Origin of the sequence: Umezawaea sp. (assembly GCF_036375055.1) — a bacterium.
Classification (GTDB): Bacteria; Actinomycetota; Actinomycetes; order Mycobacteriales; family Pseudonocardiaceae; genus Umezawaea.
Genome location: NZ_DASUSQ010000157.1, coordinates 1 through 48,153 on the forward strand (window position 1 = coordinate 1; position 48,153 = coordinate 48,153).

Below are 48,153 nucleotides of genomic sequence, written 5' to 3' on the forward strand. Positions count from 1 at the left end.
TCGGATCGTCGGATGTGGTGTGCGCGCCCATCCGGTAGGTGTAGGCCTCGATCAGCGTCGGTCCGTTGCCCGACCGGGCCCGTTCCAGCGCCGCCGTGGTGACCGCGTGCACGGCCAGCACGTCGTTGCCGTCGACGCGGATGCCGGTGAAGCCGTAGCCCTGCGCACGGCGGTAGAGCGGCACCCGGGTCTGGCGCTCGTTCGGCTCGGAGATCGCCCACTGGTTGTTCTGGCAGTAGAAGACGACGGGCGCGTCGTAGACCGCGGCCCACACGAAGCCCTCGTGCACGTCGCCCTGGCTGGTGGCGCCGTCGCCGAAGAAGCAGATCGTCGCCTCGCTGTCGGAGTCGCCGACCTGGCCGTCGAACTTCTGGCCCATCGCGTACCCGGCGGCGTTCAGGACCTGGTTGCCGATGACGATCGTGTAGGGGTGGAACTTGTGCTTGACCGGGTCCCAGGTCCCCATGTCCGTGCCGCGGAAGATGCCCAGCAGCTCGGTCGGGTGCACGCCGCGGGTCCAGGCGATGCCGTGCTCGCGGTAGCTGGGGAACGCCATGTCGTCGGGGCGCATCGCGCGGCCCGCGCCGATCTGCGCCGCCTCCTGACCGAGCAGCGGCACCCAGATGCCGAGCTGGCCCTTGCGCTGGAGGGCGTTCGCCTCGCGGTCGACGCGGCGGATCAGGACCATGTCGCGGTACAGACCGCGCAGCTCCTCCGCCGTGATGTCGATGTCGAAGTCCGGGTGCTGGACGCGCTCACCCTCGGGGGTCAGCAGTTGCACCAGGTTGGCGTCACCTTGGTCTGTCGCTCGCAAACCTGCGATCACCTGTTCCGCGGTCGGCTTCGCCGCGGTCGCGGCGGGTGCCGACGCAGGCTCGGGGTGCGTCCATTGCTCGGGGGACGACATTGCGCCTTCTCCTCGTCTACGAGGCCGCCCGGTCGCTTGTGGCGACGTGTGTGCGGCAGTGCACCGCCAGCCGCCTCCGCCCCTGTGGGGGCGGCGGTCAACCGTCGGCGCTGACGGTGGTTCTCATCCACATCCTGACACGGCCCCGCCCGACTTGGTGAGTGCCATCCCACTTCGTAACACACAGGCCAGCGCCCTGAACTGGGAGAACAGTTGGAAGGTCGACCATCTGCCCTCCGAGCACCAAGTTCGGTCACCGAACACCACTGTCCCGGTTACCGTTCGTTAACCGGTTGACCACCCTCCGGACACGCCGTGGGGCGATCACCGCGCCGATCGTCCACGCGGTGAGATCCACCCCTCAGACATCCGATCACTCTGAGCGCGCGTTTGGTTCGTTCGTAGCACCCAAGTGCGGTTAATTAGTTCATCGGATACGCCATACAGCCTGATTGCCTGCTGTGAGCTACACAGACATCAGATGTCTTGTTAACGTCGGGAGCACCTGCATGCGTCGACGCGGCGGTCACCGCCGTTCGGCGCGCACCCGGTCGGTGGAGGACGCATGAACGCCCTGCGCACAACCGTTCCCGCACTCGTGACGATCCTGCTCTCCGCACTCACCCCGGCCGTCGCGGCGGCGCCCGACGTGGGCACGACGGCGGCCGGACCACTCACCCTCTGGTACGACGAGCCCGCCACGGACTGGGAAACCCGATCCCTGCCGATCGGCAACGGGGCGCTCGGCGGCGGCGTCTTCGGCACCGTCGCGAAGGAGCGGATCCAGCTCAACGAGAAGACCCTGTGGACCGGCGGTCCCGGCTCGACGCAGGGGTACGACTTCGGCAACTGGACCAGTCCGCGCCCGAACGCCATCAGGGACGCGCAGGACCGGATCGACCGCGAACGCCGGGTCGCGCCGTCCGCCGTCGCGACCGCCCTCGGGCAACCAAAACGCGGTTTCGGTTCCTACCAGACGTTCGGCGAGCTGGGTCTCACGCTCACGAACGCACCGAGCGGCGTCACGAACTACCGGCGCGACCTGGACCTCGGCCGGGCCGTCGCCACGGTCGCCTACGACGCGGGCGGCGTGCGCTACACCAGGGAGTACTTCGCCAGCGCGGCCGACGGGGTGCTGGTCGCGCGGCTCTCGGCGAGCCAGCCGGGCCGGGTCGGCTTCACCGCGGCGATCACCGCGCCGGACAACCGGTCCAAGCGGACGACCGCGAGCGGCGGGCGCAGCACGTTCGCCGGAACGCTCAACGACAACGGGCTGAAGTTCGAGTCGCAGCTCCAGGTCGTCGGCCAGGGCGGGTCGCGGACCGACAACGGCGACGGCTCGGTGACCGTGGCGGGCGCGGACAGCGCCGTGCTCGTCCTCGCGATGGGGACGAACTACGCCGCCGACCACCCCGCCTACCGCGGCGCCGACCCGCACCAGCGGGTGGGGTCGACGGTCGACGCGGCCGTGGCGAAGGGCTGGAACGGCCTGCTCAGCGCCCACGAGCGGGACTACCGGAACCTGTTCGACCGGGTCCGGCTCGACCTCGGCCAGCAGGTGCCGACGATCCCCACCGACGACCTGCTCGCCGGCTACGCGACCGCCGCGCCCGCGATCAAGCGGGCGCTGGAGGTCCTGTACTTCCAGTACGGCCGGTACCTGCTGATCTCGTCGTCCCGCGCCGGGTCCCTGCCCGCGAACCTCCAGGGGGTGTGGAACAACAGCACGTCACCGCCCTGGGACGCGGACTACCACGTGAACATCAACCTCCAGATGAACTACTGGCCCGCGGAGACGACGAACCTGTCCGAGACCACCGCGCCGCTGTTCGACTACGTCGACGAGATGCGCGAGCCCGGCGCCGTGACCGCGCGGGAGATGTTCGGCAACCGCGGCTGGGTGGTGCACAACGAGACCAACCCCTACGGCTTCACCGGTGTGCACAACTACGCGCAGTCGTTCTGGTTCCCCGAGGCGGGGGCGTGGCTCGCGCAACACTACTACGAGCACTACCTGTTCACCGGCGACCAGGCGTTCCTGCGCGACCGCGCCTACCCGGTGCTGAAGTCGCTGGCCCAGTTCTGGCTGGACGAGCTGAGGGTCGACCCTCGTGACGGCAAGCTGGTCGTGACGCCCAGCTACTCGCCGGAGAACGGCGACTTCTCGGCGGGCGCGGCGATGTCGCAGCAGATCGTCTGGAACCTGTTCACCACCGTCGTCGGCTCGGCGGGCCTCGTGGGCGACGCGGCGTTCGGCGAGGAGGTGCGGCAGGTGCTGACCAGGCTCGACCCCGGCACGCGGATCGGCTCGTGGGGCCAGTTGCAGGAGTGGAAGGAGGACTGGGACAGCCCCACCGACACGCACCGGCACGTGTCGCACCTGTTCGGGCTCTTCCCCGGCAACCAGCTGACCACCACGGCGCTGACCAACGCCGCCAAGGTCTCGCTGACCGCGCGCGGTGACGGGGGCACCGGCTGGAGCAAGGCGTGGAAGATCAACTTCTGGGCGCGGCTGCTGGACGGCGACCACGCGCACAAGATGCTGTCCGAGCAGCTCACCGGCAGCACGCTGGCGAACCTGTGGGACACGCACCCGCCGTTCCAGATCGACGGCAACTTCGGGGCGACCTCCGGCGTGGCGGAGATGCTGCTCCAGAGCCAGAACGGGGTCGTGCACGTGCTGCCCGCGCTGCCGTCGTCGTGGCCGAGCGGCTCGTACGCCGGGCTCAGGGCGCGCGGCGGCACGACGGTCGACGTCCGCTGGTCCGGCGGTTCGGCGACCGAGATCGGGGTGACCGCCTCGAAGGACGGGCCGCTGACCGTCCGGAACGGCCTGTTCCGGCAGGGCTACCGGCTGGTGGACGCCACGACCGGGCAGACCGTGCCGGTGACGGCGAACGGCGACTCGGTCACGTTCACCGCGCAGGCAGGCCACCGGTACGCGGCCACGAGCGGGTGCGGCGAGCCCGCGGCGGACACGGCCGTGGTCGCGTGGGACCCGCAATCCGGTAACACCGTTACCGACCGGTCCCGCAACGCCCGGCACGCCACCGTGCAGGCCGGGGCGGCGTACGGCGCCGAAGGCCCGACCGGCACGGCGCTGCTGCTCGACGGCACCCGGTACCTGCGTAGCCAGCCGACCGCGCTCGGACGACTGCCGAGGGCCACGTTCGCGGCGGAGGTGAAGGCCACCACGTCCGGCACCTACCGGCGGCTGTTCGACTTCCAGCCCTCCGGCGACCCCGGCACCGACGGGGTGCTGATCGACCTCACGCCGACCAACCAGGTGCGGTTCATCGGGGCGGGCACGGGGGTGACGACGGCCGCGGTCGTGCCGACAGGTCGTTATGTCGACATCGTGGTCACGCTGCTCGACGGGACGGTCACCGTCTACCTCGACGGGCGGCAGGCGGCGACCGCGCAGGTCGCGGCCAGCGGGATCAACGCGTGCGCGACCAGGGAGCTGCGGTTCGGCGCCGACCAGGACGGCGGGCAGCGGCTCACCGGCGCGGTCGACCGGATGGCCGTCCTGCCCAGGGCGCTCGCGGCGGGCGACGTCCCGAACTGGAGGTCGATCGCCTTCGGCTGACCTGCACCGCTCGTGACAGGATCGGGAGCGTGGACCGTTCAACGCTGACCCGTACCGTCCGAGGGCTGTGGGATGACGACATCCTCCCGAGCCTGTCCGAACTGGTGGCCGTACCCGCGATCTCACCGATCTTCGACTCCCGGTGGGCGGAGAACGGGCACCTCGCGGCCGCCATCGAGCACGTCCGGGCGTGGATCACCACCCGCGACCTGCCCGGACTGACCACCGAGGTGCACGAGCTGCCCGGCCACGCGCCGCTGCTGCTCGTGGACGTGCCCGCGAGCGGCAGCAGCGTGGAGGGCACGACCGTCCTCTACGGCCACCTCGACAAGCAGCCCCCGGTGGCCGACTGGTCGCCCGGCCTCGGCCCGTGGACGCCGGTCGTCAAGGACGGTCGGCTCTACGGGCGGGGCGCGGCCGACGACGGCTACGCCGGGTACGCCGCCATCGCCGCGCTGGAGGCCGTGCACGCGGCCGGTGGCGCGCACGGCCGGTGCATCGTGCTGCTGGAGACCAGCGAGGAGTCCGGCAGCCCCGACCTGCCCGCCTACCTGGAGCACCTGGGCGACAAGCTCGGCGACGTGTCGCTGGTCGTCTGCCTCGACTCCGGCGGCAACGACTACGAGCGGATGTGGCTGACCACGTCGCTGCGCGGCCTCGTGCAGGTCGGCCTGACCGTGCGCGTGCTGGAGAGCGGCCTGCACTCCGGCATGGCCAGCGGCATCGTGCCCAGCTCGTTCCGGATCGCCCGGCAGCTGCTCGACCGCGTCGAGGACTCCACCACCGGCGAGGTGCTGGTGCGCGAGATGCACGGCGACGTCCCCGCCAACCGGGTGGACGAGGTGCGCGAGGCCGTCGCCGCCGTGCCCGGCTCGCTGACCGCGACCGTCCCGTTCGCGGGCGGCACCACGGCGGTCGACGAGGACGAGGTCGAACTCGCCCTCAACGGCGGCTGGCGGCCCACGCTGTCCGTCACCGGCGCCGCAGGCCTGCCCCCGCTGGACGACGCGGGCAACGTGCTGCGGCCGTTCACGACGCTGATGCTCAGCTTCCGCCTGCCCCCGACCGTCGACGCCGCCGTGGCGCTCGACGCGGTGAAGAAGCTGCTCACGTCCGACGTGCCGTACGGCGCGACCGTGGAGCTGAGCCGGGTCGAGTCCGCGAGCGGCTGGAACGCCCCCGACCTGGCGCCGTGGCTGCGCGACAGCCTCGACCGGGCCGCGCAGGACGTCTTCGGCAGCCCGTGGCGGACCGTCGCGCTCGGCGGCTCCATCCCGTTCATGGGCCTGCTGCACGAGGCGTACCCGCGGGCCCAGTTCCTGGTCACCGGTGCCGTCGGCCCGGACTCGAACTGCCACGTGCCGGACGAGTCGCTGCACCTGGACCAGGCGAGGAAGGTCACGGAGGCCGTCGCGCTGGTGCTGGACGCGCACTCCAGGCAGGGCTGACCCCCGTGCCGGACGGGGCCGCACGGCCCCGTCCGACACCCGCGGCACCGAGGTGACCGGCCCCTCTGGATCGATGCCGCACACTGGTCCGGTGAACGAGCAACGGCAGAGGACCGAACGGCTGAGGCTCGCCGAGTCGGACCCACCCGATGCGCCCTGGCGCCTGTGGGGCCCCTACCTGGCCGGACGCCAGTGGGGCACGGTCCGCGAGGACTACTCCGCATCAGGTGACGCCTGGACGTCATTCCCGTTCGACCACGCGCGGGCCCGTGCCTACCGGTGGGGTGAGGACGGCATCGCGGGGATCTGCGACGTGCACGGGTTCCTCAACCTCGGGTTGGCGCTGTGGAACGGCGCGGACCCGATCCTGAAGGAGCGGTACTTCGGGCTCACCAACAACGAGGGCAACCACGGAGAGGACGCCAAGGAGTACTGGTGGGTGACCGACGGCACGCCCACGCACTCGTGGATGCAGGTGCTGTACCGCTACCCGCAGACCGAGTTCCCCTACGCCGAGCTGCGGGAACTGGCCGCGGGCGCGGGCCGCGAGTCCCGTGAGCCCGAGCTGTCCGACACCGGTGCCCTGGACGAGAACCGGTTCTTCGACGTCGTCGTGAGCTACGCCAAGGCCGGGCCGACGGACGTGTGCGTCGAGGTCACCGCGACCAACCACGGGCCGGACGCGGCCCCGCTGCACCTGCTGCCGCAGCTCTGGTTCCGCAACACGTGGGCGTGGGGGCGGGACGAGCGGCGGCCGTCGCTGGTCGCGTCCACCGCCGACGGGTGGCACCGGGTCACCGCCGAGCACGGGAAGCTCGGGCGGTACACGCTGCACGTCGAGGGCGCGCCGTCACTGCTGGTCACCGACAACGAGACGAACGACGTGGCGCTGTTCGGCGCCGGGCAGAACCCGACCGAGTACACGAAGGACGGCATCGACCAGCACGTCGTCGGCGGCAACCCGACCTCGTGCCAGGTCGTGGACGGGACCTCGGACCCCGGCACGAAGGCCGCCGCCTGGTACTCGTTCGACGCCGTCGAGCCCGGCGGGACCGCGTCGATCCGGCTGCGGCTGGTCGAGGGGGACGGGCACCAGGACGCGTTCGGGCCGACGTTCCGGTCCACCGTGGACGCCCGCAGGGCCGAGGCCGACGAGTTCCACCACGACCTGATGCCCGACGCGGACCCGCAGAGGGCCGCCGTCGCCCGGCGCGCGCTCGCGGGTCTGATGTGGACGAAGCAGCACTACCGCTTCCGCACCAGGGAGTGGTTGGACGGCGACCCCGCGCAACCGGCCGCGCCCGGCTCGCGCAAGTCGCCCGCCGCGCGCAACACGCACTGGCGGCACTTCGACTGCGCCGACGTGATCTCCATGCCGGACGAGTGGGAGTACCCGTGGTTCGCGGCGTGGGACCTCGCGTTCCACACCGTGCCGTTCGCGATGGTCGACCCGGCGTTCGCGAAGGAGCAGCTCCTGCTGCTGTGCCGCGAGTGGCTGATGCACCCGAACGGCCAGCTCCCGGCCTACGAGTGGGAGTTCGGCGACGTCAACCCGCCCGTGCACGCGTGGGCGGCGCTCCAGGTGTACCGGGCGGAGGAGGTGCCGGACCGGAAGTTCCTGGCGAAGATCTTCCACAAGCTGCTGCTGAACTTCTCCTGGTGGGTCAACCGCAAGGACGCCGACGGCAGCTACCTGTTCGAGGGCGGCTTCCTCGGCATGGACAACATCGGGCCGGTCAACCGGTCCGAGCCGATGCTGGGCGCGTGGCGGCTGGAGCAGTCCGACGCCACGTCGTGGATGGCCGCCTACAGCCTGCACCTGATGCAGATCGCGCTGGAGCTGGCGCGGCACGACGAGTCGTACGAGGACGTGGCGACGAAGTTCGTCGAGCACTTCCTCGGCATCGCCGAGGCGTCGACCCAGTTCGGCTCGGGTGGCGGCGGGATCTGGGACGAGGCGGACGGGTTCTGCTACGACGTGGTGTCGCGCAGGCTCGCCGACGGCACGGTGGAGTCGCAGCCGGTGCGGGTGCGGTCGATGGTGGGCCTCATCCCGCTGCTGGCGTCGGCCGTGCTGGAGCCGTGGGTGTTCGAGGAGCTGCCGAGCTTCACCCGGCGGCTGGACCACCTGATGACGCGCAGGCCGGAACTGGTGCAGTTCCTGACCTGGCAGGACCGGCCGGACGGCCGCCGCAACCTGCTGTCGCTGCTCGACGACCGGAAGCTGCGGCTCGTGCTGGCGCGGATGCTGGACGAGGGCGAGTTCCTGTCGCCGCACGGCATCCGCTCGATGTCGGTCGCGCACCGCGAGGGCATGGAGGTGCACGTCGCCGACCAGCAGCACCGGATCGGCTACGAGCCCGGCGAGTCCCGCACGCCGATGTTCGGCGGCAACTCGAACTGGCGCGGCCCGGTGTGGTTCCCCACCAACGCGCTGCTGGTCGAGTCGCTGCGGACGCTCGACTCGTTCCACGACGGCCGGTTCCGCGTCGAGCTGCCCACGAGGTCGGAACGCGAGGTCACAGCGGGTCAGGCCGCCGACGAGCTGGCGCGGCGGCTGGTGTCGCTGTTCCTGCCCGACCACGACGGCCGCAGGCCCGCGGACGGCAAGCGGGTCGAGTCGACGGACTCACCGCTGTGGCGCGAGCACATCACGTTCAGCGAGTACTTCGACGGCGACACGGGTGAGGGGCTGGGCGCCACGCACCAAACGGGCTGGACAGCACTGGTAGCGGGATTGCTCCATCCGTGACCAGCAAGAATCGGTTCAGAACGTGCGCGCTGCGTGCTCGTGCGGTGTGATGTGACCCGATCGCGTGTACGACATTCGGCCGAACAGGAGTGTGACGCTCGATTCGGCAACGCGAACGGGATGTAACACGCACGTGCTGTCCAGGTTGTCACCCAAGTGGCAGTATCCCGAACACTCGACCAACTCAGTTACGAGGAGTGACCTCAGTGGCCCGTCGAACAAGCAACCAGGTGTTCGCCCTGCTTCCCGCACTGGGGCTCGCCGTCGTCGCGGCCGCGGGCTGTGCCACGAGCACGCAGACGACCGGCACCGCGGGCGACAGCGGCATCGCCGTCGTCGAGTCCGGCAAGCTCACGACCTGCACGCACCTGCCGTACGAGCCGTTCCAGTTCCGCGAGGGCGACAAGACGGTCGGTTTCGACGTCGACCTGGTCGACCTCGTCGCGAAGGACCTCGGCCTCACCCAGACGATCGTGGACACCCCGTTCGAGGGAATCCAGTCGGGCGAGGACCTGAACACGAACAAGTGCGACCTCGCGGCAGCGGGCATGACGATCACGGACGCGCGCAAGCAGAACTTCGACTTCTCCGACCCCTACTTCGACGCCGAGCAGGCCCTGCTGGTGAAGAAGGGCGCGGGCATCAAGTCGCTCGCCGACCTCAAGGGCAAGAAGGTCGGTGGCCAGGCGTCGACGACCGGCAAGGACTACCTGGACGCGAACGCGGCGGCCAACGGCTACACCGTCATCGAGTTCGAGGACCTCGCCCTCGAACTGACCGCCGTGCAGACCGGCCAGGTCGACGCCGCGATCAACGACAACGGCGTGCTGTACGACTACGCGAAGAAGAACGCGGACACCGAGGTCACCACCGAGTTCCCCACCGGTGAGAAGTACGGCATCGGCGTCAAGAAGGGCAGCCCGCTGGCCGCCAAGATCAACGAATCGCTGAAGAAGGCGAAGGACAGCGGCGAGTACGACAAGATCTACGAGAAGTGGTTCGGCAAGAAGCCGGCATCGAAGTAGCCGTCTGACGCGGGGCCGGTGCGCACGCACCGGCCCCGCCGTTTTGTCCCCGTCTCCACTCTCGCGAGGAACTCCCATGGCACTCTCCAAGCGGCAACGGGCGAAGGCCTTCCGCGGTGTCCAGTACGGCCTCCTGGTGATCGCGATCATCGTCATCGCACTCGTCGCCGACTGGGGCAAGGTCCAGCGGGCCTTCTTCGACCCCGAGGTCGCGGTCAAGCTCTTCCCCACCATCATCGTCGACTCGCTGCGCAACACGATCGTCTACTCGGCGCTCGGCTTCGTGTTCGGCCTCGCGCTCGGCCTGGTCCTGGCGCTGATGAAGCTGTCGTCGGTCGCGCCCTACCGGTGGATCGCCACCGTCTACATCGAGTTCTTCCGCGGGGTCCCCGCCCTGCTCGTGTTCATCGCGTTCGGCTACGGCGTGCCCATCGCGTTCCAGGTCCGGTTCGACAACCTGACGACGGTGATGCTCGCGCTGGGCATCGTCGCCGCCGCGTACATGGCCGAGACGATCCGCGCGGGCATCCAGGCCGTGCCGAAGGGCCAGATCGAGGCCGCCCGCTCGCTGGGCATGTCCTCCGCCCGCGCGATGATCACCGTGGTGATCCCGCAGGCGTTCCGCATCATCCTGCCGCCGCTGACCAACGAGCTGATCATGCTGACGAAGGACTCGTCGCTGATCTACGTGATCGGCCTCGCGATCGACGAGCGCGAGCTGACGCAGTTCGGCAGGCAGGCCATGAACGAGTACCGGGGCATGACCCCGATCATGATCGCCGGTCTCTGCTACCTGATCATCACGCTGCCGCTCGGCCACCTGTCCAGGAGGCTGGAGAAGCGCACCGGCGGCCGCAAGATCAGCAGTTCACCCGAGGCGAGTGGTGTGGGGGCGTCCGCATGACCGAGCTGGCAGTCGAGATCACCGGCCTGAAGAAGGCCTTCGGACCGCTGGAGGTGCTCAAGGGCATCGACGTGCGCGTCGACAGCGGTGAGGTCATCTGCATCATCGGCCCGTCCGGTTCCGGCAAGTCCACGCTGCTGCGCTGCGTGAACCTCCTGGAGGAGCCGACCGGCGGCAAGATCGTCGTGAACGGCGTCGAGCTGACGGACCCCGACGTCGACATCGACGCGGCCCGCACCAGGATCGGCATGGTCTTCCAGTCGTTCAACCTGTTCGCGCACCTCACCGTCCTGAACAACCTGACCGTGGCGCAGCGCAAGGTGCTCAAGCGCAGCCAGGCCGACGCGGAGGAGGTGGCGCTGCGCAACCTGGAGCGCGTCGGGCTGAGCGAGAAGGCGCACGCGATGCCCGCGCAGCTCTCCGGCGGCCAGCAGCAGCGCGTCGCCATCGCGCGGGCGCTGTCGATGGACCCCGAGGTGATGCTGTTCGACGAGCCGACCTCGGCGCTGGACCCGGAGCTGGTCGGCGACGTGCTGGGCGTCATGCGGCAGCTCGCCGAAGAGGGCATGACCATGCTCGTCGTGACGCACGAGATGCAGTTCGCCCGCGAGGTGGCGGACAAGGTGCTGTTCATGGACGGCGGGTACGTGGTCGAGGAGGGGCTGGCCGAGCAGGTCATCGGCGACCCCCAGCACGAGCGCACGAAGTCGTTCCTGGCCAGGGTGTTGAACCCGACGCACCAGGACAAAGCCGACTAGATGGCGGAAAGCGGCGCGCGCGGGCTGGACGTCTTCGACCCCAGCCCGGCGCGGTCCTTCCGGATGCCCGCGGCCGACGTCCTGCGCGGCGTCGGCGAGCCGGACGCGACGGGCAACTGGCGGTTGCCCCGGCGGAAGGCCAGCGCACCGCCGGTGATCCGGATCGTGGACCGCTTCCTCACCGGCGTGCTCGACCTGCGGGCGGTGGAGCTGAACTACCTGCTGGAGTTCGAGCGCTGCCGGTTCGAGCAGCCACCGGACCTGCGGCAGAGCAAGCTGGCGGGCATCGACTTCCGGCAGTGCTGGCTGCCCGGCCTCGCGGGCCGCAACCTGACCAGCGCCAACGACGTGGCGCTCGACGGCTGCACCGTGGTGGGCCCGGTCGACCTCACCGACTCCGACATCGCGGGATCGGTGCTGCTGCGCACCTGCACGTTGCGCGTGCCCGGTGAACTGGCGCTGCACGCGGACCGGATGAAGGTCGCGGGAGCGCTGCTGGCGTACGGGATCCGCACCGAGGGCGAGGTCAGGGTCGCGGGAGCGCAGGTCAGCGGCAACTGCAACTTCAGCGGCGCGGTGCTGCACAACCCGACCGGCTTCTCGTTGAACGGCAACGGGATGCAGGTCGGCGGCAACCTGCTGTGCGGGGTGTGGGCCGAGACCGACCAGCACTTCACCGCGCACGGCACCGTGATGCTGCCGAACGCGACGATCAGCTCGGCGTTCACCATGCGCCGCGCGGCCCTGCACGCGGGCGCCGACCGCACCGAGCCGGACCTGGTGGACCCGCACGCCGACCCGCACGCCTCGCTGGTGCTGGACCGGATCACCGTGAGCGGTGACGTGGAACTGGACCGCGGCTTCACCAGCGCTGGCACGCTGCGGATGCTGAACGCCACCGTCGGCGGCACGCTCTCGCTGTCCGGCGCGAAGCTGGACGCGGTCAGACCACCGGGCGGCAACACCGACCCCGTGGGCCGCGGCCGGGCCGTCCACCTCGACGGCGCGCAGATCGGCGGCGACGTCACCGCGCGCGAACTGACCATGAAGGGCCAGTTCCGCATGGTCGACGCGACCATCAGGGGCAGCCTCGTGCTGGACGCCTCGACGCTGGACAACCCGCGCGCCGACACCGTGCTCGCCAACCGCTGCCACGTCGGCAGCAACTTCAGCGCCCGCGAGGCCAACGTGGCAGGCGTGCTGGAACTGCGGGCGGTCCACATCGGGGCGAACCTGGACCTGCGCGGCAGCAGGCTCATCCAGCCGGGCAAGTACCGCCACCAGCCCGGTGAGAAGGCCTCGGTGGACATCGGCGGCGCCACCGTCGGCCGCGACCTCATCTGCGCCAAGGGGACCAAGGAGTTCGTCGCACACGGCGGCGTCCGCACCAGACGCGCCCAGATCGGCCGCACCGCGAACTTCGCGGGCGCCGTGCTGGGAGACAAGCTCGACAGCCACGCCCTCAACGCCCTGGGCATGCAGGCACCGGAACTCGTGCTGACGGTGGTGAGCCCACCCAAGGGCAAGGTCACCCTGCGCGGCGCGGGCTGCACCTCCTTGGAGGACAACGAAACCTTCTGGAGCGCCACGGGCCGCATAGACCTGGAGGGCTTCCGCTACGACTCGCTCCGCCACTCCATCGACCTGCGCGACGACGAGTCGGTGCTCAGGAGGCTCCGCTGGCTCCGCCAGGCAATGCGCCACCGCTACCGCCCAGGCCCCTACGACCAGCTGGCGGAACTGCTGCGCGCCAGCGGCAACGACGAACACGCGTCAACGGTCCTCATGGAAAAGCAGCGCCTGAGGTACAAGGCCGTGGCGGAGGGCACCAGGCTGGTCGGCCCACTGGTGCTGCTGTGGAGCTGGCTGCAACGCTGGATGGTCGGCTACGGCTACCGCCCTGGCCGCGCACTGGGTTGGCTGGTCGTCTCCTGGATCCTGGGCAGCGCCTACTTCGCCGTGGGCCCACCACTAACGGTCATCAACTCCGACGACACCCTCCAGTGGAACCCGTGGCTCTTCACCATCGACCTGGTGGTCCCCATCGTCGACTTCGGCAACAAGAACCGCTGGCAGACACCGGGCGCGGCCCAGTGGATAGCCTCAGCCCTGATAGTCAGCGGCTGGACCCTGGCAACAACAGTCGCGGCGGGCCTGACAAGAATGCTGAAGCGCTGACGGCACAACCACCAGACGGTGAGCCACTGCCTTCCCGACACCAAGGCCGATTTGCTCGGGGGATTCGCCGATCCCGAGGACCGGCAGCCAAACCGCACTACTGCGGAGAAGACGACCACCCCCACGGTGTACAAGACGGATCATGCCCGACCAGGAACCCGTACACCGCGCCCTGCTCTCCGTGGACGTGGAAGGCTCAGGCAGCCGCGACAGCACAGCCTCGGTCCTCTTCCGCGAAGCCCTCTTCACCGAACTGCGCAACGCCTTCGACACCAGCGGCATCCCCTGGAACGACTGCACCCGCCAGGACACCGGCGACGGCATGATCGTCGTAGCACCGGAGGGCTGCTCGAAGCGCCGCCTGGTCCACCCCCTCCTGCCCACCCTGGCGGCAGGCCTGGCCCACCACAACCGCTACGCGAGCCGGGCGACCCGACTCAGGGTCCGAGTGGCGATCCACGCGGGCGACCTCCGGGTGGACTCCCACGGCCTCACCGGCACACCCAAGGTCCTCCTGGCCCGCCTCCTCAACGCCGCACCGCTGCGCGAAGCCCTGGCCACCACCCCGGAAACCACCGTCGCCGTCCTGGTCTCCGACAGCTTCCACGACGACGTGATCACCGAGGGCCACCCCGGCATCGACCCGACCACCTACACCCAGGTCACCATCCGGGAGAAGGAAACCGAAGCCAGGGCCTGGCTGCACCTGGTGGGCCAACCACCCCGACCGACCACCCCGCACCCACCAGCCCGGGCCCCGGAACCCGCGGAAGCCCCGCCCGCCCCAGGCGGCGTGGTGATCACGGGCTCCTCCCAGGTCTCCGTGGCGGGCGACGTCTTCGGCGGCAACAAGTACACCCGCTGACCACGTCGGCACCGTTCCACATCGACGACAATCCGCAAAAATGCGTTGATCCACGTTCGCCCACCGGACGACCCTGTCGCCGTGACGTTCATGGCCGGGCAGTCCGGACCCAACACCGTGAGCCAGAACGAGACCTACCTGGGCAACCGCCTGCTCTTCCAGCGCTCGGGCGAGGTCGAGGTAGGGCTGACCGACGCCATCAGCGGTGACGAGGCGAAGCAGATCCTCAAGAGGGCCGCGCTCGGCGCCGTCCTGATCGGGTTCGCGTTCAGCGGTCTCGGCCTGATCGCGACGATCGGCACCGCCGCGGTCAGCCGCGGCCTCGACTCGTCCAGCGCGGTGGGCGGGTTCTTCGGCCTGATGGCGCTGCTGCTGCCGTGGATCTGGATCGCGCTGGTGCTGTTCCTGCCGACGACCGAGGTGCTCAGCGACTGGCACCTGCTGCTCGACGGCAAGGCGGAGATCGCGGACACCGCGTACGGCGTGGTGTTCCGCTCCCTCACCGTCGACCACCACATCCCGGCGACCGTGGCGCCGAAGCGGGTGCGGGTCGGGCCGCCGGTGCCGGGCGTCCGCAACCTGCTGCACATCGCGATCGGCAAGTACTTCTCGTACGTCTCGGTGTACGCGTTCGGCAAGGACCTCTACCTCGGCTGGACGCTGTGGCGCAGGCAGATCCCGATCCTCGTGGTGTTCCGCTGGCTCGGCTCGCTGTTCGGCGGCGACCCCGGCTACTCGGGCATGATCGAGATGGAGCCGATCAAGGCGATGCGCGAGACCGTGCACAACGCCCTGCGCAGCGCCATCGAGGCCGCGGTCATCGGCCGCTCGATCCCGCTCGTGGAGACGTTCGGCTACGACATCGAGATCGAACCCGAGGGTTCCCAGCCCCCGGTGCACACCGGACCGCAGCACACCGGACCGCAGCCCGTCGTGGCACCGCAGCAGCACACCGGACCGCAGCCCGTCCTCCAGCCGCCCGCCGTGACCGTGCTGCGCCGGGCCGAGGTGTACTCGGCCGAGGACCACCACCCGCTGGGCACCGTCGAGCCCGGCGCGACCTTCCAGGTCGTGCACGACAGCGCCGAGAACGGGATCACCGTGCGGGACGAGAACGGCGCCATCGCCCTGCTGAAGGACCGGTCCGCCGTCCAGTGGCTGTGATCCTCACCGAGACCGCGAGCGGCTGGACGGCGACCTTCGGCATCCGGATCACCGCGGCCGTCGACCTGTCCCTGCTGGTCGGGTACGCCGACCTCACGACCGCGGCCCGGTACGAGCGGGCGCGCGGCGAGGACGTCGGCTACCTCGGCAGGCTGTGCGCGGGTGATCCGAGCTGCGCGTTCGAAGCCCGGTGGGACGTCGGCCCCGACGGCCCGGTCGCGACCGTGATCGGCAGGCTGCGCAGGCCGGACCGCGCCGCGGCCGAGCAGGCCGCGGGTCACGCGCTGGCCAGGCTGGTCGAGGTGCCGGAGCACGTGCGGGCGGAACCCGTGGCCCCCGAACCGATCCCGTGCGCCCCGCCACCGGGCGGGGCCGCCGAGCTGCGGCGGCAGTGCTGGGTCGTCGATCCGAGCAGGCCGTACGCGGGCGTCCGCTTCTACCTCGCCGTGCCGCCGTTCCGGTCCGCGCCCGAGGCCTGGCCGAACCTGCTCGACCGGCTCCCCCCGCTGACCGTCTCCACGACGCTGCGGCCCACGTGGGTGCCGCCGGAGTTCTCGACCATGCTCGGCACGGTCGCCGCGCAGTACGACCGGCTCGCCAGGCCGACGGAGTTCCGCTCCGGTGGCCTCTACTCGGCTCCGGTCCACCTGGACGCCGACCCGTTCGCGGTGACGGCGGCGCCGCTGTTCCACGACGCGGCGGCCCGCTACCGGGGCTGGGTGTTCACGCTGCGCGTCACCGTCACCGCACCGACGTGGCTGGACGACTCGGTGCTCGGGTCGTTGGCGCACGCGCTCGGCGGTGTCTTCGAACGCCCCGCCGACCCCGAGGAGCACCGGCTGCTCGTGGACGGCCTCGGCTCGTTCGACCCGCCCCGCTGGGGTGGCCACCCGGTGTGGCGGAGCCAGGGGGTGCCCCGGTCGCTCCGGCTGCTGACGGAACTGGCCGACCCCTTCGAGGCGGCGCAGGCCGTCTGGCTGCCCGCCGCGGCCGGTGGCGCCCTCCGGGGCGTCCCCACCGTCGAGCCGGTCGCCGACCGCCGGGCCGGGAGCGGCGGCGTGCGGATCACCGGTTCCACGGTCACCGTCGAGGGCGACCTGTTCGGCGGGGACAAGCACGTCGGAGCTTAAGGTGGCCGCACACCCCGCCTTCGTGAGGAGTTCCGACCGTGACGGATGTCGTGCTGGCGCTGGACGTGGGCGGCACCAAGATCGCCGCCGGGCTCGTCGACCGCGACGGCGCGGTGCTGCGGTCCGCGCGCGTGCCGACGCCCGTGGACGACGCGGAAGCGACCTGGGCCGCCGTCGCGTCGGCCGTGGACCAGGTGCTCCGGGGTGACCTCGTGTCCGGCGTCGGCATCGCCTGCGCGGGCCCCGTCGACGCCGAGGCCGGCACCACGAGCCCGATCAACATCCCGCTGTGGCAGCGCTTCCCGCTGCGCGACCGGGTGGCCGACCTGCTGCCCGGCGTGCGGGTCGAACTGGCGGGCGACGGCGTGTGCATGGCGCTGGGCGAGCACTGGCGCGGCGCCGGGCAGGGCAGCCGGTTCATGGTCGGGCTGGTCGTGTCGACCGGGGTCGGCGGCGGGCTCGTGTTCGGCGGACGGCCCTTCGGCGGGCGGACCGGCAACGCGGGCCACATCGGGCACGTCGTGGTCGAGCCGAACGGCGTCGCCTGCACGTGCGGCGGGCGCGGCTGCGCGGAGGTCGTCGCGGGCGGACCGCACCTGGTGGCGTGGGCGCGGCGGCAGGGCTGGCAGGCGCCGAAGCACGCCGACGCCGCCCACCTCGCGGCGGCGGCGCAGCACGGCGAGGAGGTGCCGCTCGCGGCGTTCGACCGCGCCGGGTACGCCGTCGGGCTGGCCATCGCGGCGACCGCCGCCCTGTGCGACCTCGACCTGGCCGTGGTCGGCGGCGGGGTGGCGCAGGCCGGTGACCTGCTGTTCGACCCGATCCGCCGCGCGCTCCGCCAGCACGCGGGCCTGTCGTACCTCGACGGTCTGCGGGTCGAGCCCGCACGGCTCGGCGGCGAGGCGGGCCTCGTCGGGGCGGCGGCGCTGGTGGTCGACCGCTGAGGGTCGTCCGCGAGGCCCACCCCGGCGCTCATCGAAGCGGTGCGGGAACCGGCGTGGCCGGACGAGCCCGTCCCGCGCCCGCCGTGGACGCGGGAGGCCTGACGACGGTCGCGATCAGCACGCCCACGCCACCGAGCGCCAGCCCGACGAGGGCGACCGCGCTGAGGGTCTGGCCGAGCACGAGCCAGGCCAGCAGCGCGGTGACGGCGGGCGTGAGGAAGAACAGGGCTCCGACCCTGCCCGCGGTTTCGCGGCGCAGCATGAGGTTGAGCAGCAGGAACGTGCCGACGGAGTTGACCAGCACGATCCACGCGAGCACGCCGCCGAAGACGCCCCAGTCGGACACGTGCGGCGTCTCCAGGAGGAGCGTGGCCACGCCCATGAACGGGGTGGCGACCAGGAAGTGGACGGCCGTGCTGCTGCGCACGTCGACGTCGGGCGTGAAGGCCTTCTGGTAGACGGTGCCGAGGCTCAGGCCGAGCAGGCCGACGACGCACAGCAGGATCGCGCCGAGCGAGGAGTCGAGCCGGTCGGACACGGCGAGCAGCACGCCGCCACCGCCGACGGCGAAGCCGAGCCACTGGTAGCGGGTCATCCGCTCGTGCAGGACGCCCGCCGCGAGCAGGGCGATGACGACCGGGTTGAGGCCCTGCACCAGCGCCACGACACCGCCCGGCAGGCCGAGGCCGATGGCCGAGTAGAAGCCGCCGAACTGCACGCCCTGCATGAGCAGACCGACGACCACGACGTGCGCGAGCTGCCTGCCCCTCGGCCACCTCGACCCCGACACCCACGCGATCACGGCGAGGAGCACGCCCGCGAGGGCGAACCGGCTGAACGTCAGCAGCATGGGCGGGGCGACGTCGGTGCCGATCACCGCGGCGACGAACGCGCTGCTCCAGAGCACGACGAACACCGGTGGAGCTATCCGTCCCACGACGCCTCCCGAGTAACCAGTTAGAGCGGTTACTCATGACCGTAACCTATTGAACCGGTTATGCTCCACCCATGGACGTCACGTTCGTCAGCGGCAACCTCGCCCTCGACTTCGTCGGCACGGTCGGCTCCCGCCGCACCGAGCGGATCCAACTGCTCGCCGGACCGGCGGACCTGGCAGCGTGGACGACCGCGGCCGGACTGCTCGACGAAGCGCCCGCCGTGGACGACCGCGGGTTCGCCGAGGCGGTGGACCTGCGGGAGGAGCTGTACCGGCTGGCGTGCGCCGCCCGTGACGGCGAGGACTACGGGGACGTGGGACCGCTCAACGCGTGGGCCGCCCGGCCGCCGGTGACCGCGGCGCTCGACGCGGACGGCGGCGTGCGGCGGACCGGCGACCTGGACGCGGTGCTCGCGACGATCGCCAGGTCGGCCGTGGACCTGCTGGCCCGGCCGCTGGCCTCCGAGCTGCGGGAGTGCGGCGCCGAGACGTGCACGCGGCTGTACGTGGACAGCTCGCGGCGGGGCGCGCGGCGGTGGTGCGACATGAAGAGGTGCGGCAACCGGGTCAAGGCCGCGCAGTTCCGGGCCAGGCACGCGTGAGGGCCACCGGGGCGAACCCCGATGGCCCTCGACGCCGTGCGGCTAGTGCCCGGCGATGACCTTGACCCGCGGGCTGTCCTCGTCGACGTGGTAGTCGGCGGGGGTGGTCTGGTCGGTGCCGTTGAACACCCGCATCCTGCGGGCGATCAGCGTGACGACGACCGCGACCAGGATGTTCGCGACCAGGGAGACGAAGCCGACGTAGATCTGCACGGTCGACCCGCCGAAGGGGTGCCAGCCGAGCAGCGACAGCTTGTCCAGCGCCAGCGCGGAACCGCCGAAGTGGTTCTTGCCCGCCGCCGCGTTCGGGATCGTGTAGAGCAGGTACATGCCCCAGCCCATGCCGACGACCCAGCCCGCGATCATGCCCCACACGTGGAACCAGCGGGTGTAGAGCGCGATGGCGACGGCGGGCAGCGTCTGGAGGATCATGACGCCGCCGATGAGCTGGAGGTCGATGGAGAACTGCGGGTCGATGAACAGGATGAACGCGACCGCGCCGAACTTCACCACCAGCGAGGCCAGCTTGGCCTGCTTGGCCTCCTGCGCCGGGGTGGCGTCCTTCTTGACGTACTCCTTGTAGATGTTGCGGGTCCACAGGTTCGCCGCCGCGATCGACATGATCGCCGCCGGGACCAGCGCGCCGATGCCGATGGCGGCGAAGGCGATGCCCGCGAACCAGGACGGGAACTCCTGGCCGAACAGCACCGGCACGATGGTGTTCGTGTCCGGGCGGCCGGTGGCCTGGTTGGTGATCGGCTTGACGCCCGCGCTGATGGCGACGTAGCCGAGCAGCGCCAGCAGGCCCAGCAGCAGCGAGTACGCGGGCAGCGCCACCATGTTCCGCTTGATCACCTTGCGACCGCGCGACGCGAGGATGCCGGTGAGCGAGTGCGGGTACAGGAACAGCGCCAGGGCCGAGCCCAGGGCCAGGGTCGCGTACTGGAGCTGGTTGTTGGCGTTGAGCAGCGTGCCGTCGGCGGGCGTCGGGGTCGCGTCGAACTTCGCCTGCGCGTCGCCGAAGATCTCGCCCCAGCCGCCGAACTTGCTCGGCAGGTAGATCACCGCGACGATGATCACCAGGTAGATCAGCGTGTCCTTGACGAACGCGATCAGCGCGGGCGCGCGCAGGCCGGACTGGTAGGTGTAGAGCGCCAGCACGACGAACGCGACGAACAGCGGCAGGTGGCCGAGGATGCCGCTGCCGTTGAGGCCCATCGTGCGCAGCACGGCCTCCAGGCCGACGAGCTGGAGCGCGATGTACGGCATGGTCGCGACGATGCCGGTGACCGCGATGATCAGCGCCAGCCAGTGCGAGCCGTAGCGGCCTCGCACGAAGTCGGCGGGCGTGACGTACCCGTGCACCCGCGACACCGACCACATGCGGACCAGCGGCAGGAAGACGATCGGGTACAGGATGACCGTGTACGGCAGCGCGAAGAAGCCCATCGCGCCGGCGCCGAACATCAGCGCCGGGACCGCGACGAACGTGTACGCCGTGTAGAGGTCACCGCCCACCAGGAACCAGGTGATCCACGAGCCGAACTTGCGGCCGCCGAGCCCCCACTCGTCGAGGTGTTCGAGGGTGTCGCCCTGCTTCCACTTCGCCGCGAAGAACCCCAGCACGGTGACCAGCAGGAACAGGACCGTGAACACGATGAACTCGGTCCACTGCATCAGTGCTTCCCCTTCTTCGGGTCGCCGGCGTCGAGGTCGTCGACCGCGAGGTGGTCGGCTCCGTGCTCCACCGGCTCGTCCTTGGTCTTGACGAAGACCAGTCCCACGCACAAGACCCCTACCGGGACGAACGCGAACTGGTACCAGTAGAAGAACGGCAAGCCGAGCACCGCGGGTTTCGCGGTGTTGAAGAACGGCGTGATCAACATCAACAGCGGAACCAGCAGCAGCAGGTTCCAGTTGCTCCAGCGCAAACCGCTGGTCTGTGGAGCAGAAGGCATGTTGCCCCTCCGTACGGCCCTGGTTACTCAGGTGTTTCGAGATGTTAGGCCGGAGGGGTCTCGAGCGTCACCGTGTCGAGTGGACCGATCGCGGAGAGAGGGACCGAATCGTGACCAACTAGGGGCCGGACAGCCTGGTCACCAGGTGGGACTCGGCCGTGTCGAAGTACCGGAGCAGCTCCTGCTCGGCCTCGGCGACGGAGTCGGCGTCGAGCAGGGCCAGGATGGCCTGGTTCATCGGCAGGTAGTCCTGGTAGAACTCGCGCGGGTTGCCCATCACGTAGAACGCCAGCCGCAGCTCGGCGAGCAGCCGCTGGACCTCCTCGTCCAGCCGCAGGCTGCCCGCGAGGGCCGTGATCGCCCGGTGGAAGCGGATGTTCGCCGTGCCGACGTCGAGCCAGTTGTCCGTCTCCGCGCCGCGCACGCCGAACGCCACGGCGTCGCGCACGCCCTGGCGGGCCTCCTCGGTCGCGTCGGCCCAGCGGCGGATCGCGCCGCACTCGATCACCCGGCGGGCGGCGTAGATGTCGGCGACCTCCTCGACGCCCGGTTCGCACACGAAGACGCCCCGGCTGTGCTCGTGGACGAGCAGGCGTTCGTGGGTGAGCAGGCGGAACGCCTCGCGTAGCGTGTTGCGGGAGATGCCGAGCGCCTCGGAGATGGCCTTCTCGTTGAGCTGGAGCCCTGGGGTCAGCTCGCCGTCGAGCATCCGGTCGCGGAGCTTGTCCGCGACGCGCTCGGCGCGGGCCCGGTCCTGGCTGAGGCGGTCGTCTGCGAGGGTGCCCAGCCAGTCGTGGGACGGCGCCGTGGTCATCCGCCCATCTTACCCGGTTTGGAGTATTGAAGGATTGTTGAACAATCCTTACCTTGGTATCCAGGGAGGACAACACCATGGACCTCAACGCGGACCTCGGGGAGGGCTTCGGCCACTGGCGACTCGGCGACGACGAAGCCCTCCTCACCATCGTCACCAGCGCCACCGTGGCGTGCGGCTTCCACGCGGGCGACCCGGACACCATGCTGCGCACGTGCAGGCTGGCCGCCGAGCGCGGGGTCACCGTCGGCGCCCACGTCGGCTACCGCGACCTCGCGGGGTTCGGCCGCCGGTTCGTCGACGTCGCCCCGGCCACGCTCACGGCCGAGGTGCTCTACCAGCTCGGCGGGCTCGACGCGTGCGCGAAGGCGGCGGGCACGCGGATCGGGTACGTGAAGCCCCACGGCGCGCTGTACAACACGCTGGTCAGGCACGAGGCGCAGGCCGACGCCGTGGTCGACGCGGTGCGCGCCTACGACCCGGCGCTGACCGTGCTCGGCCTGCCGGGCGCCGTGTGGCTCAAGCGCGCCGAGGTCGCGGGTCTGCGGGTGCGGTTCGAGGCGTTCGCCGACCGGGCGTACACGGCCGCGGGCGCGCTCGTGCCGCGCGAACGGCCCGGCGCGGTCCTGCACGACCCGGCGGAGATCGCCCGGCGCGGCGTCCAGCTCGCCACCGAGGGCACCGTGACCACGATCGACGGGCGGCGGATCCGGGCCAGGGTCGACTCGATCCGCGTGCACGGCGACAACCAGGACGCCGTCGCCACCGCGGTCTCCCTGCGCGACGCCCTCGCGGCGGCAGGTGTGAAGTTAAAAGCTTTCAGCCTGGAAAACCGCAGGTTGACGGCCTGAGCCCGGAACACGGGGTTCCGGCACCCTCGGTGATCGGAAACGATCGCAGCGTGACCCGTGAAAGCACCCACCGACTGCGCGCGCTCCTGCCCGCCGCCGTCGCCCTGTCCCTGCTCATGGCTCCTGGTGTCGCGTCCGCGCAGCAGGACACCACCGCCCGCGCGTGCTTCGACCCCGCCGCCCCGCTGACCGTCGAGGAGCAGCGGCTCGACGACGTCCTCGTCGCGGGCGGCCCCGCCGTCGGCCCCGAACTGGTCCGGCTCGCGGGCTTCACCGAGACCGTCGAGCGGTTCACCGACAAGCTGTGCGCCGCACCGTCGGCGCGCGCCGCCCGGCAGCTCGTCAGCTCGACCGGCACCGCCCTGTGGCAGGCCGCGGTGCAGCGGGCCCAGAGCACCCAGACCACCTGGGACGCCTACGACGACCGCCCCCTGTACTGGGCGCGGCTCCACCTGACCAGGGCTCTGCGGCAGTGGACGCCCAGGCTCGGGGTCAGCGCGGCCGACCGCGCCGCGCTGGTCGACTCGGTCGACCGCACCTCCCGCGGCGTGTCCGACGTGCGGTTCCCGGTGCAGGCGGACGTCCGCCGGATCGTCGTGACCGGCTTCGACCCGTTCCAGCTCCAGGGCACGTCCGTGCGGCGCGGCAACCCCGCGGGCGCGGCGGCGCTGCAACTGGACGGCAAGGTGTTCGACACCCCGCAGGGCAAGGTCGTCGTGCAGGCCGCCGTGCTGCCGGTGCTGTGGGGCGCGTTCGACGAGGGCGTCGTGGAAGCCGTCTACGGCACGGCGCTGGAGGCGCAGGTCAAGCCGGACGCGTTCGTGACGATCAGCCAGGGCAGGCCCGGCCGGTTCGACGTCGAGCGCTGGGCGTCGCGGTGGCGCGGCGGGTTCCCGGACAACAACGACGCCTCGTCGCGCGGCCCCGTGCCGGACGCGGCGGGCTGGCCGCAGCCGTCGACCGAGTTCATCGAGACCACGCTGCCGTTCCAGAAGATGATCGACGCGGGCACCGGTCCGTTCACCGTGCAGCTCAACCGGTCCTTCTGCGAGTGGCCGGTCGGCAGCGTCCCCGGCACCGGCCCGATGTCGTGCCGCAGCGACGAGCCCACGCCCGGTGCGGCGGCGGCGTCCGGCGGCGGCGGGGACTACCTGTCCAACGAGAGCATGTACCGCGCCAACCGCGTGCGGACCGGCCTCGGCGCGACGACCGTGCTCGGCGGCCACCTGCACACGCCCGTGCTCACGCAGCCGGTCGACCCGGCGGCGCTGACCGACGCCGCGTTCGAGGCGCAGCGGCGGGACATCGCCAACCAGGCCGTGGCGCTGGTCGGCGTCGTCTGACCTTCTCCACACCCTGTGCACAGTGTGTTCCACAGGCTGTGGACAACTGTGCGTCCGCGCAGTTCACGGCATGTGGATAGTTGTGCACAACGACGGAAGACCCGGTGGACGGCACTGGCCACCGGGTCTTCCTGGACGCACCTCGGACGATCAGCCGAGGCGCTGCTTCAACGCCTCGAACTCGTCGCGCAGCGAGGTGGGCAGCTTGTCGCCGATCTTGGCGAACCACTCCTCGATGAGCGGGATCTCGGCCCTCCACTCCTCCACGTCGACGTTCAGCGAGGTCTCGACGTCCTCGGTCGGCGCGTCCAGCCCGGACAGGTCCAGCGCGTCGGCCGTCGGCACGTGGCCGATCGGCGTCTCCACGGCGGCGGCCTTGCCCTCGATGCGCTCGATCGCCCACTTCAGGACGCGGACGTTCTCACCGAAACCGGGCCACAGGAAGCGCTTGTCCTCGCCGCGGCGGAACCAGTTGACGTAGAAGATCTTCGGCAGCTTCTCGGCGTCGGCGTTCTTGCCGACCTCGATCCAGTGCTTGAAGTAGTCGCCCGCGTTGTAGCCGATGAACGGCAGCATCGCCATCGGGTCGCGGCGCACGACGCCGACCTTGCCGGTGGCGGCGGCCGTCGTCTCGCTCGACAGCGTGGCGCCCATGAACACGCCGTGCTGCCAGTCGCGGGACTCCGTGACCAGCGGGATCGTGGTGGCGCGGCGGCCTCCGAAGAAGATCGCCGAGATCGGCACGCCCTTCGGGTCGTCCCACTCCGGCGCCTTGATGTCGCACTGCTCGATCGGCGTGCAGTAGCGGGAGTTCGGGTGCGAGGACAGCTCGCCGTTGCCCGGCGTCCAGTCCTCCTTCTTCCACGAGGTCAGGTGGGCCGGGGGCTCGCCCATGCCCTCCCACCACACGTCGCCGTCGTCGGTCAGCGCGACGTTGGTGAACAGCGAGTTGCCCTTCGCGATCGTCCGCATCGCGTTCGGGTTCGTGTGGTAGTCCGTGCCGGGCGCGACACCGAAGAAGCCGTTCTCCGGGTTCACGGCGTAGAGCTGCCCGTCGTCACCGAAGCGCATCCAGGCGATGTCGTCGCCCAGCGTCTCGACCTTCCAGCCGGGGATGCTCGGCTCCAGCATCGCCAGGTTCGTCTTGCCGCACGCCGACGGGAACGCCGCGGCGATGTAGTAGACCTTCTCCTCCGGCGAGGTGAGCTTGAGGATCAGCATGTGCTCGGCCAGCCAGCCCTCGTCGCGCGCCATCACCGAGGCGATGCGCAGCGAGTAGCACTTCTTGCCCAGCAGGGCGTTGCCGCCGTAGCCCGAGCCGAACGACCAGATCGTCCGCTCCTCGGGGAACTGGGTGATGTACTTCGTGTCGTTGCACGGCCACGGCACGTCCGCCTGGCCGTCCTCCAGCGGCGCGCCGATCGAGTGCAGCGCCTTCACGTACTCGGCGTCCTCGCCGAACTTCGCGAGCGCCCTGTCCCCCATGCGGGTCATGATGTGCATGGACACGACCACGTACTCGGAGTCGGTGATCTCGACGCCCAGCATGGGCTCGTCCGCGTCGAGCGGCCCCATGCAGAACGGGATCACGTACATCGTGCGGCCGCGCATGGAACCCCGGTAGAGGTCCGTCATGATGGCCTTCATCTCCGAGGGGTCCATCCAGTTGTTCGTGGGTCCGGCGTCGGCCTCGTCCACCGAGCAGATGAACGTGCGCTCCTCGACCCGCGCGACGTCGGTCGGGTCGGACGCGGCCCAGAACGAGTTCTGCTTCTTCTTCAGGGGCACGAACGTTCCGGCGTCGACGAGCTTCCCGGTGAGCCGTGTCCATTCCGCTTCGGTGCCGTCCGCCCACACCACTTCGTCGGGACAGGTCAGCTCGGCCACTTCGCGGACCCAGGACAACAGGCCCGCATGGTTGGTAGGTGCCTTGTCGAGACCGGGAATGGTCACTGCCGTCATCTCGTCTCGTCTCCTGACTGCGCCACAGCCCACATCGGACGTCGTCGCCCGGCGTGGGACGACAACGTCCTCGGAAATAGCTCCACAACGTCCGGGGGAACCCGGACGTTCTGTGAAGGGGATAGACCGAGGCTAGCGGGGTTAATCCCCGGTTACCGACGGCTGACCTGTCGGGTGCCTCACAAGACCGATTCTGGAATCGATTCAGCACCCGTTCAGCGCGCACGAAATTGTGACCTGGGCTTTATCCGGGGAAAAGCAAGTGCCCCGAGTGCGTCGAACAGCACACGGGGCACTTTTTCCAGCGTGAATGTGGGAGCGCTCTCAGTGGTCCGGACCAGTGAGTGTTCGAGTGCGATTCAGTGCGAACTGTGTGCTGTTTCCGGCACAAGTCCGTTTCGGGTCTAGTTCGGACTGATCCATTGCCCGGTGGTGGAATCGATTCGCACGACACCGGAAACCGATCCGAACGGCTCCTCGCGGTCGTCCGCCCACACGTCTTCCTCCGACAGCACACCGCTCTTGCTGTCCGGCACGTACTTGCCGTCGGAATCGATGTGGCCGCGCTCGACCTCGGTCCACGTGTCCTCGGCGGTGTGCTTGGTCATCACGACCTCGCCCTCCGTCGTGATCTCCGTGGCCAGGTCGGCCCTGCCGTCACCGTCGACGTCGGTGAACAGCCACGTGTCGCCCTGCTCGTCCTTCACCACGGCGGTGTCGGCACGGCCGTCACCGTCGGTGTCCTCGGTCGGGACCCCCACGTTCTGGTCGCCGCTGTCCGTGTCGACGATGATCGCCTGACCGGCGTTGGTGTTCGTCTGCTCGCGCGCGTCCGCGGGGTCGACCGAGATCCACTCGCCCGAGTGCCCGTCGAACCTGGCCTGCGCGACCAGGTTGCCGTCCCGGTCGAACGTGCTCATCAGGTCCGCGTCGCCGTCGCGGTCCGTGTCGGTGAAGGTCAGGTGCCCACCGTCGTCGGTCTCCACCACGGCGCTGTCCTCGACACCGTCGCGGTCCAGGTCGTAGGTCGTCTCGGCGGTGTACTCCTCGCCCTCGACGGTGACCTTGAGCTCGCCGTCGGCTCCGCCGTTCTCGTCGATGTACACCGGGCACCCCTCCTGAGCGTTTCGTACCGGTACGACCCACGTTAGGCCGATTCGGTTCCGAAGGTGAGACTGCACACCCGTTTCGTGCTCGTCCGAACGGACGGAACCGCTCAGGCGCGGTCCCGGACCGCGCGGATGCGCCCGAGGAGCTGGTCGACCTGGGCGCGGCCCGCGCGCACCTCGGCCTGGCGGCGCGTGGTGGTCTGGAGTTCGCGCCCGCGCTCGCCCGCCTCCATGCGGAGCGCCTTGTCGACGTCGCGGAGTTCGGCCTCGATGGCCTCGACCCGCCTGCCCAGCGCCTCGTCCAGCGCCAGGGACAGGTGCTGCTCCGCGGCGATGAGCTGCTCCGCGACGAGCTGGTCGACGGTCGAGCGGGCGTCGGCGATGGCGTCGGACAGCCACTGCTTGAGGTGCTGCTTGTCGGCCGAGTGCTTGCGGGTCCTGGCCATCCACCAGCCCGCGCCCAGACCGAGCACGAGGGTCACCGGCAGCACGATCGGGTTCAGCGCGGCCACGCCGAACCCCGCCAGCGGCAGCACGGCCAACCTCCCCGCGCCGAGTCCGCCGGACACGCCCATGAACACCAGCAGCTTGTCCTCGGCGGTCGGCGGGCGCTTGTCCGGGGGCCGCAGCACGACCGGCTGCGCCCCGCCCCTGGCGAACTGGGAGCGGATCACGGCCAGCTCGTCCGGTGAGAACAGCTCGGCCAGCGACGCGTCGGTCACCTGCGCCAGCCGGGTGGCGAGCAGTCCGCTGAGCCTGCCGGACACGACCTGGAGGGCGGCGTCCACCTGCTGCGGCAACGACACCAGCGCCTCGCGGTCGGCCGCGTCGATGGCCTGGCGGAACCAGGTCTGCACGTCCCGCACCTGGCGGTTCACCTCGTGGGAGCACTCGACGCGGGCCCGCTGGACCTCGCCGCGCAGCGTGAGCTGCCAGCCCCTGGTGGACGAGCGGCGCTGCGCGTTCAGCTCCTCGCGCCGCGCCCGCAGCGACTCGGCCTCCTCCTCGCCGACGCTCAGCGCGCGCTGCTCGCCCGCGAGGCGGACGTCGATCTCGGCCAGCACGGTGGCCAGCGCGCGCAGGGTGTTCGCCTCGGCGAGCATCGACGCGCGGCCGACGACCAGTTCCTGCAACGCCGACTGGAGGGCCGCGATGCCGGAGCGCTCGCGCAGCATGGCCGCGGCGTCCGGGTTCGGCGCCTTCGCGGCCATCTCGAACATCCGCGACGACACGGGGTGGAACACGGCGTCGGCGAACCTCGGCGCGTGCCGGGACAGCAGCGCCTTGTTCGCGGCCAGCAGCTCCCGCCAGCCGCGGAACTGGTCCGTCTTGGTGAGGGCGAACACGACGGTCTCGACGCGGTCACCGACCTCGTGCAGGAAGTCCAGCTCCCCCTTGGTGAACGGGGCTGACGAGTCCACCACGAACAGCAGCGCGGTGGCGGAGGCCGCGGCCTCCAGCGCGAGCTCGCCGTGCGCCGAGTCGAGCCCGCCGACACCGGGGGTGTCCACGACGGACATCCGCTCCAGCAGCGGCACGGGCACGTCGACCTCGACGTGGCGCGGCGGGAGCTGGCCGTCGGGCAGCTCGTGGGCCGCGGACACCCAGTTGACCAGCTCGGAGCGGTCGAACGGGACGGGCTCCAGCACGCCGGGGTAGCAGGCGCGGGCCGCCCACCGCTCGCCGTGCCGGAACACCAGGTAGGTGCTGGTCGCGACCTCGGCGTCCACCGGTGACAGGCCCGGCGTGGCCAGCAGGGCGTTGACCAGCGAACTCTTGCCGCGGTTCGTCTCGCCGACGACGACAACGCTCGGCGTGCGGTCGCGGGAGCCGCGGACCTCGTCGACCCAGTCGGCCGCCTTCGGGTCGACCTCGCGGACCAGCGCGGTCAGCTTCTCCCTGACCTGCTTGACGGTCTGCGGCAGGGTCACCGGGTCAGGCCCTCGCCGTGTACACGGTCACGACGGGCGGGCGCAGCGGCCGTTCGCGGTCGGTGAAGCCCACGACCTCGGTCTCCGCGACCACGCCGTCCAGGGTCGGGTCGTCGGTGGGCACGGTGCCGCCCGCCTCGTGCCGCGACGGGTCGAACCGGTCGCCGTCGGGCCGCACGGCGCGGACCCCGATGTCCGCGAGACCCTCCTCGATCCGCTCGACGACCCCGGCGCTGCGGGCCCGGTCGAGCGCGTACAGGCAGAGCTGGACCAGCGCCCGCCGCTCGGCCAGCGCCTGGTCGAGCAGTTCGTCGCCGATCGTCTCCATCATGGGTGCCGCCACACCCGTTTGCGACGCGGTCGCCACCGCGTCGGTTCCGTCCCCGCTCATCGCTGCCCCCCGCCGCGAAGCTGCTGCCAGATCAAGAAGTACGCGCGGTGCACCACGTGCGCCACCCTGCTCTGCGCCGGGGTCGCGCCGAACGACGCGAACGACCGCCACCAGCCCGCGCGGGCCAGCGCGTACGCGAGCAGTTCCGGCAGCGGTCTGCCGCGCAGGCCGAGCTGGTCGGGGATGTGCGGGCTGCCACCGACCCGCAGCACCTCCTCCACCAGCTCGGCGGGCATCGCGACCGCACCGGACGTCACCAGCGTCAACGCCTCCAGCAGGCGCAACTGGTGCGCCTCGGGCTTGGCGAGCAGCACCTCGATGGCGTTGTGCACGCGCTGCCGCTCGCCCGCGTCGCCGGAGGCCTGGGCGAGCGCCGTCACGGACGCGAGCGCGGCGGCGGCCTTGATGCCGTCGGCGCGGGCGCGGAACACCGCGTTCAGCTTGGCGCGGACCCCGTCGAGCCCGGAGGAGTCGAGCAGCTTGCGCCGCAGCGCCCCCGCGGTGACCGCCGGTTCGGCGGCGAGCGCCGCCAGCGCGCACCGCACGCCGTACAGGTCGAGCTTCTCCACGAGCCGCACCCGCACCCCGGCGGGCACGTCGCACTCCCAGCCGGTGAACAGGTCGGCCGACATCAGCATCATGTCGAGGGTGTCGGCGTCGAGCGCGGCGATCCGGCGCAGCGCCTCGGCGTCCGCGGCGGTGAACCCGCCCGTCTCGGCGGACTCGGCGACCAGGCCGATCACCGGCAGCACGTCGGCGACCCTCGGCTTGAGGATGCGCGCCTGCTTCTCCGCGAGCAGCAGCGCGGCCTTCCAGACGTCGCCGTCGGAGCCGTCGACCGACTCGGGCGCGATCGTGTCGGCCTTGTTCAGCACGGCGATGGCGTTCACCGGCCCGGCCTCGCGGCTCGCGGTGGCCGCGGTGAACGCGGCGAGGGCCTGGTGGTCGTCGGCCCGCACGCCCTGGGTCACCACGTAGAGCACGGCCTCGGCGCCCGCGACCGCGTTGCGCGAGACCGGGTCCAGGTCACCGGCCGCGCCCAGCAGCTCCTCGGTCCTCGCGACCGACGCGGCGTCCAGCGAGCCGAGGCCGGGGGTGTCGATCACCGTCAGGTCCCGCAGCACGGCGTTGGTCAGGTACGCCTCGACGTGCGACACCTCGGCCACGTCGACGCCGAGCGACGCGGGGATCATCCCCTCCGCGTCGAACGGCAGCACCTGCTTGCGGCCGTCGGTGAAGATCACCTCGATCCGGTCGACCGTGCCGTACTGGAACCGGGTCACCAGCCGGGTGCACTCGCCGACCGCCGTCGGGGCGACGCGGCGGCCGATCAGCGCGTTGACCAGCGTCGACTTGCCGGACTTGATGCGGCCGGCGATGGCGACCTGCAACGGGGCCGACAGCCTGCGCAGCACCTCGCGGAAGCCCGCGGCGGTCTCCGGCGACACCTGCGGCTGGAGCGCGACGCACAGGTTCGCGACCGCCGCCGAGAGCGGTCCGGCCAACTGTCGCCCCGTAGCCGTGGTCACGGCCAGATCGTGCCACGACCGGGTGGATCGTGGTGGTCGTTCGGTTTCGGCCCTCGTCGGGTGGGTACACGAAGATCGATGACGTTCGCGGAGGGAGCCAGTCCGATGGACCAGAGCTACGCCGTCTTCCTGCTTCTCGGGGTCGTGCTCGTCGTCGTCGACGGGCAGTTGATCTACCGCAGCGGCCGGGGCTACCTGAGCAAGGCCTACGGGAACGAGGAGTCGGCGCGGTCGATGAACCGGCTCGTGGCCGTGCTCTTCCACCTGGTCGTGCTCGGGCTGCTCATGCTGATCTCCACGATCGACGTGAGCACCGGCGACCCCGTCCAGGACGTCGTGTTCCGCCTGGGCATCGTGCTGCTGCTCCTCGCGCTGGCGCACGGCGCGACGATGGCGATCCTGGGCCGCATCCGCGACAAGCAGCTCCAGCAGGCGCTGGTCGACGAGATGGCCGAGGAGCACCGGCAGTTCGAGGAGAAGCACCGGGGCATCCCGCAGAGCCGCGTCGAGTCCGCGCCGGTCGTGGAGCAGCGCGCGACCGGGACCAGGAGCACCGAGAAGCCCTACTCGTCCAGGTAGGCCGCTTCGCCAGGGTAGGCGGCCCGCACGGCCGCGACCGCCGCCTCCACGTCTACGCCCAGCGCCCTGGCCGTCCCGGCGAACTCCGCCGCGGCGGCCTGGAGCGCGTTCGGGGCGGCGGCGGGCACGGACGCCACGACCGTGCCCTGCCTGCGGCCGGTGCTCAGCACCCCGCCCGCCTCCAGTTCGCGGTAGGCCCGCGCCACCGTGCCCGGTGCGATCCCGAGGTCGCCCGCGAGCTGCCGGATGGTCGGCAGCCGCGCCCCGGTCGGCAGCCAGCCGTGCACGATCAGCCGGGTGATCTGGTCGCGGACCTGGCGCCACGGCGGCACGCCGCTGTCGACGTCGACCACGATCCTCGGCGGTGCGCTCATCTCCCGGCGGCCGCTTCGGCCCGCGGCGGGCTGACCAGGTTCCACCCGAGTCCGATCAGCACCAGGCACAGCGCAGGCACCGCGTACCCGCTCGGGTCGGCCGCCACGGCGAGCACGCCCGCCACCGCCGTCCCCAGACCGAGGGCCACCCGCGCGCTGCGCAGCCGGAACGCCTCGTCCACGGCCTCGTCACCGCTGGTCGGGCGCTTCACGGCCAGCAGGATCGCACCGGTCGACGTGAGCACGCAGAACGCCAGGAACACGAGTGCGGGCACCGCGACCGGGCGGGCCAGGACCAGCAGCACCACCACGACGTCCACCCCGAGGAAGAACGCGACCAGCCCCCACGCGGGCACCAGGTCGCGGACCCGCCGGGGAACCAGCACGGCCACCCGGCGGACGCCCCTGCTCGGGCGCACGGCGGCGATCAGCTCGGCCAGCAGCATGCCCGCGAGCACCGTGGTCAGCACCTGCACGGTGAAGTAGCCGTCGTCGGAGGGGAGGAGCTTCGACGTGCCGTAGCCGATGGCCAGGAACAGCCACGGGTACAGCAGCCTCCGCCGCTTCAGGTACACCTTCGACTCGGCGACCTGCGCGGGTGTCGGGTCGACCACGTTCCACTTCCGCAGCACCTTGGCGGCGGTCTTGTCGGTCGGCCAGAGCGCGATCAGGAGCATCACCCCGACGAACGCCAAGGCCCCCAGTTCGATCCCGGTGTCGCGCACGTCGTCCTCCTGGTCGCGGCCGGTCAGCTCGTTTGTACCAAGCACTCGATACAAGAATCGCACGGGCGTCAACCTGGAGGCGTACGCACGTTCAGCCCGTGGCGCGACGCGGGAGGTTCGCCCAGTACCTAATCTTGCGACGTGCAGCGGTTGAGCCTGTGGATGCGAGCGCACCCGGTGTTCGGGGACTCCCTGATCGCCGGGCTGCTGTTCCTGTCCGACCTGACCGCGTTCGTCGGCTCCGACAAGGTGTCGCCCGGCGCGATCCTCCTGGTCGGGTTGCTGCTCACCGTGCCGGTGGCGTTCCGCCGCAGGTACCCGCTCGGCAGCAGCTACGTGATCCTGCTCGGCGGGTTCCTCCAGCTGATGACGCACGGCGGGCTGGAGAACGGCATGCCGGTGCGGGCCGCCGACTTCGCACTGGCCGTCGCGCTGTACACGGTCGTGGCGTACGTCGGGAAGCAGCAGGCGCTGCTCTACTCGATGGCCCTGTTCGTCGGGACGCTGGTCTGGGCGGTGTGGCGGCTCTCCGACCCCTCGGCGGCGGTGATCCTGACCTTCCTGGTCGCGGTGCTCTTCGGCTTCAGCTGGGCGCTCGGGTCGTTCGTCGGAGCGCGGCGGGCCTACCACTCGGAGCTGGAGCAGCGCCTGAAGCTGCTGGAGACCGAGCGCGACCAGCAGGCGCGGCTCGCGGTCGGCGAGGAGCGGTCGCGGATCGCCCGCGAGCTGCACGACGTGGTGGCGCACGCGGTGAGCGTGATGATCGTGCAGGCCGACGGCGCGGGGTACGCGATCCGGACGAAGCCGGAGCTGGCGGAGGCCGCGGTCAAGACGATCTCCGACACCGGCAGGCAGGCGCTGACCGAGCTGCGGCGGCTGCTGGGCGTGCTGCGCAGCGAGGACCAGTCCGGCACGCAGTGGGCGCCCCAGCCGGACGCGCGCGAGCTGGACGACCTGGCCGAGAACTGCCGGGCCGCCGGGCTGCCCGTGCGGCTGGAGGTCACCGGCGACGTGGAGCGGCTGCCCGCCGGCGTCGGGCTCAGCGTCTACCGGATCGTCCAGGAAGCCCTGACCAACACTCTCAAGCACGCGGGCACCGGCGCGAACGCCGTGGTCAAGGTGCTGCGGACCGACGAGAAGGTCGTGATCGAGGTGACCGACGACGGCTTCGGCACGCCCCACGACCTGGTGGCCGTGTCCGGCGGCAACGGGCTGATCGGCATGCGCGAACGGGCCGGTGTCCTGGGCGGCACCCTCGAAGCGGGCCCCAATCCGGGCGGTGGCTGGCGGGTTCGCGCCGTCATGCCGCTCGCGGCGACCTAGGGTGATCGCGTGATCCGAGTGCTGCTCGTCGACGACCAAGAGCTCATGCGCATGGGCTTCCGCATGGTGCTCGGCGCCCAACCAGACATCGACGTCGTCGGGGAGGCCGCCGACGGCCTCGACGCCGTGCAGCTCGCCGACCAGCTCCGGCCCGACGTCGTGCTGATGGACGTCCGGATGCCCGTGATGGACGGTGTCGAGGCGACCAAGCGGATCGCCGAGGCTGGCACGTCCAAGATCCTCGTGATGACCACGTTCGACATGGACGAGTACGCGCTGTCCGCGCTGCGCAACGGGGCCAGCGGGTTCCTGCTGAAGGACACCCCGCCCGGTGACCTGGTGTCCGCGCTGCGGGCCGTGGCCAGCGGCGACGCCGTGGTCTCGCCGAGCGTGACGAAGCGGCTGCTGAGCCGGTTCCTCGGCGAGGGCGGCGGCGAGCTGCGGGACGCGGCCGTGCTGGACGTGCTCACCGAGCGGGAGCGCGAGGTGCTGGTGCTCATCGCCAAGGGGCTGTCCAACACGGAGATCGCGCGGAAGCTGTTCCTGTCCGAGGCGACCGTGAAGACCCACGTGGGTCGGATCCTGGCGAAGCTGGAGATCAGGGACCGGGTGCAGGCCGTCGTGCTGGCCTACGAGACGGGCCTGGTCCGTCCGGGTGACGTCTGAGCCCTTCCCGCGGGCCGGTGGCGTTACGCGTCACGTCACCGGCCCGGCGGGCGGCCGGGCCTAGCCGACCTTCTCGATGCGGGCGTTGCGGATCAGGAACTTGCCGGGCTCGCGGACCTGCTCGAATGCCGCGTTGTTCAGCAGCGCGCAGCTGCCCGAGACACCGGTGACGCTGACCGTCGTGGACTTGCCGTTGTCCAGGTTCGTGACCTTGAGCTGGGTGCCCACGGGGAACTGGTTGCTGCTGGCGCCGGGAGCGCCGCCCTCACCGGAGAGGGTCACCGTCGAGCCGTCGCAGACGACCTGGCCGGTCGCGGGCTGCGCGGCCGGGGGCTGCGCGGCGGGCTGGGTCGCGGCGGGCTGTTCCGCGGCGGGCTGGCCCGCGCCCGCGCCGCTGACGACCTCGACCTTGTTGTTGCGGATCACGTTCTTGCCCGCTTCGCGGACCTGCTCCATCGCCGCGGTGTTGAGCAGCGCGCAGCTGGCCGACGTGCCGATGACGGGCACCGTGGTGGACTTGCCGTTGTCCAGGTTCGTGATCTTCAACTGCGTGCCGACGGCGAACTTGTTGCTCGTCACGCCGGGCGCGGCGGTGTCGGAGAAGAAGGTCAGGTTGCCGGGGCACGCGGAGGCGCCGCCCCCGGCCGCGGGCTGGCCGGCGGGGGGCTGGGCCGCGGCGGGACCGCCGCTGACGACCTCGACCGAGTTGTTGCGGATCACGTTCTTGCCCGCTTCGCGGACCTGGTCCATCGCGGCCTGGTTCAGCAGGGCGCAACTGCCCGACACACCGGTGACCGGCACGGTGGTGGACTTGCCGTTGTCCAGGTTCGTGATCTTGAGCTGGGTGCCCACCGGGAACTGGTTGCTCGTGACACCGGGAGCACCGCCTTCGGCGGAGAACGTGAGGTTCTGGCCCTGGCAGGCGGCTTGACCGGCAGCACCGCCACCCATGGCGAACGCCGATCCGGCACCCGCGCCAACCACTACGAGGAGACCGGCAGCGATCGTCCAGCGCCGCTTTCGCGCTACCTCGGGCATCCGTCGGCTCATGCCGTCACTTCCTTTCGTCGCGTAGTCAGGCCTACGGACGACCGAGGTGGCTGGTTCAGACCAGTACCGGAAACCTGTGGAGGTCGCCTATCGGTACTTCGACGCATCCACGCTGGTGGGAGCGGTCCCAGTCGACACCACGTCGAGATTCCACCGGCCCCAGTCGGGCGTGCTGCCGTCCAGGTCGGTGACGCCGTAGGTGTTCATCAGCGACCACGACGAGAGGGCCTGACCCGCGAACCGGGCCCGGTCGGGGTCGGCGGCCAGCGCGGCCACCCCGCGACCGAGGTAGTGCGGCGTCTCCGACACCGCGTAGTGCGGCTCCTTGGCGATCGCGTCCCGCCAGGTCTCCTCGGTGACGCCGAACGTCTCCAGCATCTGCTCGGAGCGCAGGAACCCCGGCGTCACCGCGACCGCCGTGCCGCCGTGCGGTTCGAGGTCCTTCGCGAGCCCGTGCGCGAGCCGCCGGAGTCCCGCCTTCACCGAGTCGTACGCGAGCATCCCGGAGTACGGGGAGTCGGCGTCGCCGTCGGTCACCTCGACCACCAGCCCGCCGGGCCGCCGGACCACCAGCGGCAGGAGCTTGTGCAGCGCGATGAAGTGCGACTCCATGCTGTTGCGCCACATGTCCAGCTGCCGGTCGAGGTCGGTCTCCCAGAACGGCTTGAACTCGACGGCCAGTTCACCGCCCCACACGTCGTCCACCAGCACGTCGAGCTGTCCATCCACTTCGGACTCGATGCGGTCGCGGAACGCGTCCACGTCGGCCGGGACCGTGAAGTCGCACCGCACCGCGATGCCCCGACCACCGGCGGCCGTCACGAGTTCCGCCGTCTCGTCGATCGTCTCGGCGCGCCCGATCGGCGACCGGCTCTCCCGCGTCGTGCGGCCGCCGACGAACACCGTCGCGCCCGCCGCCCCCAGCTCCACCGCGATCGCCCGACCCGCGCCCCTCGTCGCGCCGGTCACCGCGGCCACCTTGCCCTGCAACGGTTTCCCCATCACGTCCTCCTCCACGCCCTCAGCACCGCGTCCACGTCCTCGGCGGTCCGCTCCGCGAGCGCGCCCCGCGGCCGGACCGACCAGTCCATCGAGATCCCGTTGATCAGCCCTGCCAGCACCCGCGCCGCGAGCGCGGGGTCGGGTGCGCCGGGCAGGTCGGCGAGCCGGACGAGCTCGCGCAGCTCGTCCTCCACGGCCCGGAAGTGCTCGACCAGCAGCGCGCGCAGGTGCGGGTCGATGAGGTCCACCCCGAGCTGGGCGAGGTGGTTCGCCGCCACGTCGGCGTCCGCGATCTCGCCGAACAGGGTGATCAGCGCGGCGCGCAGCCCGTCGACCGGATCGGCCTCGGCCGCCGCCACGGCCCGCATCCGCGCCACGGCGGCGCGGGTCGACAGCCTGCTGACCTCCTGGAGCAGGCCGCTCTTGGAGCCGAAGCGCTGGGCGACCGTGCCGACGGAGACACCGGCCTCCGCGGCCACCTCCGCCATCGTGAACTCGGGACCGCGGCGGCCGATCAGGACCATCGCGGCGGACACGAGCCGTTCGTCGGTGATCGTCTTCGGTCGCGCCACCCCATTAGTGAACCATGATTCATTAATTCGTGCCACCGACTAGTCTTGACGCAGTGACCACACCCGATTGGCGTCCCCGGCTCATCGCACTCGACATCGACGGCACGATCGCCCGGATGGGTGAGAACGAAATAGCCCCCGCCGTGCGCTCGGCCATCGCCAGGGCGGTGGGGCACGGCGCGCACGTGGTGCTGTCCACCGGCCGCTCCCTCACCGGTACCAGGGCGGTCGTCGAGAGCCTCGGGCTGGAGGGCACGACCGTGCTGTGCTCCAACGGCGCGGTCTGGTGGGACACGACGACGAAGACCGTGGTCAAGCACTCCACGTTCGACACCGGAGCGGTGATGGACCGCCTGGTCGGCCTGCTGCCCGGCGCGGTCTACGGCGCCGAGCTGACCGGGGTCGGCAACCTCGTGTACGGCCGGTTCCCGGACGGCGACCTGTGGGGCGACCTGCGCGACGTCGACCTGGAGGAGTTCGTGGCCGAGCCGACGCCGCGGCTGGTCTGCCGCTGGCTCGACCACTCCCCGGAGGAGATGGCCTTCGCGCTGGTGGACGTCGAGCTGCCCGGCGCGCACTGGACCATCGACCACACGCTGGCGTGGCTGACGGCGGGCCCGGCGGGCGTGACGAAGGGGGCCGAACTGGAGGCCCTGCGCGTCCGGCTCGGCGTGTCGGCGGAGGACACCCTGGCGATCGGCGACGGCAGCAACGACGTCGAGATGCTGCGCTGGGCCGCCCTCGGCGTCGCGATGGGGCAGGCGCCCGCGGTCGTCCAGCAGTCCGCGGACGCCGTCACCGGAACGATCTTCGACGACGGCGCCGCGGACGTGCTGGACCGCTTCTTCCCCGGCTGACGGGCGTCCGCCCTCAGCCCGCCACGTCGAGCTTCGCGACCACCTCGACGTCGCGCAGCCGGACGACGACCTCCTCCGGCACGCCGTTGCGCTCGGCGAACTCGTCCGCGCGGGCCGCGCCCATGTAGCGGGCGCCGATCCGGCCCGTCCAGTACTTGACCTGCTCCCGGTCGTCGTCGATCTCCGCGCGGCCGGTGACCGTGACGAACGAGTGCGGCGGGTTCTCGTCGTCGAAGCAGATCGCGACCCGGCCGTCGCGGGCGATGGACCTGCCCTTGATCGAGCCGGTGTTGGTGGTGAAGACCAGCGTGCCGCCGTCGAGGTCGACCCAGATCGGGGAGACGTGCGGCGAGCCGTCCTTGCGGACCACCGCGAGCTTGCCGGTCTTCGCGGGCGTCGCCGAGATGAACTCGCGCCACCAGCCTTCAGGTGCGTCCGTGTAACCCATGACCGCACACCGTAGAGGCCCGCTTCCCTGAGAAAAATCAGGAAAGACCTAGGGGGCGACTCAGGGTCACCACGGATTACTACGACCGAGGTATCGGAGACAGTAAGACTGAAGTCGCACACAGGAATCAACTACCGACCGATGTGGTCGGCCCCCGCGGCGCGGCACGATGTGGATCGTCAACACGGATCGTCAACCGGGGAACGCAAGTGGACGGCACGGGCCGCCAGGGGGAGAAACCATGATCGAGGCGATCGGCCTCACCAAGCGGTACGGGACGACGGTGGCGGTGGACGACCTGTCCTTCACCATCCAGCCCGGCAGGGTGACCGGGTTCCTCGGGCCCAACGGCGCGGGCAAGTCCACCACCATGCGGATGATCCTCGGCCTCGACCGGCCGACCAGCGGCAAGGCGCTGATCGACGGCAAGCCGTACGCGCAGCTCGACCGTCCCCTGCGGACCGTCGGCGCGCTGCTGGACGCCAAGTGGGTGCACCCGAACCGGTCGGCGAGGGCCCACCTGCACTGGATGGCCAAGTCCAACGGGCTGCCGGACCGCCGCGTGGACGAGGTCCTCGACATGGTGGGTCTGACCGCCGTCGCCAAGCGGCGCGCGGGCGGGTTCTCGCTGGGCATGTCCCAGCGGCTGGGCATCGCGGGGGCGCTGCTCGGGGACCCGAAGGTGCTGCTGTTCGACGAGCCGGTCAACGGCCTCGACCCGGAGGGCATCCTCTGGATCAGGCAGTTCATGCAGAACCTGGCGGCGCAGGGGCGCACGGTGCTCGTGTCCAGCCACCTGCTGTCGGAGATGGCCGTCACCGCGCAGGACCTGGTGGTGATCGGCAAGGGCAAGATCATCTCGCAGAGCAGCACGACGGAGTTCATCGAGAGGGCGACCGAGAACAGCGTCCTGGTGCGCAGCCCGCAACTGGGCAAGCTGGGTCCGCTGCTGGTCGACAAGGGGTACACCGTCCGCAACGACGACGACGGCGCGCTCACGGTCGTGGGGGCGACCAGTGACCAGATCGGTGACATCGCGGGGGCCAACGGCGTGGTGCTGCACGAGTTGAGCCCGCAGCGCGGTTCGCTCGAACAGGCCTTCATGCAGTTGACCGGCGACTCCGTCGAGTACCACGCCGAGATCGGGAAGTGAACTGATGACTCTGCTCGCCGTCGAACGGATCAAGCTCTTCAGCACCCGCTCGCCGTGGTGGTGCATGGCGCTCGCCGTGGTGCTCACCGTCGGCATGGCCGCGCTGATCGCGGCCAACACGAACGACGAGTTCCCGCTGAGCGTGGGGCTCTCCCAGTCGTTCTCCAACTTCGGGATGATCGTGATCATGGTGATGGCCGCGCTGGCCGTCACCACCGAGTACCGCTTCGGCACGATCCGCGCCACGTTCCTCGCGGTGCCGGGCCGCATCCAGGCCCTGCTCGCCAAGACCGTCGTCGTCGCCGTGCTCGCGGGCGTCGTCGGCGAGGTCGTCGCCTTCGGCTCGTGGGGGATCAGCAAGCTGATCAAGCCGAACGCCGACCTGGCCATCAACTCCTCGGTGGAGTGGCGCAACGTCGCGGGCACCGGCCTGGTCTTCGCGCTCTCCGCGGTCCTGGCCATCGCGGTCGGCACGCTCGTCCGCCAGACGGCGGGGGCCGTCGCGATCCTGCTGGTCTACGCGCTGCTGGTGGAGAGCCTGATCGGGCTCATCCCGAAGATCGGCGTGAAGATCCAGGAGTGGATGCCCTTCATGCACGCCAACAACTTCCTGACCGCGGACGGCGCCGCGCTCCCCGAGGGAGCAGGCCCGCCGCGACTCGACTTCCCCTTCGGACCGTGGGGCTCGTTGGCCTACTTCGCGGCCATCAGCGTCGGTCTGCTCGTCGTGGCACTCGCTGTCGCCAAGAAGCGGGACGCGTAGGGGGAACGGGGGACGGATCCGACCGCCGCGGACGTTTGAGGGGACGTCCGCTGGTCGGACACGGGGGAGAGGGAGCCCGGGCCACCTTCGGGGTGTGGTCCGGGCTCCTTCGTCTTCTCCACTCGCGAAGATCAGCGGAGTGCGCGACGGTTACGGCCACGAACGCCGAGATCGGGGGATGGACCAGGTGACGCTCCTCGCCGTCGAACGGATCAAGCTCTTCAGCACGCGCTCACCCTGGTGGTGCACGGCGCTGGCGATGGTGATCACCATCGGCATGGCCGCCGTGATCGCGGCCAACACCGACGAGCGGTTCCCGCTGTCGGTGCCGGTGTCGCAGGGGTTCACGAACTTCGGCATGGTCGTGCTCATGGTGATGGCCGCGCTCGCCGTCACCACCGAGTACCGGTTCGGCACGATCCGCTCGACCTTCCTCGCCGCGCCGAGCAGGGTGCGGCCGCTGCTCGCCAAGACCGCCGTGGTGGCGCTGCTCTCCGGCGCCGTCGGCGAGGTGATCGCCTTCGGGTCGTGGGGCATCGGCACGCTGATCAGGCCCGAAGCCGACATGGCCATCAACTCCGCCGCCGAGTGGCGCAACGTCGCGGGCACCGGCCTGGTGTTCGCGCTCGCCGCCGTGCTCGCCGTCGCCGTGGGCCTCCTGGTCCGCCAGACCGCGGCCGCCGTGGCGGTCCTGCTGGTCTACACGCTGCTGCTGGAGAACCTGGTCGGGATCATCCCGACGGTCGGGCCGAAGGTCCAGCGCTGGCTGATCGGCCGGAACTCCGACCACTTCCTCACCGCGGGCAACCAGTCGTTCATCACCGAGGGCACGGGTTCGGACCAGCCCTTCGGCCCGTGGGGCTCGCTGGCCTACTACGCCGCCGTCTGCGTCGGCCTCCTGGTGGTCGCGCTCGTGGTGGTCAAGCGGCGGGACGCGTAGAACTCGTTCAACGCACAACTGACGTGATCGGAGAGTGGTCATGATCGAAGCGGCGGGACTCACGAAGCACTACGGCCCCACGGTGGCGGTCGACGACCTGTCCTTCACGGTCGAGGCGGGCCGGGTGACCGGGTTCCTCGGGCCGAACGGCGCGGGCAAGTCGACGACCATGCGGATGATCCTGGGGCTGGACACGCCCAACAAGGGGCGGGCGCTCATCAACGGCAAGCGGTACGCGGAGCTGAAGCGTCCCCTCGGGACGGTCGGCGCGCTGCTGGACGCGAAGTGGGTGCACCCCAACAGGTCCGCCCGGTCGCACCTGCGGTGGCTGGCGAAGTCGAACCACATCTCCGTCGGGCGCGTCGACGAGGTGCTGGAGATGGTCGGGCTGACCGCCGTCGCGAAGCGGAACGCGGGCGGCTTCTCGCTGGGCATGTCCCAGCGGCTCGGGCTCGCGGGCGCGCTGCTCGGCGACCCGGAGGTGCTGCTGTTCGACGAGCCGGTCAACGGGCTGGACCCCGAGGGCATCGTGTGGATCCGGCAGTTCATGCACCGGCTGGCCGCCGACGGCCGGACGGTGCTGGTGTCGAGCCACCTGCTGTCCGAGATGGCGCAGACGGCGCAGGAGCTGATCGTGATCGGCAAGGGCAAGCTGATCGCCCAGACGAGCACCGAGCAGTTCATCAAGGACGCCACCGAGGACAACGTCCGGGTGCGCTCCCCGCACGCGGCGAAGCTCCAGGAGCTGCTGGCCGGGTCGGCGACCGTCACCAGCGACGCGATCGACGGCGCGCTCGTGGTGCACGGCATGGACCCGGCGAGCATCGGTGAGCTGGCCGCCGCCAACGGGGTCGTGCTGCACGAGCTGAGCCCGCAGCGCGGCTCGCTGGAGGAGGCGTTCATGCAGTTGACCAAGGAGTCGGTGGAGTACCACGGGGCCTAGTACTTCGGCCGCCAGAACTCGTCGTCCGGTGGCGGGGGCTCCCACCCCGCCACGACCTCGATGCGCGGGCCCCGGCGCGCGCGGGCCCGGCGCAGCAGCACCAGCCCGCCGACCACCGCGAGCAGCAGCACCCCGGCGCCGAGCGCGAGCAGGGTGCCGGTGTCCACCGGGTCGGCGGCGGCCGGGACACCCGGCACGACGACCCCACCGGGCAGCAGGGGGTTGCGGTCGACCCGCGGCACGGTCGCCGTCAACGCCGCCACCGGGTTGACCAGACCGAACCCGGTCGCCTCGTCGCGGCCGGGCCCGGCGATGTCGGTCGCGCTCGCGACCAGCCGGTTCACCACGTCCGCCGCGCTCATGTCCGGGTACTTCGCCCGCACCAGCGCGGCGACGCCGGAGACCAGGGCCGCCGCCGCGCTCGTACCGCTCACCTGCGAGTACCCGCTCTCCGAGACGGACAGGGGCGACGCGGTGACGATGTCCTGCGCGGGTGCGGCGAGCACGGTGAGGGCCCCGGTGTTGGACGACGGCCACGGCGCGCCGCCCTCGACCGTGCCGGACACCGCGAGGACGCCGAGGACGTTCGCGGGCGCGCCGATGTGCCGGGCGCCGTCGTTGCCGGTGGCCGCGACGACCACCACGTCGTTGGCGAACGCGTACTCGACCGCGCCCTTCAGGTCCGGTGTGGACTCGACCGGCGTGCCGAGCGACAGGTTGACCACCCGAGCCCCGTTGTCGACGGCCCACCGGACGCTCTCCGTGACGGAGTCGCTGGGGAAGTCCTCGCCGTCCGTGCCCGCCGCGACCGGCAGGATCTTCGCGCCCGGCGCGATCCCGAGGGCGCCGCCGTCGCCCCGGCCCGCGATGAGCGTCGCCATGGAGGTGCCGTGGCCGTCGGTGTCGCGCACGCCGTCGGTGCCCGCGGCCGACCCGAAGCCGCGGCCCGGCAGCAACCGGCCCGAGAGGTCGGCGACGGTCTCGTCCACCCCGCTGTCCACGACGGCCACGACCACGCCGTCGCCCCGGCTGATCTCGTGCGCCGCGTACGCGTCCAGCGCTCCGAGGTGCCACTGCTCGTCCTCGATCGACGCACCGTGGACCGGTGGCGTGACGAACAGCAGGGCGAGCACCGCGAGAACCAGAACCCTCACGGACATCCGAGCCCCCAAATCAGCATCCGCACACTTCAAACCTGGATGTGGTGCCTTTCACAGCATGGTGCGGATCACAAATATTCCATGTCCACCATGTTTCCAAAACCTCATTCCGGGCACCTGGCACCAGGCACCCGTTAACACCACGTGAACTCCGGCACAGCGCCATGACAAGCGGCTCAGGACAGGCTCAGATGGAAAGCAACGAATCGCGTGCGGCCCTGGTACATCGCGGTGCCCTCCAGGTGTGGCCGTGCCCGCGATCGGTTATCCCCCCGTCAAGGAACTCCGCGGAGGTGAACCCGTGACGGTGCTCGATCCCAACCCGACTGCCGGATACCCGGCGACCGACTTTGCCCGCCCGCGCGCACACGGCGTGCGGGTCGAACCGATGGTCGGCCTCGAATGGTCCCACGCCATCGAAGCCATGAACACCGTCACCCTGGCCCAGAGCCCCGCCGAGAGCAGGCGGGCCTGGATCCACCGCGCCGACGAGGAGCAGGTGCTCGCGCTGTTCCGCTCGGTGCACACCGTCACGCAGAACCCGCCGTCGCCGTGGTGGCTGCGCGCGCTGCACCGCGGCAAGCTGCCGTCCCGTGCCGCGGGCTTCGCCGTCGAGGACGAGGTGACCGCGCTGCTGTCGGCCCGTCCGGGATGGGTGTACGTGCCGTGGGCGTCCGAGGGCGAGGTCGGCTACTGGGAGTTCGTGCCGTCGGAGAGCGGCGTGTACGGCCCGTCCGAGCCGACGACCGTGCAGTTCACGGACCTGCACCCCGGCTGGGTCGACCTGCTGCCCGTGCACCGCGGACCGGGGCTCCAGCAGCCCATCCCGTTCACCACCGCCGATCTGCGGGAGCAGATCGAGGACCTGGAGAACATCGCCTGACGTGCGGTTCGGCGTGGTTTGTAGGCTGTGCGGTCGTGACCCCCAGCCAGCAGACCCCGCCGAACCACCGTTCCATCGTCAGCTTCGTCCAGCGCGGTGAGCGGATGACGGTCGGCCAGCAGCGCGCGTGGGACACCCACTGGGAGCGCCTCGGCCGGGACGTCAAGGAACTGCCCGAGGGGCCCGTGGACTTCTCCGGCTGGTTCGGCCGCGAGGCCCCCGTGCTGCTGGAGATCGGTTCCGGCATGGGCGAGACCACCTCCCAGCTCGTCGCCGACGCCCCGGACGTCAACTACGTGGCCGTCGAGGTCTACAAGCCCGGCCTGGCGATGCTGATCCTGCGCGCGGAGCTGCTCGGCGTCGACAACCTGCGCCTGCTGCGCGGTGACGCGGTCGACCTGATCACCGAGCACGTCCCCGAGGCCTCGCTGTCCGGGGTGCGGATCTTCTTCCCGGACCCGTGGCCGAAGAAGAAGCACCACAAGCGCCGCCTCGTGCAGCCCGACTTCGTCTCCCTGCTCGCCTCGCGGCTGGTGCCCGGCGGGATGCTGCACCTCGCGACCGACTGGGAGAACTACGCCGATCAGATGATGGCCGTCTGCTCGGCCGAGCCGAAGCTCGACAACCCGCACGCGGCCGAGCCCGGCGGATGGGCTCCGAGGCCCGAATGGCGGCCGGTCACCAAGTTCGAGCAGCGCGCCGTCGAAGAGGGCCGGATCAGCCACGATCTGATGTTCCTGCGGAACACGCTCACCTGACCGTGTACTCAAGCCGCGACCCTCAGTGGTCGATGTACCACCACTGAGGGTTTCTAGATCGCTAGATGGGGTGGTCACTGTTGATCACCCGGAGTGCCCCGTCTGGCAGTGACGAGTTAATGCTCAGCGCAACTACGGTTACCGACCGTGACCGCAGTCCACAACGGAGCACGCACGCTCCCCGAGGCAGCAGACCTCGATGCCGCGGAGGGCTTCCTCCGCATGTTCCACGTCGCACACCCCGAGGCGGGCGCCGTCAGCGCCCGGCTCGCGGACGTGCGGGCGGAAGTGGCGACGACCGGCACCTACCGGCACACCGCACAGGAGTTGTCCTACGGCGCCCGCATCGCGATGCGCGACAGCGGCTGGTGCACCAGCGGGCTGCCGTGGCGCAGGCTGAAGGTGCGCGACCTGCGCGGCTTCCGCAACGCGGCGGCGGTGGCGGGCGAGTGCGTCGAGCACCTGCGGCTCGCCACCAACGGCGGTGAGATCAAGCCGCTGATCACCGTGTTCGCCCCGGACTCGCCGTCGGGCCCCGGCCCGTGCATCTGGAACGAGCAGCTCATCCGGTACGCCGGGTACTCCGACGGGCTCGGAGACCCGCGCTACGCCGCGTTCACCGACGCCGTGCTGGGCATGGGCTGGCGGGCACCCGCCGACCGCGGCCGGTTCGACGTGCTCCCGCTCGTCGTGGAGACCGCCCACGAGGGCCCTCGACTGTTCACCCTGCCGCCCGAGGTGGTGCACGAGGTGCCCGTCGAGCACCCCGACCTGCCGTGGTTCGCGCAGCTCGGCCTGCGCTGGCACGCGGTGCCGGTGATCGGCAACATGCGCCTGTCCATCGGCGGCATCACCTACCCCGCCGCGCCGTTCAACTCGTGGTTCGTCGGCTCCGAGATCGGCACCCGCAGCCTCGCCGACGAGCACGGCTACGCCGCCGCGAAACCCGTCGCGCAAGCCCTTGGCCTGGACACCAGCTCCGAGCGCACGCTGTGGCGCGACCGGGCCGTCGTCGAGCTGAACCGCGCGGTGCTGCACTCGTTCGACCGCGCCGAGGTCACCATCACCGACCACCACGCCGAATCGCTGCACCGGCTGTCGTGGTTGCGCGGCAGGCAGCGGCACACCGGCAACCGCCCGACCTTCCGCCTCGACCCCGGTGCGGCGCGGCGCGCGCGCACCGGTGGCCCGGCTCGTTTTTCCGGAACGGCCGCGGAAACCACCCAACCGCAATCCCCAGGGCGATTGGCGGAACTGCTCAAGCACCACCAGGATCGTTCGAGCGGCCTGCACGCCGACGAATCCACCTAATTACACACCGGTAATTCCCGGCGATTTCCTCAGCGCTGCGAGTCGACCATCACGCCTGATAGGGCCATCAGAACGAGCACCAGCAGACCGAGCACCGCACCGAACCAAGTAGCGACAACCGTGAACATGACGTCCTCCGTTTCCCCGAACTCCGCCTCTCCAGAGTCGCTGTTCACGACGTCATCCGACATCGGCCACCGGGGTATTTTCCGGTGACCGGGGGTCAGCCTTACGGCTGATGTGGGACCCGACCGGAGTCGGACGCGGTATCAGCCCGCAGGACCTAGGTTGTCCACGTGGAGAGCACCAACCTGAGCTGGCGGACCATGGTCAGACGTCAGTGGCCCCTGGCTTGTGCCCTGCTCATCCTGCTGGCCCTGGACGCGGCGAGCACGTTCGACCTCGGCTCGCGGTCCTGGCAGCTGCCCGGCGTGGTCGTGCTGTGCGTGATCGCGGTGCTGACGCCGCGCCGTCCGTTCGACGCCGCGCTCACCGCGGCCGCGACCCTGGTGATCGGCTCCGCGGTGCTCAGGCTGAGCGGCCTGGGGGTGTCCCCGCCGATCGTCGGCAAGCTCCTGATCACCGAGACCGCCGCGCTGATGGCGCTGATCGCGATCCTGGTCCGCGAGGCCCCGAGGTGGCGGGCGGCGCTGGGCGTGGTGGTCCTGGTCGCCACGATCGCCGCGACCACGTGGATCAGGCCCGACTACCAGATCGACTGGGGCGAGGGCCCCAAGACGTACGGGCCCGAGCTGTGGCCCAACGTCATCGGCGGCACCGTGTTCCTGATCATCTCGGTCGGCACCGGCCTGTACTTCCGGTCGCGCGACCGGGAGCGCAGGCAGTCGGTCGAGGCGGAGGTGCTGGCGGCGCAGCACGCCGAGCGGATGGCGCTGGCCCGCGAGCTGCACGACGTGGTCGCGCACTACGTGACGAGCATCGTCGTGCACTCGCAGGCCGCCGAGGCGGTGCTGGAGCTGAACCCGGACGCGGCCCGCGAGGTCCTGCCGGTGATCACCAACAGCGGCACGGAGGCGCTTGCCGCCATGCGCAAGCTCGTCGGCACGCTGCGCGGCTCGGAGCCCGCGGGCTCGGGGTCGGTCGGCTCGACCAGCAACCTCGCCGCCGACGTCCGGGCCGTGACCGAGGAGTCCGGCCTCCCGGTCCACCTGGAGTTCGACCGGGCCGAGCAGGTCCCGCCCGAGTTCGAGCGCTCGGTGCTGCGCCTGGTCCAGGAGTCGCTGACCAACTCCCGCAAGCACGCCACCGACGTGACCAGGGTCGAGGTGTCGGTGTCCACCAGGGAGAGCGCGGTCCACGTCCGCGTCGCCGACAACGGGCGCGGCACGAGGCAGGCGCCGGTCGGCGGGTCCGGCGGCTACGGGCTCGTCGGCATGCGCGAACGCGTCGAACTGCTGGGTGGGACGTTCACCGCGGGCACCCGCTCGGGCGACGGCTGGGAGGTGCGGGCCCAGATCCCCATCACGGCCTGAACCGCCCGCGGGCGGAGGTTCGAGGGGCCCGACGCGTTCCTCCGCGCCGGGCCCCTCGTGGG

The 48,153-nt window shown here is 70.9% G+C and carries 43 protein-coding genes and 1 pseudogene; 26 read left to right on the plus strand and 18 right to left on the minus strand.

What is annotated here, in order from left to right; all coding sequences use genetic code 11:
• Nucleotides 1-907, minus strand: a 907-nt coding sequence (locus tag VFZ92_RS37780; protein WP_330882067.1) for a thiamine pyrophosphate-dependent enzyme, incomplete at its 3' end; no start/stop codon positions are given.
• Nucleotides 908-1,472: 565 nt separating this feature from the next.
• Here VFZ92_RS37780 and VFZ92_RS37785 point away from each other — a divergent pair.
• The 11 genes from VFZ92_RS37785 (at nt 1,473) to VFZ92_RS37835 (ending at nt 17,664) form a co-directional block, all read left to right on the plus strand.
• Nucleotides 1,473-4,496 carry a glycosyl hydrolase family 95 catalytic domain-containing protein gene (locus VFZ92_RS37785; protein ID WP_330882069.1) on the plus strand — a complete coding sequence of 1,008 codons (3,024 nt, stop codon included), beginning with the start codon at nt 1,473-1,475 and terminating at the stop codon, nt 4,494-4,496.
• A 20-nt stretch (nt 4,497-4,516) separates the two neighbouring features.
• Entirely contained in the window at nt 4,517-5,944 is a 1,428-nt protein-coding gene (locus VFZ92_RS37790; RefSeq protein WP_330882130.1) for a M20/M25/M40 family metallo-hydrolase, read from the plus strand.
• A 91-nt stretch (nt 5,945-6,035) separates the two neighbouring features.
• Nucleotides 6,036-8,696: an MGH1-like glycoside hydrolase domain-containing protein gene (locus VFZ92_RS37795; RefSeq protein WP_330882070.1), complete on the plus strand. Its 2,661-nt coding sequence runs from the start codon at nt 6,036-6,038 to the stop codon at nt 8,694-8,696.
• 206 nt (nt 8,697-8,902) lie between these two features.
• On the plus strand, nt 8,903-9,721 hold the full coding sequence (locus VFZ92_RS37800) for a transporter substrate-binding domain-containing protein (protein WP_330882072.1): 819 nt from the start codon (nt 8,903-8,905) through the stop codon (nt 9,719-9,721).
• A 76-nt stretch (nt 9,722-9,797) separates the two neighbouring features.
• Nucleotides 9,798-10,625, plus strand: coding sequence for an amino acid ABC transporter permease (locus VFZ92_RS37805; protein ID WP_330882074.1), 828 nt, complete (start codon nt 9,798-9,800; stop codon nt 10,623-10,625).
• Nucleotides 10,622-11,383: an amino acid ABC transporter ATP-binding protein gene (locus tag VFZ92_RS37810; RefSeq protein ID WP_330882076.1), complete on the plus strand. Its 762-nt coding sequence runs from the start codon at nt 10,622-10,624 to the stop codon at nt 11,381-11,383. Before VFZ92_RS37805 ends, VFZ92_RS37810 begins: the two co-directional genes overlap by 4 nt.
• Nucleotides 11,384-13,561, plus strand: a complete 2,178-nt coding sequence (locus VFZ92_RS37815; RefSeq protein WP_330882078.1) for a hypothetical protein — start codon at nt 11,384-11,386, stop codon at nt 13,559-13,561. It abuts the gene before it with no gap.
• A 142-nt stretch (nt 13,562-13,703) separates the two neighbouring features.
• A complete protein-coding gene (locus VFZ92_RS37820) occupies nt 13,704-14,426 on the plus strand; it encodes a hypothetical protein (protein ID WP_330882080.1) in 723 nt (240 codons plus the stop codon).
• A gap of 90 nt (nt 14,427-14,516) precedes the next feature.
• Nucleotides 14,517-15,590 carry a hypothetical protein gene (locus VFZ92_RS37825; RefSeq protein ID WP_330882132.1) on the plus strand — a complete coding sequence of 358 codons (1,074 nt, stop codon included), beginning with the start codon at nt 14,517-14,519 and terminating at the stop codon, nt 15,588-15,590.
• Nucleotides 15,581-16,720 (plus strand): hypothetical protein, encoded by a 1,140-nt coding sequence (locus VFZ92_RS37830; RefSeq protein ID WP_330882081.1) that lies wholly within the window; start codon nt 15,581-15,583, stop codon nt 16,718-16,720. Before VFZ92_RS37825 ends, VFZ92_RS37830 begins: the two co-directional genes overlap by 10 nt.
• Nucleotides 16,721-16,758: 38 nt before the next feature.
• On the plus strand, nt 16,759-17,664 hold the full coding sequence (locus tag VFZ92_RS37835) for an ROK family protein (RefSeq protein ID WP_330882082.1): 906 nt from the start codon (nt 16,759-16,761) through the stop codon (nt 17,662-17,664).
• A gap of 28 nt (nt 17,665-17,692) precedes the next feature.
• Here the strand turns inward: VFZ92_RS37835 and VFZ92_RS37840 are convergent, their stop codons facing one another.
• Nucleotides 17,693-18,601, minus strand: a complete 909-nt coding sequence (locus VFZ92_RS37840; protein ID WP_330882083.1) for a DMT family transporter — start codon at nt 18,599-18,601, stop codon at nt 17,693-17,695.
• 71 nt (nt 18,602-18,672) lie between these two features.
• Here VFZ92_RS37840 and VFZ92_RS37845 point away from each other — a divergent pair, with 71 nt between their 5' ends.
• Complete coding sequence (locus VFZ92_RS37845; protein ID WP_330882084.1) at nt 18,673-19,203, plus strand: CGNR zinc finger domain-containing protein; 531 nt, start codon at nt 18,673-18,675, stop codon at nt 19,201-19,203.
• 42 nt (nt 19,204-19,245) lie between these two features.
• On the opposite strand, the gene mctP is transcribed toward VFZ92_RS37845, so the two are convergent.
• From mctP to VFZ92_RS37860, 3 genes are all read right to left on the minus strand, one after another.
• Nucleotides 19,246-20,880, minus strand: coding sequence for a monocarboxylate uptake permease MctP (gene mctP / locus VFZ92_RS37850; RefSeq protein ID WP_330882085.1), 1,635 nt, complete (start codon nt 20,878-20,880; stop codon nt 19,246-19,248).
• Nucleotides 20,880-21,161: a DUF3311 domain-containing protein gene (locus tag VFZ92_RS37855; protein ID WP_330882086.1), complete on the minus strand. Its 282-nt coding sequence runs from the start codon at nt 21,159-21,161 to the stop codon at nt 20,880-20,882. Before VFZ92_RS37855 ends, mctP begins: the two co-directional genes overlap by 1 nt.
• A gap of 118 nt (nt 21,162-21,279) precedes the next feature.
• A complete protein-coding gene (locus VFZ92_RS37860; protein ID WP_330882087.1) occupies nt 21,280-21,975 on the minus strand; it encodes a GntR family transcriptional regulator in 696 nt (231 codons plus the stop codon).
• A gap of 77 nt (nt 21,976-22,052) precedes the next feature.
• On the opposite strand from VFZ92_RS37860, the gene VFZ92_RS37865 reads away from it, so the two are divergent.
• Entirely contained in the window at nt 22,053-22,826 is a 774-nt protein-coding gene (locus VFZ92_RS37865; RefSeq protein WP_330882088.1) for a 5-oxoprolinase subunit PxpA, read from the plus strand.
• 50 nt (nt 22,827-22,876) lie between these two features.
• Nucleotides 22,877-24,169: a hypothetical protein gene (locus tag VFZ92_RS37870; RefSeq protein ID WP_330882089.1), complete on the plus strand. Its 1,293-nt coding sequence runs from the start codon at nt 22,877-22,879 to the stop codon at nt 24,167-24,169.
• A gap of 150 nt (nt 24,170-24,319) precedes the next feature.
• Here VFZ92_RS37870 and VFZ92_RS37875 read toward each other — a convergent pair whose 3' ends face one another.
• The 5 genes from VFZ92_RS37875 to VFZ92_RS37895 form a co-directional block, all read right to left on the minus strand.
• On the minus strand, nt 24,320-26,131 hold the full coding sequence (locus tag VFZ92_RS37875; protein ID WP_330882090.1) for a phosphoenolpyruvate carboxykinase (GTP): 1,812 nt from the start codon (nt 26,129-26,131) through the stop codon (nt 24,320-24,322).
• A gap of 404 nt (nt 26,132-26,535) precedes the next feature.
• Entirely contained in the window at nt 26,536-27,237 is a 702-nt protein-coding gene (locus VFZ92_RS37880; protein ID WP_330882091.1) for a DUF6802 family protein, read from the minus strand.
• 110 nt (nt 27,238-27,347) lie between these two features.
• Nucleotides 27,348-29,171, minus strand: a complete 1,824-nt coding sequence (locus VFZ92_RS37885; RefSeq protein WP_330882092.1) for a dynamin family protein — start codon at nt 29,169-29,171, stop codon at nt 27,348-27,350.
• A 4-nt stretch (nt 29,172-29,175) separates the two neighbouring features.
• A complete protein-coding gene (gene grpE, locus VFZ92_RS37890) occupies nt 29,176-29,502 on the minus strand; it encodes a nucleotide exchange factor GrpE (protein WP_330882134.1) in 327 nt (108 codons plus the stop codon).
• 56 nt (nt 29,503-29,558) lie between these two features.
• Entirely contained in the window at nt 29,559-31,091 is a 1,533-nt protein-coding gene (locus tag VFZ92_RS37895) for a dynamin family protein (protein ID WP_414720108.1), read from the minus strand.
• A gap of 105 nt (nt 31,092-31,196) precedes the next feature.
• On the opposite strand from VFZ92_RS37895, the gene VFZ92_RS37900 reads away from it, so the two are divergent.
• Nucleotides 31,197-31,670 (plus strand): hypothetical protein, encoded by a 474-nt coding sequence (locus tag VFZ92_RS37900; RefSeq protein ID WP_330882142.1) that lies wholly within the window; start codon nt 31,197-31,199, stop codon nt 31,668-31,670.
• Here the strand turns inward: VFZ92_RS37900 and VFZ92_RS37905 are convergent.
• Together VFZ92_RS37905 and VFZ92_RS37910 are read right to left on the minus strand one after the other, a co-directional pair.
• Nucleotides 31,655-32,044 carry a GntR family transcriptional regulator gene (locus tag VFZ92_RS37905; RefSeq protein WP_330882094.1) on the minus strand — a complete coding sequence of 130 codons (390 nt, stop codon included), beginning with the start codon at nt 32,042-32,044 and terminating at the stop codon, nt 31,655-31,657. The genes VFZ92_RS37900 and VFZ92_RS37905 overlap by 16 nt on opposite strands.
• Nucleotides 32,041-32,814 (minus strand): hypothetical protein, encoded by a 774-nt coding sequence (locus VFZ92_RS37910; protein ID WP_330882096.1) that lies wholly within the window; start codon nt 32,812-32,814, stop codon nt 32,041-32,043. The genes VFZ92_RS37905 and VFZ92_RS37910 overlap by 4 nt, the downstream gene beginning before the upstream one ends.
• A 117-nt stretch (nt 32,815-32,931) precedes the next feature.
• On the opposite strand from VFZ92_RS37910, the gene VFZ92_RS37915 reads away from it, so the two are divergent.
• Nucleotides 32,932-34,092, plus strand: a complete 1,161-nt coding sequence (locus VFZ92_RS37915) for a sensor histidine kinase (protein ID WP_330882138.1) — start codon at nt 32,932-32,934, stop codon at nt 34,090-34,092.
• 9 nt (nt 34,093-34,101) lie between these two features.
• Nucleotides 34,102-34,758, plus strand: coding sequence for a response regulator transcription factor (locus VFZ92_RS37920; protein ID WP_330882098.1), 657 nt, complete (start codon nt 34,102-34,104; stop codon nt 34,756-34,758).
• Nucleotides 34,759-34,818: 60 nt separating this feature from the next.
• Here VFZ92_RS37920 and VFZ92_RS42550 read toward each other — a convergent pair.
• The 3 genes and pseudogenes from VFZ92_RS42550 to VFZ92_RS37935 form a co-directional block, all read right to left on the minus strand.
• Nucleotides 34,819-35,085, minus strand: a pseudogene (locus tag VFZ92_RS42550) (hypothetical protein); the annotation flags it as partial.
• Nucleotides 35,086-35,895: 810 nt separating this feature from the next.
• A complete protein-coding gene (locus VFZ92_RS37930) occupies nt 35,896-36,810 on the minus strand; it encodes an SDR family oxidoreductase (protein WP_330882102.1) in 915 nt (304 codons plus the stop codon).
• The gene (locus tag VFZ92_RS37935; RefSeq protein WP_330882104.1) at nt 36,810-37,382 is read right to left on the minus strand and encodes a TetR/AcrR family transcriptional regulator; all 573 of its coding nucleotides are present in this window, start codon (nt 37,380-37,382) and stop codon (nt 36,810-36,812) included. The genes VFZ92_RS37930 and VFZ92_RS37935 overlap by 1 nt, the downstream gene beginning before the upstream one ends.
• 53 nt (nt 37,383-37,435) lie before the next feature.
• Here VFZ92_RS37935 and VFZ92_RS37940 point away from each other — a divergent pair, with 53 nt between their 5' ends.
• A complete protein-coding gene (locus tag VFZ92_RS37940) occupies nt 37,436-38,239 on the plus strand; it encodes an HAD family hydrolase (RefSeq protein ID WP_330882106.1) in 804 nt (267 codons plus the stop codon).
• A 13-nt stretch (nt 38,240-38,252) separates the two neighbouring features.
• Here the strand turns inward: VFZ92_RS37940 and VFZ92_RS37945 are convergent, their stop codons facing one another.
• The gene (locus tag VFZ92_RS37945; RefSeq protein WP_330882108.1) at nt 38,253-38,687 is read right to left on the minus strand and encodes a PPOX class F420-dependent oxidoreductase; all 435 of its coding nucleotides are present in this window, start codon (nt 38,685-38,687) and stop codon (nt 38,253-38,255) included.
• A 241-nt stretch (nt 38,688-38,928) separates the two neighbouring features.
• Between VFZ92_RS37945 and VFZ92_RS37950 the strand changes: the two genes are divergently transcribed.
• From VFZ92_RS37950 to VFZ92_RS37965, 4 genes are all read left to right on the plus strand, one after another.
• On the plus strand, nt 38,929-39,840 hold the full coding sequence (locus tag VFZ92_RS37950) for an ABC transporter ATP-binding protein (protein WP_330882110.1): 912 nt from the start codon (nt 38,929-38,931) through the stop codon (nt 39,838-39,840).
• Between the two features lie 4 nt (nt 39,841-39,844).
• Nucleotides 39,845-40,603, plus strand: a complete 759-nt coding sequence (locus tag VFZ92_RS37955) for a hypothetical protein (RefSeq protein WP_330882113.1) — start codon at nt 39,845-39,847, stop codon at nt 40,601-40,603.
• A gap of 178 nt (nt 40,604-40,781) precedes the next feature.
• The gene (locus VFZ92_RS37960; RefSeq protein ID WP_330882115.1) at nt 40,782-41,543 is read left to right on the plus strand and encodes an ABC transporter permease; all 762 of its coding nucleotides are present in this window, start codon (nt 40,782-40,784) and stop codon (nt 41,541-41,543) included.
• Between the two features lie 40 nt (nt 41,544-41,583).
• Nucleotides 41,584-42,486: an ABC transporter ATP-binding protein gene (locus tag VFZ92_RS37965; protein WP_330882117.1), complete on the plus strand. Its 903-nt coding sequence runs from the start codon at nt 41,584-41,586 to the stop codon at nt 42,484-42,486.
• On the opposite strand, the gene VFZ92_RS37970 is transcribed toward VFZ92_RS37965, so the two are convergent.
• Nucleotides 42,483-43,646: a S8 family serine peptidase gene (locus VFZ92_RS37970; protein ID WP_330882120.1), complete on the minus strand. Its 1,164-nt coding sequence runs from the start codon at nt 43,644-43,646 to the stop codon at nt 42,483-42,485. The genes VFZ92_RS37965 and VFZ92_RS37970 overlap by 4 nt on opposite strands.
• A gap of 424 nt (nt 43,647-44,070) precedes the next feature.
• Between VFZ92_RS37970 and VFZ92_RS37975 the strand changes: the two genes are divergently transcribed.
• From VFZ92_RS37975 to VFZ92_RS37985, 3 genes are all read left to right on the plus strand, one after another.
• Nucleotides 44,071-44,529: a hypothetical protein gene (locus VFZ92_RS37975; protein ID WP_330882122.1), complete on the plus strand. Its 459-nt coding sequence runs from the start codon at nt 44,071-44,073 to the stop codon at nt 44,527-44,529.
• A 104-nt stretch (nt 44,530-44,633) separates the two neighbouring features.
• The gene (gene trmB / locus VFZ92_RS37980; RefSeq protein ID WP_330882140.1) at nt 44,634-45,287 is read left to right on the plus strand and encodes a tRNA (guanosine(46)-N7)-methyltransferase TrmB; all 654 of its coding nucleotides are present in this window, start codon (nt 44,634-44,636) and stop codon (nt 45,285-45,287) included.
• 147 nt (nt 45,288-45,434) lie between these two features.
• Entirely contained in the window at nt 45,435-46,598 is a 1,164-nt protein-coding gene (locus VFZ92_RS37985) for a nitric oxide synthase oxygenase (RefSeq protein WP_330882124.1), read from the plus strand.
• 29 nt (nt 46,599-46,627) lie between these two features.
• Here VFZ92_RS37985 and VFZ92_RS37990 read toward each other — a convergent pair whose 3' ends face one another.
• A complete protein-coding gene (locus VFZ92_RS37990; RefSeq protein ID WP_330882126.1) occupies nt 46,628-46,789 on the minus strand; it encodes a hypothetical protein in 162 nt (53 codons plus the stop codon).
• Between the two features lie 105 nt (nt 46,790-46,894).
• Between VFZ92_RS37990 and VFZ92_RS37995 the strand changes: the two genes are divergently transcribed.
• Entirely contained in the window at nt 46,895-48,091 is a 1,197-nt protein-coding gene (locus VFZ92_RS37995) for a sensor histidine kinase (protein WP_330882128.1), read from the plus strand.
• Nucleotides 48,092-48,153 lie beyond the last annotated feature (62 nt).

Excerpts from the sequence above, each read along its gene's own strand:
- VFZ92_RS37785 (WP_330882069.1), top strand. The coding sequence starts at position 1,473 with ATGAACGCCCTGCGCACAACCGTTCCCGCACTCGTGACGATCCTGCTC.
- VFZ92_RS37805 (WP_330882074.1), top strand. The coding sequence starts at position 9,798 with ATGGCACTCTCCAAGCGGCAACGGGCGAAGGCCTTCCGCGGTGTCCAG.
- VFZ92_RS37810 (WP_330882076.1), top strand. The coding sequence starts at position 10,622 with ATGACCGAGCTGGCAGTCGAGATCACCGGCCTGAAGAAGGCCTTCGGA.
- VFZ92_RS37815 (WP_330882078.1), top strand. The coding sequence starts at position 11,384 with ATGGCGGAAAGCGGCGCGCGCGGGCTGGACGTCTTCGACCCCAGCCCG.
- VFZ92_RS37820 (WP_330882080.1), top strand. The coding sequence starts at position 13,704 with ATGCCCGACCAGGAACCCGTACACCGCGCCCTGCTCTCCGTGGACGTG.
- VFZ92_RS37825 (WP_330882132.1), top strand. The coding sequence starts at position 14,517 with ATGGCCGGGCAGTCCGGACCCAACACCGTGAGCCAGAACGAGACCTAC.
- VFZ92_RS37845 (WP_330882084.1), top strand. The coding sequence starts at position 18,673 with ATGGACGTCACGTTCGTCAGCGGCAACCTCGCCCTCGACTTCGTCGGC.
- mctP (WP_330882085.1), bottom strand. The coding sequence starts at position 20,880 with ATGCAGTGGACCGAGTTCATCGTGTTCACGGTCCTGTTCCTGCTGGTC.
- VFZ92_RS37855 (WP_330882086.1), bottom strand. The coding sequence starts at position 21,161 with ATGCCTTCTGCTCCACAGACCAGCGGTTTGCGCTGGAGCAACTGGAAC.
- VFZ92_RS37860 (WP_330882087.1), bottom strand. The coding sequence starts at position 21,975 with ATGACCACGGCGCCGTCCCACGACTGGCTGGGCACCCTCGCAGACGAC.
- VFZ92_RS37865 (WP_330882088.1), top strand. The coding sequence starts at position 22,053 with ATGGACCTCAACGCGGACCTCGGGGAGGGCTTCGGCCACTGGCGACTC.
- VFZ92_RS37875 (WP_330882090.1), bottom strand. The coding sequence starts at position 26,131 with ATGACGGCAGTGACCATTCCCGGTCTCGACAAGGCACCTACCAACCAT.
- grpE (WP_330882134.1), bottom strand. The coding sequence starts at position 29,502 with ATGATGGAGACGATCGGCGACGAACTGCTCGACCAGGCGCTGGCCGAG.
- VFZ92_RS37900 (WP_330882142.1), top strand. The coding sequence starts at position 31,197 with ATGGACCAGAGCTACGCCGTCTTCCTGCTTCTCGGGGTCGTGCTCGTC.
- VFZ92_RS37905 (WP_330882094.1), bottom strand. The coding sequence starts at position 32,044 with ATGAGCGCACCGCCGAGGATCGTGGTCGACGTCGACAGCGGCGTGCCG.
- VFZ92_RS37915 (WP_330882138.1), top strand. The coding sequence starts at position 32,932 with ATGCGAGCGCACCCGGTGTTCGGGGACTCCCTGATCGCCGGGCTGCTG.
- VFZ92_RS37930 (WP_330882102.1), bottom strand. The coding sequence starts at position 36,810 with ATGGGGAAACCGTTGCAGGGCAAGGTGGCCGCGGTGACCGGCGCGACG.
- VFZ92_RS37945 (WP_330882108.1), bottom strand. The coding sequence starts at position 38,687 with ATGGGTTACACGGACGCACCTGAAGGCTGGTGGCGCGAGTTCATCTCG.
- VFZ92_RS37950 (WP_330882110.1), top strand. The coding sequence starts at position 38,929 with ATGATCGAGGCGATCGGCCTCACCAAGCGGTACGGGACGACGGTGGCG.
- VFZ92_RS37955 (WP_330882113.1), top strand. The coding sequence starts at position 39,845 with ATGACTCTGCTCGCCGTCGAACGGATCAAGCTCTTCAGCACCCGCTCG.
- VFZ92_RS37960 (WP_330882115.1), top strand. The coding sequence starts at position 40,782 with ATGGACCAGGTGACGCTCCTCGCCGTCGAACGGATCAAGCTCTTCAGC.
- VFZ92_RS37965 (WP_330882117.1), top strand. The coding sequence starts at position 41,584 with ATGATCGAAGCGGCGGGACTCACGAAGCACTACGGCCCCACGGTGGCG.
- VFZ92_RS37970 (WP_330882120.1), bottom strand. The coding sequence starts at position 43,646 with ATGTCCGTGAGGGTTCTGGTTCTCGCGGTGCTCGCCCTGCTGTTCGTC.
- VFZ92_RS37975 (WP_330882122.1), top strand. The coding sequence starts at position 44,071 with ATGAACACCGTCACCCTGGCCCAGAGCCCCGCCGAGAGCAGGCGGGCC.
- trmB (WP_330882140.1), top strand. The coding sequence starts at position 44,634 with ATGACGGTCGGCCAGCAGCGCGCGTGGGACACCCACTGGGAGCGCCTC.
- VFZ92_RS37990 (WP_330882126.1), bottom strand. The coding sequence starts at position 46,789 with ATGTCGGATGACGTCGTGAACAGCGACTCTGGAGAGGCGGAGTTCGGG.